Source organism: Burkholderia territorii, from assembly GCF_902833055.1.
Classification (GTDB): Bacteria; Pseudomonadota; Gammaproteobacteria; order Burkholderiales; family Burkholderiaceae; genus Burkholderia; species Burkholderia territorii.
The window spans coordinates 56,592-111,669 of record NZ_CADFEJ010000010.1 but is presented as its reverse complement, the minus strand read 5'-3'; the positions used below and the strand labels follow the sequence as shown (position 1 = coordinate 111,669).

General features: G+C 68.4%; 57 protein-coding genes and 2 pseudogenes (2 of these 59 only partly in view). 30 read left to right on the top strand and 29 right to left on the bottom strand.

The genetic code is table 11. The features are described from left to right. Window positions 1-263, bottom strand: partial view of a crotonase/enoyl-CoA hydratase family protein gene (locus HW466_RS18670; RefSeq protein WP_059449169.1) — the start only. It extends 601 nt beyond the left edge of the window; 263 of the gene's 864 nt are visible here — the first part of the coding sequence; it begins with the start codon at window positions 261-263; its stop codon lies beyond the left edge, outside the window. Between the two features lie 134 nt (window positions 264-397). Here HW466_RS18670 and HW466_RS18665 point away from each other — a divergent pair, with 134 nt between their 5' ends. From HW466_RS18665 to HW466_RS18655, 3 genes are all read left to right on the top strand, one after another. Beyond that, window positions 398-556, top strand: coding sequence for a hypothetical protein (locus HW466_RS18665; RefSeq protein ID WP_155646854.1), 159 nt, complete (start codon window positions 398-400; stop codon window positions 554-556). A gap of 274 nt (window positions 557-830) precedes the next feature. After that, on the top strand, window positions 831-2,741 hold the full coding sequence (locus HW466_RS18660) for a DUF3857 domain-containing transglutaminase family protein (RefSeq protein ID WP_151005960.1): 1,911 nt from the start codon (window positions 831-833) through the stop codon (window positions 2,739-2,741). Further along, a complete protein-coding gene (locus tag HW466_RS18655) occupies window positions 2,738-2,968 on the top strand; it encodes a hypothetical protein (RefSeq protein ID WP_151005962.1) in 231 nt (76 codons plus the stop codon). Before HW466_RS18660 ends, HW466_RS18655 begins: the two co-directional genes overlap by 4 nt. 93 nt (window positions 2,969-3,061) lie before the next feature. Here HW466_RS18655 and HW466_RS18650 read toward each other — a convergent pair whose 3' ends face one another. Then, complete coding sequence (locus tag HW466_RS18650; RefSeq protein ID WP_151006879.1) at window positions 3,062-4,096, bottom strand: AraC family transcriptional regulator; 1,035 nt, start codon at window positions 4,094-4,096, stop codon at window positions 3,062-3,064. 70 nt (window positions 4,097-4,166) lie between these two features. On the opposite strand from HW466_RS18650, the gene HW466_RS18645 reads away from it, so the two are divergent. Next, entirely contained in the window at window positions 4,167-5,378 is a 1,212-nt protein-coding gene (locus tag HW466_RS18645; protein ID WP_174905504.1) for an MFS transporter, read from the top strand. A 152-nt stretch (window positions 5,379-5,530) separates the two neighbouring features. Here the strand turns inward: HW466_RS18645 and HW466_RS18640 are convergent, their stop codons facing one another. Then, a complete protein-coding gene (locus HW466_RS18640; protein ID WP_059503916.1) occupies window positions 5,531-6,298 on the bottom strand; it encodes an isocitrate lyase/PEP mutase family protein in 768 nt (255 codons plus the stop codon). After that, entirely contained in the window at window positions 6,285-7,340 is a 1,056-nt protein-coding gene (locus HW466_RS18635; RefSeq protein ID WP_174905505.1) for a saccharopine dehydrogenase family protein, read from the bottom strand. The genes HW466_RS18640 and HW466_RS18635 overlap by 14 nt, the downstream gene beginning before the upstream one ends. 118 nt (window positions 7,341-7,458) lie before the next feature. Between HW466_RS18635 and HW466_RS18630 the strand changes: the two genes are divergently transcribed. Beyond that, window positions 7,459-8,052 carry a TetR/AcrR family transcriptional regulator gene (locus HW466_RS18630; RefSeq protein ID WP_151006374.1) on the top strand — a complete coding sequence of 198 codons (594 nt, stop codon included), beginning with the start codon at window positions 7,459-7,461 and terminating at the stop codon, window positions 8,050-8,052. 18 nt (window positions 8,053-8,070) lie between these two features. On the opposite strand, the gene HW466_RS18625 is transcribed toward HW466_RS18630, so the two are convergent. Beyond that, window positions 8,071-8,538: a MarR family winged helix-turn-helix transcriptional regulator gene (locus HW466_RS18625; protein WP_059449161.1), complete on the bottom strand. Its 468-nt coding sequence runs from the start codon at window positions 8,536-8,538 to the stop codon at window positions 8,071-8,073. A gap of 82 nt (window positions 8,539-8,620) precedes the next feature. Between HW466_RS18625 and HW466_RS18620 the strand changes: the two genes are divergently transcribed. Together HW466_RS18620 and HW466_RS18615 are read left to right on the top strand one after the other, a co-directional pair. Continuing rightward, on the top strand, window positions 8,621-8,989 hold the full coding sequence (locus tag HW466_RS18620; protein ID WP_151006373.1) for a YciI family protein: 369 nt from the start codon (window positions 8,621-8,623) through the stop codon (window positions 8,987-8,989). A 94-nt stretch (window positions 8,990-9,083) separates the two neighbouring features. Further along, the gene (locus HW466_RS18615; protein WP_059449159.1) at window positions 9,084-9,701 is read left to right on the top strand and encodes a glutathione S-transferase family protein; all 618 of its coding nucleotides are present in this window, start codon (window positions 9,084-9,086) and stop codon (window positions 9,699-9,701) included. A 72-nt stretch (window positions 9,702-9,773) separates the two neighbouring features. On the opposite strand, the gene HW466_RS18610 is transcribed toward HW466_RS18615, so the two are convergent. Beyond that, window positions 9,774-10,496: an HAD family hydrolase gene (locus HW466_RS18610; protein ID WP_151006376.1), complete on the bottom strand. Its 723-nt coding sequence runs from the start codon at window positions 10,494-10,496 to the stop codon at window positions 9,774-9,776. Between the two features lie 77 nt (window positions 10,497-10,573). On the opposite strand from HW466_RS18610, the pseudogene HW466_RS18605 reads away from it, so the two are divergent. The 4 genes and pseudogenes from HW466_RS18605 to HW466_RS18590 all read left to right on the top strand — a co-directional run. After that, window positions 10,574-10,741, top strand: a pseudogene (locus HW466_RS18605) (transcriptional regulator); the annotation flags it as partial. Window positions 10,742-11,012: 271 nt separating this feature from the next. Beyond that, on the top strand, window positions 11,013-11,618 hold the full coding sequence (locus HW466_RS18600; RefSeq protein ID WP_174905506.1) for a DUF2760 domain-containing protein: 606 nt from the start codon (window positions 11,013-11,015) through the stop codon (window positions 11,616-11,618). After that, complete coding sequence (locus HW466_RS18595) at window positions 11,615-13,456, top strand: Hsp70 family protein (protein ID WP_059542919.1); 1,842 nt, start codon at window positions 11,615-11,617, stop codon at window positions 13,454-13,456. The genes HW466_RS18600 and HW466_RS18595 overlap by 4 nt, the downstream gene beginning before the upstream one ends. Window positions 13,457-13,461: 5 nt before the next feature. Beyond that, complete coding sequence (locus tag HW466_RS18590; protein ID WP_174905507.1) at window positions 13,462-16,263, top strand: Hsp70 family protein; 2,802 nt, start codon at window positions 13,462-13,464, stop codon at window positions 16,261-16,263. 153 nt (window positions 16,264-16,416) lie between these two features. Here HW466_RS18590 and ctlX read toward each other — a convergent pair whose 3' ends face one another. Continuing rightward, window positions 16,417-17,418, bottom strand: a complete 1,002-nt coding sequence (gene ctlX, locus HW466_RS18585) for a citrulline utilization hydrolase CtlX (protein WP_151004718.1) — start codon at window positions 17,416-17,418, stop codon at window positions 16,417-16,419. A 58-nt stretch (window positions 17,419-17,476) separates the two neighbouring features. After that, complete coding sequence (locus HW466_RS18580) at window positions 17,477-18,556, bottom strand: ornithine cyclodeaminase (RefSeq protein WP_059503894.1); 1,080 nt, start codon at window positions 18,554-18,556, stop codon at window positions 17,477-17,479. A gap of 295 nt (window positions 18,557-18,851) precedes the next feature. On the opposite strand from HW466_RS18580, the gene HW466_RS18575 reads away from it, so the two are divergent. Continuing rightward, window positions 18,852-19,283 carry an Lrp/AsnC family transcriptional regulator gene (locus HW466_RS18575; RefSeq protein WP_059449152.1) on the top strand — a complete coding sequence of 144 codons (432 nt, stop codon included), beginning with the start codon at window positions 18,852-18,854 and terminating at the stop codon, window positions 19,281-19,283. A 226-nt stretch (window positions 19,284-19,509) separates the two neighbouring features. Here HW466_RS18575 and HW466_RS18570 read toward each other — a convergent pair whose 3' ends face one another. After that, the gene (locus HW466_RS18570; protein WP_059949895.1) at window positions 19,510-20,931 is read right to left on the bottom strand and encodes a sensor histidine kinase; all 1,422 of its coding nucleotides are present in this window, start codon (window positions 20,929-20,931) and stop codon (window positions 19,510-19,512) included. Beyond that, window positions 20,918-21,583, bottom strand: a complete 666-nt coding sequence (locus HW466_RS18565; protein ID WP_059542907.1) for a response regulator transcription factor — start codon at window positions 21,581-21,583, stop codon at window positions 20,918-20,920. Before HW466_RS18565 ends, HW466_RS18570 begins: the two co-directional genes overlap by 14 nt. Window positions 21,584-21,828: 245 nt before the next feature. On the opposite strand from HW466_RS18565, the gene HW466_RS18560 reads away from it, so the two are divergent. From HW466_RS18560 to HW466_RS18545, 4 genes and pseudogenes are all read left to right on the top strand, one after another. Next, the gene (locus HW466_RS18560; RefSeq protein ID WP_069229099.1) at window positions 21,829-22,845 is read left to right on the top strand and encodes an ABC transporter substrate-binding protein; all 1,017 of its coding nucleotides are present in this window, start codon (window positions 21,829-21,831) and stop codon (window positions 22,843-22,845) included. Window positions 22,846-22,958: 113 nt separating this feature from the next. Continuing rightward, the gene (locus tag HW466_RS18555; RefSeq protein WP_059452064.1) at window positions 22,959-24,269 is read left to right on the top strand and encodes an MFS transporter; all 1,311 of its coding nucleotides are present in this window, start codon (window positions 22,959-22,961) and stop codon (window positions 24,267-24,269) included. A gap of 98 nt (window positions 24,270-24,367) precedes the next feature. Next, window positions 24,368-24,643, top strand: a complete 276-nt coding sequence (locus HW466_RS18550; protein WP_059452065.1) for a YlcI/YnfO family protein — start codon at window positions 24,368-24,370, stop codon at window positions 24,641-24,643. After that, a pseudogene (locus HW466_RS18545) lies at window positions 24,640-24,938 on the top strand (type II toxin-antitoxin system RelE/ParE family toxin). The gene HW466_RS18550 and the pseudogene HW466_RS18545 overlap by 4 nt, the downstream one beginning before the upstream one ends. Window positions 24,939-24,969: 31 nt before the next feature. Here the strand turns inward: HW466_RS18545 and HW466_RS18540 are convergent. Together HW466_RS18540 and HW466_RS18535 are read right to left on the bottom strand one after the other, a co-directional pair. After that, complete coding sequence (locus HW466_RS18540; protein ID WP_059452067.1) at window positions 24,970-26,769, bottom strand: sensor histidine kinase; 1,800 nt, start codon at window positions 26,767-26,769, stop codon at window positions 24,970-24,972. Beyond that, window positions 26,766-27,413, bottom strand: a complete 648-nt coding sequence (locus HW466_RS18535; protein ID WP_151004716.1) for a response regulator — start codon at window positions 27,411-27,413, stop codon at window positions 26,766-26,768. The genes HW466_RS18540 and HW466_RS18535 overlap by 4 nt, the downstream gene beginning before the upstream one ends. Window positions 27,414-27,727: 314 nt before the next feature. Here HW466_RS18535 and HW466_RS18530 point away from each other — a divergent pair, with 314 nt between their 5' ends. After that, window positions 27,728-28,180 carry a hypothetical protein gene (locus tag HW466_RS18530; RefSeq protein ID WP_151004714.1) on the top strand — a complete coding sequence of 151 codons (453 nt, stop codon included), beginning with the start codon at window positions 27,728-27,730 and terminating at the stop codon, window positions 28,178-28,180. Between the two features lie 98 nt (window positions 28,181-28,278). Beyond that, the gene (locus tag HW466_RS18525; RefSeq protein ID WP_174905508.1) at window positions 28,279-30,297 is read left to right on the top strand and encodes a VTT domain-containing protein; all 2,019 of its coding nucleotides are present in this window, start codon (window positions 28,279-28,281) and stop codon (window positions 30,295-30,297) included. A gap of 33 nt (window positions 30,298-30,330) precedes the next feature. Here HW466_RS18525 and HW466_RS18520 read toward each other — a convergent pair whose 3' ends face one another. Both HW466_RS18520 and HW466_RS18515 read right to left on the bottom strand, forming a co-directional pair. Then, window positions 30,331-30,660 (bottom strand): addiction module antidote protein, encoded by a 330-nt coding sequence (locus HW466_RS18520; protein ID WP_059452071.1) that lies wholly within the window; start codon window positions 30,658-30,660, stop codon window positions 30,331-30,333. After that, window positions 30,657-30,989 carry a type II toxin-antitoxin system RelE/ParE family toxin gene (locus HW466_RS18515; protein ID WP_059793403.1) on the bottom strand — a complete coding sequence of 111 codons (333 nt, stop codon included), beginning with the start codon at window positions 30,987-30,989 and terminating at the stop codon, window positions 30,657-30,659. Before HW466_RS18515 ends, HW466_RS18520 begins: the two co-directional genes overlap by 4 nt. 30 nt (window positions 30,990-31,019) lie before the next feature. Between HW466_RS18515 and HW466_RS18510 the strand changes: the two genes are divergently transcribed. Both HW466_RS18510 and HW466_RS18505 read left to right on the top strand, forming a co-directional pair. Then, entirely contained in the window at window positions 31,020-31,166 is a 147-nt protein-coding gene (locus HW466_RS18510; protein WP_155623907.1) for a hypothetical protein, read from the top strand. 249 nt (window positions 31,167-31,415) lie between these two features. Beyond that, window positions 31,416-31,925 (top strand): GNAT family N-acetyltransferase, encoded by a 510-nt coding sequence (locus HW466_RS18505; protein WP_059503878.1) that lies wholly within the window; start codon window positions 31,416-31,418, stop codon window positions 31,923-31,925. 7 nt (window positions 31,926-31,932) lie between these two features. Here HW466_RS18505 and HW466_RS18500 read toward each other — a convergent pair whose 3' ends face one another. The 3 genes from HW466_RS18500 to HW466_RS18495 all read right to left on the bottom strand — a co-directional run bounded on the left by HW466_RS18500 (window position 31,933) and on the right by HW466_RS18495 (window position 33,526). Further along, entirely contained in the window at window positions 31,933-32,886 is a 954-nt protein-coding gene (locus tag HW466_RS18500) for a CgnE/CgnB domain-containing protein (protein ID WP_151006254.1), read from the bottom strand. Window positions 32,887-32,944: 58 nt separating this feature from the next. Continuing rightward, entirely contained in the window at window positions 32,945-33,067 is a 123-nt protein-coding gene (locus tag HW466_RS32115; protein WP_059452075.1) for a hypothetical protein, read from the bottom strand. 105 nt (window positions 33,068-33,172) lie between these two features. Next, the gene (locus HW466_RS18495) at window positions 33,173-33,526 is read right to left on the bottom strand and encodes a hypothetical protein (protein WP_151006253.1); all 354 of its coding nucleotides are present in this window, start codon (window positions 33,524-33,526) and stop codon (window positions 33,173-33,175) included. Window positions 33,527-33,569: 43 nt separating this feature from the next. Between HW466_RS18495 and HW466_RS18490 the strand changes: the two genes are divergently transcribed. Next, window positions 33,570-34,820, top strand: a complete 1,251-nt coding sequence (locus HW466_RS18490) for a YbfB/YjiJ family MFS transporter (protein WP_151006252.1) — start codon at window positions 33,570-33,572, stop codon at window positions 34,818-34,820. Between the two features lie 53 nt (window positions 34,821-34,873). Here the strand turns inward: HW466_RS18490 and hpaC are convergent, their stop codons facing one another. Then, on the bottom strand, window positions 34,874-35,419 hold the full coding sequence (gene hpaC / locus HW466_RS18485) for a 4-hydroxyphenylacetate 3-monooxygenase, reductase component (protein WP_151006568.1): 546 nt from the start codon (window positions 35,417-35,419) through the stop codon (window positions 34,874-34,876). 326 nt (window positions 35,420-35,745) lie between these two features. On the opposite strand from hpaC, the gene HW466_RS18480 reads away from it, so the two are divergent. Then, on the top strand, window positions 35,746-36,378 hold the full coding sequence (locus HW466_RS18480) for a response regulator transcription factor (protein ID WP_059452078.1): 633 nt from the start codon (window positions 35,746-35,748) through the stop codon (window positions 36,376-36,378). Between the two features lie 101 nt (window positions 36,379-36,479). Here HW466_RS18480 and HW466_RS18475 read toward each other — a convergent pair whose 3' ends face one another. From HW466_RS18475 to HW466_RS18455, 5 genes are read right to left on the bottom strand one after another with little or no spacing between them, the layout of a single operon-like run. Beyond that, window positions 36,480-37,223 carry an SDR family NAD(P)-dependent oxidoreductase gene (locus HW466_RS18475; RefSeq protein ID WP_151006569.1) on the bottom strand — a complete coding sequence of 248 codons (744 nt, stop codon included), beginning with the start codon at window positions 37,221-37,223 and terminating at the stop codon, window positions 36,480-36,482. A gap of 56 nt (window positions 37,224-37,279) precedes the next feature. Next, entirely contained in the window at window positions 37,280-38,404 is a 1,125-nt protein-coding gene (locus tag HW466_RS18470) for an amidase (RefSeq protein ID WP_174905509.1), read from the bottom strand. A 32-nt stretch (window positions 38,405-38,436) separates the two neighbouring features. Next, window positions 38,437-38,961: a nuclear transport factor 2 family protein gene (locus HW466_RS18465; RefSeq protein WP_059950047.1), complete on the bottom strand. Its 525-nt coding sequence runs from the start codon at window positions 38,959-38,961 to the stop codon at window positions 38,437-38,439. An 8-nt stretch (window positions 38,962-38,969) separates the two neighbouring features. Beyond that, entirely contained in the window at window positions 38,970-39,347 is a 378-nt protein-coding gene (locus tag HW466_RS18460; protein WP_059452081.1) for a hypothetical protein, read from the bottom strand. 53 nt (window positions 39,348-39,400) lie between these two features. Next, entirely contained in the window at window positions 39,401-40,594 is a 1,194-nt protein-coding gene (locus HW466_RS18455; protein ID WP_060347865.1) for an acyl-CoA dehydrogenase family protein, read from the bottom strand. Window positions 40,595-40,730: 136 nt separating this feature from the next. Between HW466_RS18455 and HW466_RS18450 the strand changes: the two genes are divergently transcribed. Beyond that, window positions 40,731-42,284, top strand: a complete 1,554-nt coding sequence (locus HW466_RS18450; RefSeq protein ID WP_151005581.1) for a PAS domain-containing sensor histidine kinase — start codon at window positions 40,731-40,733, stop codon at window positions 42,282-42,284. Between the two features lie 44 nt (window positions 42,285-42,328). Here HW466_RS18450 and HW466_RS18445 read toward each other — a convergent pair whose 3' ends face one another. From HW466_RS18445 to HW466_RS18435, 3 genes are all read right to left on the bottom strand, one after another. Then, on the bottom strand, window positions 42,329-42,715 hold the full coding sequence (locus HW466_RS18445; RefSeq protein ID WP_151005583.1) for a 2-hydroxymuconate tautomerase family protein: 387 nt from the start codon (window positions 42,713-42,715) through the stop codon (window positions 42,329-42,331). Window positions 42,716-42,780: 65 nt separating this feature from the next. Further along, entirely contained in the window at window positions 42,781-43,284 is a 504-nt protein-coding gene (locus HW466_RS18440; protein ID WP_060347866.1) for an aromatic-ring-hydroxylating dioxygenase subunit beta, read from the bottom strand. Further along, the gene (locus HW466_RS18435) at window positions 43,281-44,564 is read right to left on the bottom strand and encodes an aromatic ring-hydroxylating oxygenase subunit alpha (RefSeq protein WP_059452086.1); all 1,284 of its coding nucleotides are present in this window, start codon (window positions 44,562-44,564) and stop codon (window positions 43,281-43,283) included. Before HW466_RS18435 ends, HW466_RS18440 begins: the two co-directional genes overlap by 4 nt. A gap of 323 nt (window positions 44,565-44,887) precedes the next feature. Between HW466_RS18435 and HW466_RS18430 the strand changes: the two genes are divergently transcribed. The 6 genes from HW466_RS18430 (at window position 44,888) to HW466_RS18405 (ending at window position 50,736) form a co-directional block, all read left to right on the top strand. Next, complete coding sequence (locus tag HW466_RS18430) at window positions 44,888-46,222, top strand: MFS transporter (RefSeq protein WP_059503863.1); 1,335 nt, start codon at window positions 44,888-44,890, stop codon at window positions 46,220-46,222. A gap of 44 nt (window positions 46,223-46,266) precedes the next feature. Continuing rightward, complete coding sequence (locus HW466_RS18425; protein WP_081053929.1) at window positions 46,267-47,466, top strand: acyl-CoA dehydrogenase family protein; 1,200 nt, start codon at window positions 46,267-46,269, stop codon at window positions 47,464-47,466. A gap of 40 nt (window positions 47,467-47,506) precedes the next feature. Further along, entirely contained in the window at window positions 47,507-48,034 is a 528-nt protein-coding gene (locus HW466_RS18420; protein ID WP_151005585.1) for a flavin reductase, read from the top strand. Between the two features lie 3 nt (window positions 48,035-48,037). Further along, the gene (locus HW466_RS18415; RefSeq protein ID WP_174905510.1) at window positions 48,038-48,745 is read left to right on the top strand and encodes an EthD family reductase; all 708 of its coding nucleotides are present in this window, start codon (window positions 48,038-48,040) and stop codon (window positions 48,743-48,745) included. A 66-nt stretch (window positions 48,746-48,811) separates the two neighbouring features. After that, window positions 48,812-49,732 (top strand): LysR family transcriptional regulator, encoded by a 921-nt coding sequence (locus HW466_RS18410; RefSeq protein ID WP_059503857.1) that lies wholly within the window; start codon window positions 48,812-48,814, stop codon window positions 49,730-49,732. Window positions 49,733-49,818: 86 nt separating this feature from the next. Further along, on the top strand, window positions 49,819-50,736 hold the full coding sequence (locus HW466_RS18405) for a LysR family transcriptional regulator (RefSeq protein WP_059503854.1): 918 nt from the start codon (window positions 49,819-49,821) through the stop codon (window positions 50,734-50,736). A gap of 117 nt (window positions 50,737-50,853) precedes the next feature. Here HW466_RS18405 and HW466_RS18400 read toward each other — a convergent pair whose 3' ends face one another. Both HW466_RS18400 and HW466_RS18395 read right to left on the bottom strand, forming a co-directional pair. After that, a complete protein-coding gene (locus HW466_RS18400) occupies window positions 50,854-51,840 on the bottom strand; it encodes a PDR/VanB family oxidoreductase (protein WP_151005595.1) in 987 nt (328 codons plus the stop codon). Between the two features lie 156 nt (window positions 51,841-51,996). Further along, window positions 51,997-53,394 carry a spinster family MFS transporter gene (locus HW466_RS18395; protein WP_151005593.1) on the bottom strand — a complete coding sequence of 466 codons (1,398 nt, stop codon included), beginning with the start codon at window positions 53,392-53,394 and terminating at the stop codon, window positions 51,997-51,999. A 410-nt stretch (window positions 53,395-53,804) separates the two neighbouring features. On the opposite strand from HW466_RS18395, the gene HW466_RS18390 reads away from it, so the two are divergent. Further along, window positions 53,805-54,935, top strand: a complete 1,131-nt coding sequence (locus tag HW466_RS18390; protein WP_151005591.1) for a porin — start codon at window positions 53,805-53,807, stop codon at window positions 54,933-54,935. A gap of 44 nt (window positions 54,936-54,979) precedes the next feature. Here HW466_RS18390 and HW466_RS18385 read toward each other — a convergent pair whose 3' ends face one another. Next, a protein-coding gene (locus HW466_RS18385; protein WP_151005589.1) for a LysR family transcriptional regulator crosses the window boundary here: on the bottom strand, window positions 54,980-55,078 show its 3' end. It continues 933 nt past the right edge of the window; the window shows 99 of its 1,032 coding nt (coding positions 934-1,032); its start codon lies off the right edge, out of view; its stop codon occupies window positions 54,980-54,982.

The window sequence follows — 55,078 nt, the reverse complement described above, 5'->3', positions numbered from 1 at the left end:
AAGAAGCTCAGGTCGCCGCCGACGTTGAACAGCTCGGGGACGAGCGAGCCCGTCACCCAGAAGTCGAACGGCAGGCCCGAGTCGCGTGCGACGCGCGCGAGATGGATGATGTCGGTGACGAGTTGCTGATTGAAGCATGGTCGCGGTTCCGATCGCAGCATCATCCACATGACGTTGCGGCCTTCTTCGTAGAACGCGGTCAGTTGCGTGAGCTCGCCTGCTTCGTAAAACGGACGGCACGCCGGATGGGATTGGAGTTGCATGGTATGTCCTCGTGAGATGTGGTTTTCAAGAACCGCCGCGGCCGGCGTCGTGGAAACCTTCCCCCGGACGGCGCCGGCCGCGAGGCATCGCCATTGTTGCCCGCGCATATCAGCCGAAATGCGCGGAACAACGCATGAACGGGACACGAGTGGGCATTGCGTTCGGCACGGGCCGTGCGAGCCTTGCGAATAAAGCGGGCGAAGCGGTCGATGTGATCGCGTGGCGCGAGGATGGCGACGACGAGCACCGGCCGGCGCGCGCGGGCGGCGAGGTTGGTGTGACGATGCGGTGATCGTTCGTTCGTTCGTGCGTGCGTGCGTGCGTGCGGCCCGCGGGCCGCTACGGGCATGCGGCTAAGGCGCGACTTGCCAATCGTTTGCGTGTCGAAAGCGGCGTCGCGCCGTCGGTCGCGTCTGATGGAATGTGCGGACCGGTGCGGCGGCCGCACCGCGCCTTGACGCTCGCGCGCACGTCACCCACACTGGATTTGAACGACGGGGCGCGGCGTGCGCGAATGCGTGTCCGTTGTGTCCCGACATGAACACGAACGCGCGGAGAGCTTCGACGTGGTGCGTCTTCCGTTCCGATCGATGCGCAGGCTGCCGGGCCGCGCCGCCGTGCCGGCGATTGCCGCCGTCGCGGCCGCGCTGTCGTTCGCGCGTCCCGTGTTCGCGGACGCGGACGACGAAGCGCCCGTCACGCTCGTCAGCGATGTCCATGTATTCGTGATCCAGCACGACGGTTCGCTCGACGAGCACGACGATTCGACACTGCGAGCGAACAACGCGAACGGCATCGACGCGGTCGCGCAGCGCTACGTGTGGTTCGACAAGAACCTGGAAAAGGTCGACCTGCTCGCGGCGGAGACGATCGATCGCGACGGCGTCGCGCATCCGGTCGGCCCCGACGGCATCCGCGACGTGCAGGAGCCGCGCTCGGCCGGCGCGCCGACGTTCCAGGACGGGTTGCTGCGCACCGTCGTGTTTCCGGGCGTGGAGGCCGGCTCGAGCACGCGTGTTGCATTCCGCAAGTCGCGCACGCGGCCCGTCAACGCCGGGTATTTCGGCTACTACGTCGAGCCGTCGCGCGAGCCGGTGGAGAATCAGCGGCTGATCTTCGACGTGCCGGCCGACATGACGCTGCACGCGGACGCGCGCGGCTACGTCGCACTGCCGCCGGTGACCGCGAACGGCCGCACGCGCTACGAATTCGACTACCGGCACGGCCCGTACGAGCGCATCGAGAGCGGCGCGGTCGGCTATCCGACGTACGGCGACCGGCTCGTGGTATCCACGCTGCCCGACTATGCGGCGTTCGCCGCGCGCTACCGCGACGCGGCCGTCGACCCGGGCGCGAACGATCCGGCCGTCGTGCAGCTCGCGCGCGCGCTCACTGCCGGTGCCGCCGATCCGCGCGACAAGGCGCGCATCCTGTACGACTGGGTGCAGGCGAACGTGCGCTACGTCGCGCTCTTTCTCGGCGAGACGGCTGCCGCGCCGCATCGCGTGACCGACATCCTGCGCAACCGCTACGGCGACTGCAAGGATCACGTCGCATTGTTCGGCGCGTTGCTCGCGGCGGTCGGCATCCGCAGCGAACCGGTGCTGATCAATCTCGGCTCGGTGTACACGCTGCCGTCGGTGCCCGGTTACGGCGGCGGCGCGATCAATCACGCGATCACGTGGCTGCCCGATCTGGGCCTGTACGCCGACACCACGACGGCCGGCATCGCGTTCGGCTACCTGCCGCCGATCGTGATGGATCGGCCGGCGCTGCTCGTCGACACCGGCGTGCTGTCGCGCACGCCCGCCACGCAGCCGAAGCATCGCACCGCGCGCGTGGCGATCGACGCCGCGCAACCGGGCGCCGCGCAGTTTCACGCGCTCGTCGAGGACGACGGCTGGACCGCCGAGCTCGAACGCACGCTGTTTCGCCGTGCGGCACCCGAGCGCATCCGGCAGCTCGCGAACGAACGCCTGCGGCAAAGCGGGCTGCGCGGTCGCGCACGGATCGCGACGAGCGATCGCCGCGCAACGGCCGGCCCGTTCGACGTGACGTATGACGGCACGCTCGATCACTTCGTATGGCCGGACGGCACGACCGCCGTGCCCATGCTGTCGAGCCTCACGGGCGGCATCGCGACGCAGGTCGAGGGCTGGCTGGCCGAACCCGTGCGCACGCAGCCGTGGACGTGCATCGGCGGGACGTTCGAGGAGACCGGACAGATCGCGCTGCCGGCCGACGCTGCGGTGACGGACCTGCCGGCCGACGCGGCCGTGCACGACCGCTTCGTCGACTTCACGTCGCATTACGTATTCGATGCGGCCACGCGGGTCGTGCAGGTCACGCGGCGGATGAACGCCGAATTCGGCCGTCAGGTCTGCACGCCCGACGCGTTCGCGGCGCTGCGTGCGTCGCTCGAACGCATCGAACGCGACACGCAGGCGCAGATCGTCGTGCGGGCGAAAGGGCGATGAACGGGCAGGGGAAATTGAGCGCGCCGCTCGCCATCGGTCGACGCGCAAGGACGGACATCATGACGGAACGGGACAACGAGATCGCCGAACTCTCGAAAGATTTGCTGGGCCGGATCGTGCAGGGCACCGTCGCAAACGGTGCGCCCGTGGACGCAGAGCGGTGCGCGGCGCTGGCCGTGCAGTGCGCGACGGCGCTGGTCGACAAGCTCGACGCGCGCGGCGGCTGACCGCAATTCATCACGGGCGGCGGCGCGTCGATCGATGCCGGTGCGATTCGGCAGGCATTCGCGTGGCCGCGCGCCGCGCGCGAGCGCTACACGTCACGCGTCGGCGTGCGTGTCGCTTTCGGCGCGCACGGCCCCCGGCGGCCTGCCGACCACGCGCTTGAACGCGCGGCTGAACGCCGCGAGCGACCCGTAGCCGAGCCGGTACGCGACGGCTTCGATCGTCTCGCCTTCGCGTGATATCCACTGCGCGGCGAGCCGCATTCGCAGCTCGGTCAGGTAACGCACCGGCGTCATCCCGGTGGCCGCGAGAAAGCGCTCCGCGAACACCGAGCGCGACACGCCCGCTTCGGCGGCGAGATCCGCGACGCTCCAGTTGCGCCCCGGATCGCGATGCAGCGCGACGATCGCACGGCCGAGCTTCGGCTCGCGCAGCGCCTGAACCCAGCCCGTCGCGTCGCCGCACCCGCATTCGACCCAGCCGCGCACGATGAACGCGGCGACCACGTCCGCGAGCCGCGCGAGGATGCCCGCGAAGCCCGCGCGCTCGGAGCACGACTCGCGCTCCATCGCGTCGAGCATCGGTCGAATCTCCGGGTAGCGCGCGAGCAGCGTGCCGACGTGCATGAATTCCGGCATCGTCCCGACGAGCGGCTGCATGCCGCCGAGATCGAGCTCCATGCACGCGCTGAAGATCAGCGCATCGCCGGCAGCCGGCTCCGTCGCGGCGCACGACGTCGCGCCCACCGCCGCGACCGTGTCGCAGATCTTCGCGGCCTCGAACCCGGCAATTTCGCGGCACGGCGCATCCGGGTCGGACACCAGCGCGTGCGTGCGGCCGTGCGGCAGCAGGATCGCGTCGCCGGCCTCGAGCCGCATCGTCGTGCCGTCGGCATCGCGCAGCAGCACGGGCCCGCGCCCGACGAAATGGAACTGCGCGCGGCCCGGCGCATGGCCGAAACTCAGCCCGAACGGCCGCGGCACCTGGATGCGGCGGTACTGCACGCCGCTCAGGCGCATCCCCAGCAGCAGCTCGCTGACGAGGTCGTGCACGTCGGGGACGGGAGGAAGGAGAGGTTCGGACATCGCAAGATTCGGACGATCGATCAACAAGAGCGGATTGTATGTCATAGACCGTCCTGCTGCCGTTCCTTACGATACGCCCTCATCAGTATTTTCCCTATACGACTCGGAACGACGCATGAATCCCGGAATCTCCTCTGCCGCCACCCCGGCGGCCCCCCGCGAGCCGGCCTGGGGCGCCGTTTTTGCGATGACGCTCGGCGTGTTCGGTCTCGTCACCGCCGAATTCCTTCCCGCGAGCCTGCTCACGCCGATGGCCGACAGCCTCCGCGTGACCGAAGGCGTGGCCGGCCAGGCCGTCACGGCCACGGCGACGGTCGCGCTGGTCACGAGCCTGCTGATCTCGGCGCTGACGCGCACGATCGACCGCCGGCGCGTGCTGCTGGCGTTCTCCGTGCTGCTGGTCGCCTCCAATCTCGCGGTCGCGTTCGCGCCCAACCTGACGACGTTGCTGATCGGCCGCGTCGTGCTCGGCGTCGCACTCGGCGGCTTCTGGACGATGGCGACCGCCACCGCGATGCGGCTCGTGCCGACCGCGATGGTGCCGCGCGCACTGTCGATCATCTTCAGCGGCGTGGCGGTCGCGACGATCGCGTCCGCGCCGATGGGCAGTTATTTCGGGCACCTGATCGGCTGGCGCAACGTGTTCCTGATCGCGGCCGGGCTCGGCGGTCTCGCATTCGTGTCGCAGGTGTTGACGCTGCCGTCGATGCCGCCGAGCGGCACGACGCGGCTGCGCACGCTCGTCGACGTGCTGCGCCGGCCGACCGTCGGCCTCGGCATGTTCGCGACGATCCTCGTATTTACCGGGCATTTCGCGTTCTTCACGTATCTGCGGCCGTTCCTCGAACAGGTTGCCGGTGTCGGCGTGAACGGACTGTCGGCGATTCTGCTCGGCTACGGGATCGCGAACTTCGTCGGCACGTCGCTCGCGGGGCGCGTGCTCGAGCGCCGGCTGCGGCCGATGCTGATCGGGATGCCGGCACTGATGGTCGTGCTCGGCGTCGCGCTCGTCGCCCTCGGCCGCGCACCGATGATCGACGCGGTGCTCGTCGCGTTGTGGGGGATGGCGTTCGGCGGCGTGCCGGTCGCATGGTCGACGTGGGTCACGCGCACCGTGCCCGATGAAGCCGAGAGCGCGGGCGGGCTGATCGTCGCGGCGATCCAGCTTGCGATCGCGACGGGCGCGGCGGCGGGCGGCGTCGTGTTCGACGCGAACGGCGCGGGCGGCGTGTTCCTGGGCGCGGCCGCGGTGCTGGCCGTGGCGGTCGCGACGATCGTGACCGGCGTGCCGAAGCGGGTGGGCGTGGCATCGGCGCTCGCCGAGTGACACGCACGCGGGCCGCTCGACGTGCGCGGTGAGCGCGCGCCGGTGCGGCCCGTCGGTCGGGCATCCGGTGTATCCGGATGAAGTGACCGACGCGGGCACGCTGCACGTTGCAGCGCGCCCGCTGCTTGTTTCATGTGAAGCTCATCGGCCGATCAGCCTCCCTGCCTGACCACCGCCGCAAGTGCCTTCATCGCCTGCAGATAAGGGTACGGCCCGTGGCTGATGCGCGCGACGCCGTATGACGCGAGTTCGGCCAGCGTCGGTGTTTCCGCCACGCGCATGATGTTCACCGGCAGCGGCGACGCCGCCGTCAGCGCGCGAATCAGCGACGGCGACTGCAGCCCCGGCACGAAGAGCCCGTCGGCGCCGGCTTGCGCATACGCACGGGCGCGCGTCAGCACGTCGTCGAGCAAACGTTCGTCGTGCGTGTCGGCCGCGGCGTTGAAGAACACGTCGGTGCGCGCGTTGATGAAGTAGCCGGTCAGGGCGCGGTCGGCCGCCTGCCGCGCCGCCGCCAGCCGCGCTGCCGCGGCGTCGACCGCGCGCAGTTCGCCCGTCGCCGGAAAACTGTCTTCGAGGTTGCAGCCGATCGCGCCGGCCTCGATGCTGCGCGCGATCGTGTCGGCGACATCCTCCAGCCGCTCGCCATAGCCGCTTTCGAGATCGACGGTGACGGGCAGGTCGGTCGCGTGCGCGATGCGCGCGAGCACTTCCATCACGAGCGCTTTCGGAATCTGCTCGCCGTCGACGAAGCCGTTGGCGACCGCGACCGACCAGCTGCCGGTCGCCAGCGCGACGCCCCCCGCGTCGGCCACCGTGCGCGCACTGCCGGCGTCCCACACGTTGAACAGCGCGAGCGGCTGGCCCGCGCGGTGAAGCGAACGGAAATACGCGGCTTTCTCGTCGTTATTGCGGCTCATGCTCGTTCCTCCGGTTGAAATTTCGATCGGTGATCGTGTCGAACGATACGGTGACGGTGTCGAGCGCCGCGAGGAAATCGCGTGCGTCGAACAGTTCGCCCAGGCTGCGTACGCCGCCCGGCGTCGGCGTTGCGCCGCGCAGCAGGCGGCACGTCGCCTCGACGACGAGCGGTGCGCTGACCGCATAGATGTCGCGCCCCGACGCGCTCGCGCGATGCGTGGTGCCGTTCTGCACGACGATCACGTCCATCACGAATTGCTGCGCCGAGCGGCCGAGCGCGTCGACAGGTTGCGGCGGCGGCGTGCCGGCATCGCGCACGTCGCGCAGCGCACGCGTCGCGAGCCAGGACTCGATCGTATCGATGCGCAGATGACGCGCGAGCGTCATCACTTCCGAAAACGGCAGCAGCGTCACGTCGATGTCGCCGAGCGGCGCCGGGAACGACCACCTGCGTTCGCGCGGCGTCGACGGCACCTCGGTAGGCTTGCCGTCCTTCCGGATCAGCCGGATCGCATGGTTGCGCGCGCCGGTCACGCGCGTGCCGCGCGTCGGATGCCAACTGTCGAGGCCGGTCGCGACATCGACGCGCTCGATCGGCTCGCGTGGGTCGACGACCGCGGTGACGAGCAGGTCGGCGAGGCCGCCGTAGAACGCGGCGGCCGGCACGAGCGTCACGCCGGCGGCGCGGGCCCGGGTGTCGCGCTGGTCGGTCAGCGCCTGGACCGACGGCTGCTCGGCCGTCAGGTCGAGATACGGGATGCGGGCCCGCAACGCCGCATCGGCGAGCGGCAGCGCGGTATCGAGATACGGGCCGGCGCAGTTGATCACCGCATGCGCGCCGCGCAATGCGGCGTCGAGCGCGGCCGGATCGTCGACCGACGCGACGCGCCACGGCGCCGCGTCGTGGCCGCCTTGCGCGAGCCGGGCGGCATCGCGCCCGATGCGGATCGCGCCGACGCCGCGCCGTTCCAGCTCGGCCACGACGAACCGCGCCGTGTGGCCGGTCGCTCCATACACAGCAACCGTCATTCGATCGTCCATGGTCAACTCCGATACAGATCGGTCTGTTTTATAGTACAGACCTGTAGCGTCGTCAACTTCCGGGTGCTATCATCGAACGCACTTTCGCGGGACAGGCGGCCATGGCGGCCGGGCTTGAATGAAACAGGGAACGGACACGAACGGGCGCACACTCGATACGCGCGAACGCATTCTGCAAACGGCGAGCGCGTTGTTCTACCAGGAAGGGACGCGGGCGGTCGGCGTGGACCTGATCGTCGCGCAGGCGGGCGTCGCGAAGACGAGCCTATATCGACACTTCGCGACGAAGGACGACCTGATCGAGGCATTTCTGCTGCGCGAGGATGCGGACTTCTGGGCGCACTGGGACGCGGTGGCCGCGCGGTACCGGCGCGCGCCGCGCGAAGAGCTGGATGCGCAACTGCAATGGATCGGCGAGCGGATCGAGCGCCCCGGTTATCGCGGCTGTCCGCAGATCAACATCGCCGCCGAGTACGCGGACGCCAATCATCCGGCCCGCAAGGTCGCGGTCGCGCACAAGCAGGAATTGCGGCGCCGGCTCACGGAGTTGGCCAGCGCGATGCGGATCGACGAACCGGAAACCTATGCGCTGCGGCTTGCGACCGTCATCGACGGCGCGCTCAGCAGCGGCCAGGCGCTGCACGCGCACGGGCCCGCGCGCTTTCTGCAGGAGTTCGCGCAACTGCTGATGCCGAGGAAAGCGCGCAAGTGAAACGCACGGCGCGCCGCGTCAGCCGCGCGTAGCCGGATCCTCCGACAGCGCGCGCAACTGCCCGCGCAGCACATCGATTTCGCCGGCCGCGAACGGCCGTTCGATCTCCGCATGCGTCTGCTGCCACAGCGGGAACGCTTCGGCGAGCAACCGATGGCCGGCCGGCGTGAGTTCGAGCAGGCGGCTGCGCTTGTCGGCCGGATCCTGCGTGATCGTGAGCAGCCCGCGCCGCTCGAGCGGCTTGAGCGCGGCGGTGAGCGTGGTGCGGTCCATCGCGAGCAACGACGCGACCGATTTCATCGGGGCCGGCTGCGGCCGGTTCAGCGACATCAGCAGCGAGAACTGGCCGTTGGTGAGATCGAGCGGACGCAGCACATCGTCGAAGATGCGCGCGAGATTGCGCGCCGCGCGCTGCATGTGCAGGCACAGACAGCAATCGCGAACCATCAGCGTCGTTTCGAAAGGGAGCTTTTCTTTGCGTGCCATGTTGCAATTGTGTTGATATCAACCTATTGTGTCAAGGGCGAGGAGCGGCAACCCGCCGTTCCCGCCATCGGACGGAGGAAGCATGAGTGCGCAACAGCAGTTGTATCTCGCGGTATTCCTCGGCAGCAAGGACAGCCCGGGGATGAAGGCATGGATGGCGCTCCCGGAGGACGAGCGGCGTGCGCGCGAGCGCGACGGGATCGCCGCGTGGCACGCGTGGGTGGAGCGGCATCGCGATGCGGTCGTCGAGCTCGGCGGGCCGCTCGGCAAGACCAAGAGGATCGACAAGGGCGGCGTGACGGACACCGCCAATGCGATGAGCGGCTTCACCGTCGTGCGTGCCGCTTCGCACGATGCGGCCGCCGCGCTGTTCGAAGGCCATCCGCATTTCACGCTGTTCCCGGGCGACGCGATCGATGTGATGCCGGTGCTGGCGGTGCCGGGCATGTGAGCGGCGACTGGCGCTGCGTGCGCGGTCGTCGCGGCCACTGGCCCGTCGCCCGTGCGCGGCGATTTTTCCCCATATTATCGATGGAGACATTGCGATGAAGCTTTACGGATTCGCCGGCACGCGCTCGCAACGCGCGCTCTGGGGGCTCAAGGAACTGGACGCGGATTTCGAGTTCGTGTCGGTCAACCTGCTCGAGGGCGAGCACAAGCGGCCGGAATTCCTGCGCCTCAATCCGGCCGGCAAGGTGCCCGTGCTCGTGGACGGCGACCTCGTGATTCCCGAGTCGGCCGCGATCGTGCTGTATCTCGCGGACAAGTACCCGGAGAAGGCGCTGCTGCCCGCCGATCCGGCGCTGCGCGCACAGGCCTATCGGTGGGTGATGTTCGCGGTGACGGAGCTCGAGCAGCCGCTGTGGCGGATTACGCGCCATTCGTTCATCTATCCGCCGGAAAAGCGCTCGCCGGCCGATATCGAGCTGGCCCGCGAGGATTTCGCGACGATGGCGGCGATCCTCGACAAGCATCTCGAAGGACGCGAATTCATCGTCGGCGATTCGTTGACGGTGGCCGATTGCGTGACGGTGTACCTGATCGACTGGGCAAGCGAATGCCATCTGATCGAACCGTTCCCGCAATTGCGCGCGTATCTCGAGCGGCTTTATGCGCGACCGAAGGCGCCGCAGCGGATCGCGGACGCGCGCAAGGCGGCGTGAAGCGGTGGTCGGTCGTGCCGATCGGCGCGATCGACTTTGAACGCGCGATCTTTCGGCCTGGCGAGCGTGCGGTTATCGCGTGTCGGCGGGGCCGCCGAGCGCGCGACACAGCATCGACAAGTCGCGAACGGTCAGATGCGGGGATGGCGTACGCTGCGCGGTGTGCTCCGCTTCCGCCTCCTGGTCGCGCACGACCCACGCCGCCTGCAGCCCCGCATTCAACGCGCCGACGATATCGAGGTGAAAGTCGTCGCCGACGTGGAGCAGTTCCGCCGCCGGCACGCCGAGCGTCGCGGCGGCCGCATGGAAGATTTCAGGCTGCGGTTTCGCGAACCCGAACGCGCGTGCGCTGAGCGTTTCGCGGAAGAACTCGCCGCCGCCGGTCAGCCGAAGGTCCGCATTGCCGTTCGTCACCGCGATCAGCGGAAATCGCGCGCTCAGCCATGCGAGCGCCGGCAATGCATCGTCGAAGAACTCGACCTCGTTTCGCGCGGAATAGAACACGTCGTAGGCGCGCTCGGTCAGTGTGACGTCTTCGCTCGCGCGTTCGAGCGCAAGCCGGATCGAGCCGATGCGCAACGCACGGTAGTCTCCGGCGAGGTCCGGCCGCAAGCGCTCGTATTCGTCGCGCAGCCGGCTCAGTGCCTGCGACGTGGGCAGCACGCTCGCGGTGTTGGGCGCATGCGCGACCAGCCACGCATGCAGCGACGCCTCGGCCCGTTCGACGGACGGGCCGAACGGCCACAGCGTGTCGTCCAGATCGAACGAGATGGCGGAAACGTTGGACAGATGCATGGCGATGGAAGATATCACGCCGTCTCCGTGCGCGCGCCGATGAACAGCGCATCGATCCGCACGACCTGCCCGTCGGCGCCGACGATGCACCCGCATGCCTGGTCGAACAGGCGGTTAACGCGCATCTGTCGGTCACGCTGAAGGAGGCCGGGGCGGTGCTGCTTGCGCACTTCGGGAAGGTCACGCTCGGCACGCCGTCACGCGATTTCGACACGAAGGCGGCGCGCCGCCGCAAGCCGCGCTGACGCGCCGCAACATCGCGGCCGCCGCACGACCGTCACCCGATAGACGGCAGTCCGACACAATCCGGCGTGGCGCGAAACCCGCGTGCCGTCGTGTTCTGTCCCCCAACTTCTGCCCGGTTTGCCCGCCACAGGGCAAAATACGGGTTTTCCGCACCCGAGAGGGCGCGCCCGAATCACGCGCCGGGGCGGCGGCGGTGCGCCATCGCACGCCGCCGCCCGGCGCCCAGGCAAGACGCTCGCCGTGTTGCGAGCCCACAGGAGTCCAGACCCCATGCCCGAATCCAACCTGTCCTTTTTCGGCCGGCTGTCGCTGGCCGTCGGCACGTTCTTCTCCGTGATCGGCAACCGCGAGTTCGCGGCCGACGTGCTGCGCGTGCGCGATGGCGCCCCGGCCCCGGTTGCGCCGGCACCCGCCGCAGCCCCGGCGCCCGCACCCGCACCCGCACCCGCACCCGCACCCGCGCCCGTGAAGGCACCGGCCCCCGAGTTGCGCGAAGCGAGCCCGCAAGCCGCGCTGCAACTGTTGGGCCTGCTGCAGCGCGATGCGCGCTTCATCGACTTCGTCGAGGAAGACATCGCCGGCTATACGGACGCCGACATCGGCGCGGCCGCACGCCTCGTGCACGACGGCTGCCGTGCCGCGTTGCGCGAGCATTTCACGATCGTGCCGGTGCGCGATGAAGCCGAAGGCAGCCGCGTGACGCTGCCGGCCGGCTTCGACGCGACGGCCGTGCGCGTGACGGGCAACGTGGTCGGCGCCGCGCCGTTCACGGGCACGGTCAGCCATCGCGGCTGGCGCGTGGCCGACGTGCGCCTGCCGAAGCTGACGGGCAGCCACGACGCATCGGTGATCGCACCGGCGGAGGTGGAACTGTGAGCGATCCGCGCTATTCGATCGGTATCGACCTCGGTACGACCCATTGCGCGCTGTCGTACGTCGACAGCGCCGCCAGCGACGGCGAGAAGATCACGCAGCAGGTGCTGCCGATCGCGCAGCTGACCGCACCCGGTGCGCTGGAGTCGCGCGACCTGCTGCCGTCGTTCCTCTATCTTCCGCATGAAAGCGAGCTGACACAGGGCGACCTGACGCTGCCGTGGACGGCCACGCGCACCTTCGCCGTCGGCGAAATGGCGCGCACGCGCGGCGCGGGCACGCCGATTCGCCTCGTGTCGAGCGCGAAGAGCTGGCTGTGCCATCCGGGCGTCGACCGCCGCGCGGCGATCCTGCCGAGCGATGCGCCGCCGGAAGTGTCGCGCGTGTCGCCGCTGGAAAGCTCGATCCGCTACCTGACGCATCTGCGCGAAGCGTGGGACCACGCGCATCCGGACGCGCCGTTCGCCGACCAGGACGTGACGGTCACGATCCCCGCGTCGTTCGATCCGGCCGCGCGCGAACTGACGGCCGAAGCCGCGCGTGCCGCCGGCTATTCGCGGATGACGCTGCTCGAGGAGCCGCAGGCCGCGCTCTACAGCTGGATCCAGAAGAGCGAAGGCGGCTGGCGCAAGCAGGTGCAGGTCGGCGACCTGATCCTGTGCGTGGACGTCGGCGGCGGCACGACCGACCTGTCGCTGATCGCGGTGGTCGAGCGCGAAGGCAATCTCGAACTGCATCGCGTGGCGGTCGGCGAGCACATCCTGCTCGGCGGCGACAACATGGATCTCGCGCTCGCGCACGTGGTCGCGCGCAAGCTCGCGCAGCAGGGCACGCAGGCCGATCCGTGGCAACTGCGCGCGCTGACCTACGCGTGCCGCGCGGCGAAGGAAACGCTGCTGTCCGACCCGACGACCGATGCGGTGCCGCTCGTCGTGCCGAGCCGCGGCTCGAAGCTGATCGGCGGCTCGATCCGCACGGAGCTGACGCGCGCGGAACTCACGCAGACGATCCTCGAAGGCTTCTTCCCGCAAGTCGACGCGGCGGCGCGTCCGGTGAGCCGTGCGCGCGTCGGCCTGACGCAGCTCGGCCTGCCGTATGCGCAGGACGCGGGCATCACGCGCCATCTCGCGGCGTTCCTCGGCCGCCAGGTCGCGGCGCTCGACACGCTCGACGGCGTGCAGCGCACGCTGCCGCAAGGCGCGACGTTCCTCCATCCGACGGCGGTTCTGTTCAACGGCGGCGTGTTCAAGTCGACGTTGCTCACTCAGCGCGTGCTCGACACGCTCAACGGCTGGCTGGCCGCCGAAGGCGCAGCGCCCGCGCGCCTGCTCGAAGGCGCGGATCTCGATCTGGCGGTCGCGCGCGGCGCGGCTTATTACGGTTACGTGAAGCGCGGCCGCGGCGTGCGCATTCGCGGCGGCACGGCGCGCGCGTACTACGTCGCGATCGAATCGGCGATGCCCGCCGTGCCGGGGCTGGAGCCGCCGGTGCAGGCGCTCTGCGTTGCGCCGTTCGGGATGGAGGAAGGCACGGATGCGGCGTTGCCGCCGCAGGAGTTCGGCCTCGTCGTCGGCGAGCCGGTGCAGTTCCGCTTCTTCGGGTCGTCGGTGCGCCGCCAGGACCAGGTCGGCACGCTGCTCGACTACTGGTCGCCCGAGGAGCTGCAGGAGCTCGAGGAAATCCAGGCGACGCTGCCCGCCGAAGGGCGCACGGTCGGCGAGGTCGTGCCGGTGAAGCTGCATGCGCGCGTGACCGAAGCCGGCACGCTCGAGCTCGAGGCGATCCCGAGCGGCACGAACGAGCGCTGGAAGGTCGAGTTCGACGTGCGCGGCGCCGCCTGAGCGCGATGAAGCGCTATACGGTCGGCATCGACCTCGGCACGAGCAACACGGTCGTCGCATACGTCGAGGCCGGCTCCGACGCGATCCGCGTGTTCGACGTCGAGCAGCTGGTCGGCCCCGGCGCGGTGGCCGCGCAGCCGCTGCTGCCGTCGGTGCGCTATCACCCGGCGGCGGGCGAACTCGCGGCGGAAGCGTTGAGGTTGCCGTGGCAGGCGGCCGGCGCGCGCGACGCGGCCGCCCGTTCCGGCGGCGGCGGTGAGGGCGGTTCGGCCGGTCGCGACGGCGGCGCCGACGATGCGCCGCCGCCCGTGATCGGACGTTATGCGCGCACGCTCGGCGCGCAGGTGCCGGGCCGGCTCGTCACCAGCGCGAAGAGCTGGCTGTCGCACGCATCGGTCGACCGGCTCGCGGCGATCCTGCCGTGGGGCGCGGCCGAGGGCGTCGACAAGGTGTCGCCGGTCGATGCGAGCGCGAGCTATCTCGCGCACGTGCGTGCCGCGTGGGACGCACGCTTTCCCGATGCGCCGCTCGCGAAGCAGGACGTCATTCTGACGGTGCCGGCGTCGTTCGACGACGGCGCGCGCGCATTGACGGTCGAGGCCGCCAGACGCGCGAAGCTGCCGGCGTTGCGGCTGCTGGAAGAGCCGCAGGCCGCGTTCTACGACTGGTTGTACGGCCAGCGCGCGACGTTGCGCGACACGTTTGCCGCCGCGCGCCGCGTGCTGATCTGCGACGTCGGCGGCGGCACGACCGATCTGACGCTCGTCGACGTTGCCCCGGGCGACGACGGCGAACCAGCCTTCACGCGCGTCGGGGTCGGCAATCACCTGATGCTCGGCGGCGACAACATGGACCTCGCGCTCGCGCGCCTGCTCGAGCCGAGGTTGACCGAGCCCGGCACGCGGTTGTCGGCCGCGAGCCTGTCGCAGCTCGTCGAACGCTGCCGCGCGGCGAAGGAGCGGCTGCTCGGCGACGACGCGCCGGCGTCCGTCACCGTGACGCTGCTCGGCGCGGGCAGCAAGCTCGTCGGCGGCGCGCGCTCGGCCGAGCTGACGCGGCAGGAGGTCGAGCAGATCGTCGTCGACGGTTTCTTTCCGCAGGTCGAGGCCGGCGAGCTGCCGCGCCGCGCGCGGGCCGCGATCGTCGAATTCGGCTTGCCGTATGCGAGCGACCCGGCCGTCACGCGCCACGTCGCCGCGTTCCTGAATCGCCATGCGGAAGGCCCGCTGCCCGACACGCTGCTGCTCAATGGCGGCGTATTTCGCGCCGGCGCGCTCGCCGGCCGTCTCGCGCAGACGCTCGGCGCGTGGCGCGGCGCACCGCTCGACGTGCTGCACAACGCGCATCCGGACGTGGCGGTCGCGCGCGGCGCGGTGGCCTACGGGCTGGCGCGGGCCGGGCATGCACCGCGCATCGGCGGCGGCTCCGCGCGCAGTTATTTCCTCGTGCTCGACGATGGCGACGCCGACGCGGCCCCGCGCGGTGTCTGCCTGTTGCCGCGCGGTTCGGAAGAGGGCCGCGAGATCCGGCTCGAGCAGCGCACGTTTGCGCTGCAGCTCGGGCAGCCCGTGCGTTTCCACCTCGTATCGACGGTAGCCGACACGGCATACCGGCCCGGCGATCTCGTCGAACTGGACGGCGGCGATTTCGTGCGGTTGCCGCCGATCGCGACGGTCGTCGACCGGCAAGCCGGCGGCGATGCGCGCGAAACGCCGGTGAAACTCACCGCGTCGCTGACCGAAGTCGGCACGCTCGAAATGCACTGCATCGCGACTGACGATGCGACGCGGCGCTGGCGGCTCGAATTCCAGTTGCGCGGCGATGCGCCCGCGCAGGCCGACGACACCGCGCTTGCGCGCCATCCGCGTCTCGATCAAGCGATCGAGCTGATCGACCGTTCGTTCGGCAGCAAGGCCGCGAACGTCACGCCGAAGGACACGCGACGGTTGCGTGCGCAACTTGAACAGGTGCTCGGGCCGCGCGACGAGTGGGACGTCGCGCTCGCGCGCGAACTGTTCGACGCACTGCTCGCGCGCGCGCGCCGTCGCCGGCGTTCGGCCGATCACGAGCGGGCATGGCTGAACCTTGCCGGTTATTGCCTGCGTCCGGGCTTCGGCCATCCGCTCGATGCGTGGCGCATCGAGCAGCTTTGGCCGCTGTTCGACGACGGGATTCAGTACGTGAACGACGCGCAGGTGTGGTCCGAGTGGTGGACGCTGTGGCGGCGCGTGGCAGGCGGCCTCGACGACGACGCGCAGACGCAGGTGCGCGATGCGATCGCGTTCCTCGAACCGTCCGACGACAAGCGCCGCAAGCTGCCGTTCGATCCGGCCAAGGTCGGCCCGGCCGACATGACGCGCTTGTCCGCGTCGCTCGAGCGATTGCCGGTCGAGCGCAAGGTGGAGCTGGCCGAGCGTTTGATCGTGCAATTGCAGAAGCCGTCCGAACGCACGCTGTGCGCGTGGGCGCTCGGACGGATCGGCGCGCGGCGGCCGTTCTACGGCAGCGCGCACAGTGTCGTGCCGGCCGACGTCGCGACGCGCTGGCTCGATGCGCTGTTCGCGCTCGACTGGAAGCAGGTCGAACCCGCGGCATTCGCGGTCGCGCAAATCGCGCGGATGACGGGCGACCGCGAACGCGATTTGCCGGATGAAACGCGCGAGGCGGTGATCAAGCGTCTGTCTTCCGCGAATGTGTCGGCCGCGTGGATCGACATGGTTCGCGAGGCGATCGCGTTCGACGAGGCCGACACCGCACGCGTGTTCGGCGAAACGCTGCCGGCCGGGTTGAAGCTGCTGGCGGGGTGAGCAGTGCGGCGGGCTTGGGTATCGTTCGGATCCCGGAGCATTCTGCGGCATTGCCGATGCGGGCTGACGCTCGCCGGTTCAATCGCCTTCAAATAAGGAACGGTTGTCGTTGCATCGCATCGGCAACCGTTCTGCGCTTTGTAAGCCGGGTGGTCAGATTTGCGGCGACGTCTCGCGCGGCAACGCGGACGGTTCCACGGCGGGCGCATCCCGCGCGGTCGTCCGCCGCGCGAGATGAATTCCCGCGAGCATGCAGCGCACCGAGCCGCCGGCCAGTTCGATCGTCGGCACGTCGAGCGGCAGCAGCCGTGCGCTGCGTTCGATCGTCGCGCGCTGCGCGCCGGTGAGACAGTCGAACGCGCGCCGCGACAGCGCGAGCACGCGGCCGTTCGTGCCCGACAGTTCCAGCGTATTGCCCGCGAAATTCGCGATCTGTGCGTGATCGAGCGCGATCACCGCGCGGCCCGTCTCGGTCAGTCGTTGGACGATTTCGTCACGGCGCCGCCGATCGGCGATCAGGTCGACGCCCACCATCGCGAAGTCGGTTGCGACGCTCATCATCACGTTCGTGTGATAGATCGGCTTGCCGTGCGCGTCGGCCGTGTCGAAGCAGATCGGCTCGAAGTTGAAGTTCGTGCAGAAACGCTCGAGCGCGACCGGATCGGCGCGGCGCGAACGCGCGGTGTATGCGATCCGCGCGACGTGGTCGAGCACCATCGCGCCGGTGCCTTCCAGGAACACGTCGTCGTATTCGAGCCCCGAGTAGTCGATCACGTCCTGTACGCGGTATTCCGCTTTCAGCATCTCGACGATGTCCGCGCGCCGCTCGCGGCGGCGGTTCGGGCTATACATCGGAAACAGTGCGATGTGGCCGCCTGCATGCGTCGAGAACCAGTTGTTCGGGAATACGGAGTCGGGCGTGTCGCGCTCGCCGTGGTCGTCGAACACATGTACGCGCACGCCTGCGTCCGTGAGCGTGTGCGCCGCGGCCGTGACTTCGTCGCGCGCGGCGGCCGACACCGACGCGGTGTCGTTTGCCCCGGCGGCGGCCGTGCGCTGGAACGCGTTGTCGGCGGCGGTCTGCGGATTCGGCAGGAAGCGGTGCGGCCGGATCATCACGACGGCGGCCGGCGCCTGGATCGATACGAGATTCATGAGCGGTAACGGCGAGAGGCGGGGAGCAGGGCGGCGTGCACGCCGCCCGGGATGACAATCAGCGCGCGAACGCGGCGACGGCTTCGGTCACGAAGGCTGCGTGCCCTTGCGCGACCGCGGCCGGATCGTCGATCAGCGCGAACAGGTTCTTCGGATCGACGGCCGGCGGAATCAGCGCGATCTCGACGCCCGCGTTGTGCTGCTGCGCGAGCGCATACAGGTAGCGCAGCGCCGAGTAGTCCTCGAGTGCGAAGCCGACCGAGTCGAACACGGTGACTTCGTCCGCGCGTTCGCGGCCGGTCGTCTCGCCTTGCAGCACGCGCCACAATTCGGTCACGGGGAAGTCGGCCGGCATCTGCTGGATTTCGCCCTCGATACGCGACTGCGGCTCGAATTCGACGAACACGCGGCCTGCGGTCAGCACGCCCGCTTCGAGCTCGGTCTTCCCCGGGCAATCGCCGCCGACCGCGTTCAGGTGCATGCCGGGCTCGATCATGTCCGCCGTGACGATCGTCGCGTATGCCTTGTCGGCGGTGACGGTCGTCACGATGTCGGCGCCGCGCACGGCGTCGGCCGTCGACGCGGCGCGCACGACGCGCAATTCCGGGTACGCGGCGAGGTTCTTCACGAGCTTGTCGGTCGCGTGGCGGTCGACGTCGAACACGCGGATTTCGTCGATGCCGAGCAGCGTGTGGAACGCGATGGCCTGGAATTCGCTCTGCGCGCCGTTGCCGATCAGCGCCATCGTGCGCGAGTCGCGGCGGGCGAGCGCCTGCGCGGCGAGCACCGACGTCGCGGCCGTGCGCAGCGCGGTGGTCAGCGTGAGTTCGGCGAGCAGCAGCGGGTACCCGGTGTCGACTTCGGCAAGCGCGCCGAACGCCATCACCGTGTGCATGCCGCGCGCGGCGTTGACGGGATGGCCGTTCACGTACTTGAACGCGAACAACGAAGCGTTCGCCACGGGCATCAGCTCGATCACGCCGTCGCGCGAGTGGCAGGCGACGCGCGGCGATTTGTCGAAATCGGCCCAGCGCAGGTAGTCGGCGCGCAGCGTGTCGACGAGCTCACGCAGGAACGGCGTGACGCCAGTGCTGGCGATCAGTCGGGCGGTCGCGGGAACGTCGAGGAAGCGGGTCATCGGTCTGTCTCCAATTTGTGCCGGTACGGGTGTCCAGGCATGCTGGTCGACCGGGGCGGGCGCGACGGCCCGGGCCCCGGCTCCATCAAAAGCGGCGGCGCGGCGTGTGCGGCCGGTCGATGGAGTCATTATTTCGGTGAGTCGAGCCAACAAAAAGACGGCAAAAGTGGCAGATTTATCGATAGACTTGGCAAATTGCTGGTCGTATCCGGCAGTTTGTACAAACCGCGCTGGTCGAATTGCGCGCGGTCCGACACGCTGTCGGTCGTCTCACGCTCAACAGGAAGGTCCGTTCATGATTACGCTCGACGACGTCGACCGGCAGCTCATCGCGCTGCTGCGCGACAACGCGCGGATGCCCGTCGTCACCCTCGCGAAGGAATTGCGCGTCGCGCGCGCGACCGTGCAGAACCGGCTGACGCGGCTGGAGAAGAACGGCGTGATCGTCGGCTACACGGTGCGGCTCAAGCCGGCGGCCGAACGACACCGGATCCGCGCGCTGATGTCGATCGCCGTGCAGGGCAATCGCGGCGCGGAAGTGGTGAAGGTGCTGCGCGGGCATCCGAACGTCGCGTCGATCCACAGCACCAACGGGCGCTGGGACCTGGTCGCCGAGCTGCATGCCGATTCGCTCGAGCATTTCGATCGCGTGCTCGGCGCGATCCGCCTGATCGACGGGATCGCGAATACCGAAACGAGCATCCTGTTGTCGACGCACAAGGCCTAGCCATTTCGTTGCATCGGTTTTGCCGAAAGAGCGATGCCGTGGATGTCGGGAAACGCGCCGGCGTCGGCGCGTTGTGGCGGCCGTTGCGCGACTGCCGGTTTGACGAGCCGGAGCGGTTGCTGCGGCGACGCGCGCAGCGCATTGCCGATGACGACGGCGACAGCGACGGCCGCGCGTCTGTCGTCATGCGGCGCTCGATGGCGCGTGCATAAGATCGTACGGTTCCCTAAGCTTCGCCCGCGCGCTTCGTCGCTGCCTGCGGGAACGTCAGCACCACCGCGAACCCGCCCGCATCGGGAAACGCGAACCCGACGCGTCCGCCGTGCGCCTTCATCACTTCCCGCACGATCGCGAGCCCGAGCCCCGATCCCGTGCGGCGCTCGCTGCCGTCCGGCGCAATCCGCACGAACGGCTGCAGCGCCGCGTCCCAATGCTCGCGTGGAATTCCCTGCCCGTTGTCGGTGACGGTCAGCGTCACCGCACGATCCACGTTGCCCGCGCTGGCGACCGACACGACGATGTCGTCCGCATGCCCATGCAGCAACGCGTTGTGCAGCACGTTCGACAACGCCTCCTGCAGACTGATCGCATCGCCGTCGATCCACGCATGCGGCGCGTCGCTCGCGAACGCGACGGCCACGTCGCGCGCGCCTGCGAGCGGAATCGAGCGGCCGAGCACGTCCTTCGCGAGTGCGACGAGGTCGACGGGTTGCAGCGGCACGACCTCGGTACGATGGATCACCATCGCATGATTGAGCAACTGCCCGGTGAGGCGGCCGACGTCCGAGCAGGTCGCGCGCAGCGCGTCGAGCCGCGCCGCATGACGCGCGGGATCGGCTTCACCGTCGAGCAATTCGATCTGCGCGTCGAGGCGCGCGAGCGGCGTGCGCATCTGGTGCGCGGCGTCGGCGATGAAGCGCTGCATCGCGTTGATCCGCTCGGCGAGGCGGCGCATCAGTCCGTTGATCGATCCGATGATCGCGTCGATCTCGCTTGGCGTGTCGACGGCCACCGGCCGCAGATCGGCCGGGTCGCGCGCGGCGATGATCGTGCCGATCTGCGCGAGCGGGCGCAGCCCGCGCCGGATCGCCAGGCCGCTCGCCCCGATCGCGAGCACGCTCATCAGCAGGATCAGCGTCCACACCTTGATGCTCATGTCGTTCGTCAGCTGCTGCCGCGCATTGGTTGTCTGCGCAACGGTGACGAGCGCCCAGCCCGGCGTGCTCTCCTCGGGCATGTAGCGCGCGATGGTGGCGGTGCGGATCCGGTGACCCTGGTAGACGGCGTTCGCGAACGCCGGCCCTTGTTTCGCGGCGGCGAGCGTCGCGGGGCTTGCGAGATCGTTGTAGCCGGCCACGACGACGCCGCGCGAATCGACGACCTTGTAGTAGACGAGGTCGTAGCGCGACAGCGTCGACAGCGCGGCGACGGGCGGGTTCAGCGCCAGCACGCCGCCCTGTACGTACAGGTTTTCCGCGACCTGGATCGAGGCGCCGGCGAGCAACTGGTCGTATGCGCGCTCGGCCGCGACCCCCGCGTAGTAGCGCGCGATCGCGGCAAGCGCGAGCGCGCCGGTCGCGACGACGAGCGCGATGAAAAGCAGCGTGCGCCCGAACAGCGTCTTCGGGAACCAGTCAATGCGCGGCAATCTGATACCCCATCCCGCGCGCGGTGCGAATCTCGACCGTGCTGCCGTGCAGCTTCTTGCGCACGCGCGTCACGTATTGCTCGACCGCGTTCGCGGTCGGCTCGTTGCCGAAGCTGAACAACTGGTTCAGCAGTTCGTCCTTGGAGAAGATCCGCTGTGGGCGGCTCGCGAGAATCTCGAGCAGCGCGAACTCCTGGCGCGACAGCGACAGCGGCTGGCCGTCGAGTTCGGCGAGACGGCTGCTGCGGTCGATCACGAGGCCGCCGAGCGTCAGCACGTCGTTCGCGTGGCCGCTGTTGCGGCGCAGCAGCGCCTGCACGCGCGCATCGAGTTCGCGGTAGTCGAACGGCTTCACGAGATAGTCGTCGGCGCCGAGGCCGAGGCCGCTCACGCGGTCGTCGATCGCGGAGCGCGCGGTGACGAGCAGCACCGGCGTCGTGCTGCCCGATGCGCGCAGGTTGCGCAGCACGGAGAAGCCGTCGAGGCCGGGCAGGTTCGCATCGAGCACGACGAGGTCGAAGCGCTCGACGCGCAGCAAGCCGTTCGCGATCGAGCCGTCGGTTTCGAGATCGACGGCATGGCCGAGCCGCGCGAGGCGGCTGTGGATCGCCGCGCCGATTTCGGCATCGTCCTCCACGACGAGAATGCGCATGGTGCCGTTTGCAGGTAGATGAGTTAGGGGTTTCCCCGGGGGCGGGATGTCAGCATTTTCTCAGACTCGCTCGATAACCTGTGTTGAGCCGGAACGAGCGATGACGGCATTAATACCAGAGGAGACGGCAACATGCAGCATGTCACGGGCACGACGAAGGCGCGGCCGATTCCACGGCGAAGCCCGACGCGGGTGGCCGCCTTCTCGTTCGCGGTGCTCGCCGCGCCCGGCACGCGGGCATGCGCATGATCGCGTCGCCGCGTCGCCGCGCGTTGCTCGCAGCCGGCCTCGGCATGCTCGCCGCACCGACGCTGGTGCGCGCGAAGCCGCGCACGGTGCGGATCTCGAAAGGTTATGGCGTGTTGTACCTGCCGCTGCTCGTGATGGAGAAACAGCGGCTGTTCGAGCGGCACGCGGTGCGGCATGGCCTGCGCGAGGTCGCGGTCGACTGGGTGCTGCTCGACGGCGGCAATTCCGTCAACGACGCGATGATGGCCGGTACGCTCGATTTCGCGGGCGCCGGCGCGCCGGGCTTCATCGAGCTGTGGGCGCGGGCGCGCGGGATCCCGAACGTCGAGGTGATCGGCATCAGCGGATTGTCCACGACGTCGCTGTCGCTCAATGCGAATCGGCCGGGCCTCGCGTCGCTGCGCGACTTCACGCCGGCCGACCGGATCGCCGTGCCGGGCATCCGCACGTCGCTGTCGGCGGTCGTGCTGCAGATGGTCGCGAGCCGGCAACTCGGCGCGACGCACTTCGCGCAGCTCGATTCGATCACCGTGAATCTGCCGCATCCGCAGGCGATGCAGGCGCTGATTCGCCGCGAGAACGGCGTCACCGCGCACTTCACGTCACCGCCGTTCTCGACGCTCGAGTTGCGCCAGCCGGGCATTCATCGCGTCGTGAATTCGGTCGACGTGCTCGGCCCGCTGACGCTCGATGTCGTGTTCGCGCCGAAGCGGCTCGTCGATACGGAGCCCGCGCTGGCCGCGGCGTTTCTCGGCGCACTCGACGAAGCGAACCGTCTGATCGCGCAGGATCCGCGCGCGGCGGCCGCGCTGTATGCGGCCTCGTCGGGTGTCGGCGTGTCGCACGACGACGTGATGCGGATGCTCGCCGCGCCGGACACGCGTTTCTCGGTGCGGCCGAACCAGCTGATGGACTACGTCGAATTCCTGTATCTCGCCGGCACGATCAAGGCGAAGCCGCGCGCGTGGCACGAGATGTTCGCGCCGATGCTCGACGATTACCGAACCGGCTGAGTGCCGCCGTCCGTTCCCGGACCGCGATTTCATCGAACAACCCCGCGCCCGCGCGTGCATCGCGCGCGGCGCCGATTCAACCGACAAGCAACCGATTCACGGAGGAGCCCGCAGTGAACACCACCGAAACCCTGGACCCCGCGTCCGCCGAAGAGCGGCGCATCATGTCGAAAATGGCGCGGCGCCTGCTGCCCATTCTCGTCGTGATGTTCCTGATCGCGTTCATCGACCGGCAGAACGTCGGCTTCGCGAAGCTGCAGATGGTGCACAGCCTCGGCATGACCGAGGCCGCGTTCGGTCTCGCGTCGTCGTTGTTCTTCATCGGCTACCTGCTGTTCGAGGTGCCGAGCACGCTCGCGCTGCATCGCTACGGCGCACGTGTATGGCTCGCGCGGATCATGCTGACGTGGGGCCTCATCACCGTGCTGATGGGCTTCACGACGTCGATGCCCGCATTCTGTTCGCTGCGCTTCCTGCTCGGGATCGCGGAGGCCGGCTTCTATCCGGGCGTGATCTATTACCTGACGCTGTGGTTTCCGCAAAGCTACCGCGCGAAGGTGCTCGGCATCTTCACGCTCGGCAGCGCGCTCGCGAACATGCTCGGCTCGCTGGTCGGCGGCGTGCTGCTGAGCCTGAACGGCGTCTGGGGGCTCGCGGGATGGCAGTGGGTGTTCGTGGCGACGGGCATCCCGGCCGTGGTCGTCGCGATCGTCGTGTTCCGCGTGCTGCCGGCGTCGTTCCGCGATGCGCCGTTCCTCGACGAACGCGAGAAGCAGATCGTCGCGGCCGCGCTCGAGCGCGAGAAGCCGGCGCAGGCCGAACATGCGCAGCCGTGGAAGGCGCTGCTCGATCCGCGCGTGATGCTGTTCGCTGCAACCTACATGCTGATGTCGACGTCGTTGTACGGCGTCACGTACTGGCTGCCGACGCTCGTCAAATCGTTCGGCGTTTCGAGCAGCACGAACGGCCTGCTGAGCATGCTGCCGTGGGCGCTCGCGGTGCTGCTGCTGCTGTGGCTGCCGTCGAAGTTGCGTCGCGCGAAGAGCATCCTGCGCACGATCGCGATCGTCGCCGCGCTCGGCGCGCTCGGCTTCCTGCTGAGCCTCGTGCTGCCGTCGACGCCGCTGCGCTTCATCGCGCTCGTGCTCGGCGGCGCGTGCATTCCGCTGCTGTATCCGTGCTTCTGGTCGATGCCGCCGCGCTACTTCACCGGCGCGCGCGCGGCGGCGAGCGTTGCGGCGATCAATTCGATCGGCAACCTCGGCGGCTTCTTCAGCCAGAACCTGATGCCGTTCGCGGGCAAGGTGACGGGCACTGCGTTCGGGCCGATGATCGTGCCGATCGTGTGCCTCGCGCTGCTCGGGATCGGCGCGCTGGTTGCGTGGACGCGCTCGGAGCGGGGGATGGTGGCCGCGCAGGCGTGAGCGATGGCGCTACGGCCGTGGCCAGCCCGAATGGGCAACTGTCGTTGATCGGAGGGATGTGCGAGTATGCATTGCATATGTAATGCATGGAGAATGCGATGAAAACGGCCACGATGCCTGCGCTGCGAGTTGATCCGCAGTTACGGGAAGACGCAGAATCGGTACTGGCGGAAAACGAGACGCTGTCAGCGTTCATGGAATCAGCGCTGCGCGATGGCATAGTACGGCGACGCTTGCAGCGCGAATTTGTCGCACGAGGTTTGGCGTCGCGCGACGAGGCGAGACGCACGGGCGAATACGTCGATGCCGCGGATGTTCAGCGTGAACTGGAAAGCATGCTGGAAGCGGCTCGTTCGAAGAAGGCGGCCGATTGAGCTATCAGGTCAGATATACGCGCGCGGCGCGTGAAGACTTGATGCGCTGTATCGATACCTGCTCGAACGTGACGTGGAAGCGGCAGCGAGAGCGTCGGAAGCGATCGGACGAGGCGTCGCCATGCTGCGATTGTTTTCGTTTTCGTGCCGCAAGATCGATGAGAACAATCCGTTTTTGCGCGAACTGATCGTGTCGTTCGGCGCGTCAGGCTATGTGTTGTTGTTCGAGATCGAAAGCGTAGATCAAGTCACAATCCTAACCGTTCGGCATCAGCGAGAAGAGGACTACCACTGATCCCGCTCAGCCGGTTCCCGACGCTGCGCCCTCACCCCTGGGTCCGCGACACTCCTCGTGTGTCATGCGCAATCGCCACATGCGCAGCCGCCACCGGAATATCGACCTCCACCGTCGTCCCTTCGCCGAGCGTCGTATCGATCCGCAACGTGCCGCCAACGAGATACGCACGCTCGCGCAAACCGACCAGCCCGAACGATCCCGACTTGCGCGGTGCGCCGGGATCGAATCCCGCGCCGTCGTCTCGAATCGTCAGCGCGATCGTCTCGTCACGATAAACGAGCGCCACCGTCGCGCTCGACGCGGCCGCGTGCCGCGCGACGTTCGCGAGCGCCTCCTGCGCAATGCGGAACACGGCCGTCGCATAAGGTTCGTCGAGCTGCAATTCGCCCGGCTCGACATGCAGCGTGCAGGCCATGCCGTGACGGTGCCGGAAATCCTCCACGAGCCATTGCATCGCCGCCGCGAAACCGAGATCGTCGAGCATCAGCGGTCGCAGGTCCGACGCGATGCGTCGTGTGGCCGTGACCGCGCCACGCGCAAGCCCGTGCATTGCCGCGATCTTGCGCGCCAGCGGCGCATCGTCCTGCGGCACGCGGTCGAGCAGCCATTCGAGATCGTTCTTCAGCGTCGCGAGCGTTTGCGCGAGTTCGTCGTGCAGTTCGCGCGCGATGCGGCGCTGTTCCGCCTCGCGTGCGCTCGCGCTGATCGCCGCGATCTCGCGCAGTTCCTCGCGCGACGCCTGCAGCGCCCGCTCCGCGCGCACGCGCTCCTCCACCTCGCGCCGCAGGTCGCGGTTCGATGCGCTCAACTGCGCGGTACGGGCCGCGACGCGCTGCTCGAGCCGCTCGTTCGCCTCGTTGAGCTGCGCGCTCTTCTGCACGACGAGCAGGTGCTGATAGCGCGCGCCGGCCAGCGCGCGCACCGTCTGCGCATGCAGTCGGCCGTTTTCGAACAGCAGCGCGAACAGCACGACGGCCGATGCGACGAGGCCGTAGGTCCGACCGGCGTAGAAGCCCAGGTCGAAGCGTCCATGGTTGAGCATCGACGACAGCGCGATGTCGAACAGCCACGCGACGAGCACGATCATCACCCACAGGTCCAGCACGGAATGGCGGCGCCGCTGCCGCCACATCAGCACGAGCGCGGCAAGGTTGAGCGCCCAGACGACCGCGATCGCATTCGTCATCGCCGAGGCCATCCGGTTGCCCTGCATGATGCGCGGAAGCAGGTCGTGGCCGACGGTCGCGAGCACCGCGAGCGCGACGGTGGCGCCGGCCGTCAGGACGATGCAGAGCAGCAGCGGAATCGCGGCACGGCGCTGCTCGAGCGACGGCTGTTGCGCGCGCGGCGCCGCGCGCAGCAGTGCGTATGCGGCGACCGCCAGCGGAAAGCCGCCGTGCCAGAACAGATAGAGCCACGCGGTCGTCTGTTCGCCCGCGCCGAGCAGGCCCGTCGGCGTGAACAGCCCCGGAAAGGTCAGCATGTGCGTGCCGGCCATGAAGCCCGTGAACAGGTAGCCGCTGGCGAGCGCGAGCAGCGATTTCTCGCGCAGGATCGCGTACTGGCCGAGCAGGAGGCCGGCCGTGACCATGTCGTTGACGACGATCGCCGACTGGTACACGGGAATGAAGCCCCACACGCGGGCAAGCGGCATGCCCGCGAACGGCGCGAGGGCGATGAAGATCACGGCCGACACGACGACCGTCGCGATCGCGAGCCGCCGCTCGCGCCGCTCGGGCGGCAGCGACGACATGAACAGGCGCGACGGCTCCGACACGTCGTCGTCGTGATCGGCCGTGGCCGCGCGGAAGCGGAACGCGGGCATCATGCGTCGTCGACGCCGAAGTCGAGATCGTGGCGCATCGCGTAGCGCACCAGCGCGGCTTCGTGCGGCAGCTCCATCTTCTCGAGGATGCGGGTCTTGTAGGTGCTGACCGTCTTCGCGCTCAGCGTGAGGTCGGCCGCGATCCGCGTGACCGTCTGGCCCGCGACGATGCGGCGCATCACGTCGAGCTCGCGCTCGGACAACCGTTCGTGCGGCAGCATTTCGGACGGCGCGCGCATCGTGCGTGCGAGGCTTTCGGCCGCCGACGCGCTCACGTACACGCCCCCGGCCGCGACCTTGGTGACCGCCTCCACGAGTTCGGCGGTCGCGCTGTCCTTGGTCAGGAAGCCGGTCGCGCCGGCCTTGAACGTGCGCGCCGCGTATTGCGTTTCCGCATGCATCGTCAGCACCAGCATGCGCAGGGATGGCGCCCGCGTCCTGACCAGCCGGATCAATTCGATACCGGTCGGCGCGGGCATCGACAGGTCGAGCAGCAACACGTCGGCCGCACGCTGCTCGGCCAGCGCGAGCGTGGTCGCGCCGTCGCTCGCCTCGCCGACGATTTCGAAACCGCCGGCCGTTTCCAGGATGTAGCGCAGTCCGTCTCGCATGACTGCGTGATCGTCAGCCAGAATTACCCTGATCATCTAGCGGTCCTCTTCGGGATGACGCCGCGGGCCGCTCTGCCGGTTGTCGCCGCGGCGGTTCTTCTGATCAATATATGCCGCCACAACGGGAAATGGTGCGCCTCAGGGACATTTTTGAGACATCCGGGTGTCGAATGTGTGCTGAAGCGAAATAATCGTCGCGAAATGGCACGGGCGGTAGAGGCGGACGGGGAGGGTATTCCCGAGGAATCGTCACGGTCGGGCGGACGGAGTGCGTCGCGGACCTTCGTGATTCAGGGATAAACTGGTAACTGGTGCCCGATTGCCCCGTCGAGACCCGAGGAGCCGCCACGATGATCGATCTTGCCCGCATCCTGTCGTCCGCGTTGCCCGACGCCGTCGCATGGGCCGACGCGCAGGCGGCCCACGGGCTCGCCACGGGCGTGCCGCTGACACCCGCGCAGGCGCACGACGCACGTATCGTCGGCGTCGCGCAACCGGAGCGGATCCGCGTCGTGGTCGACGACCGGCTGCCGTTCCCCGACGCGCCGGCGCTGGGCGCGATTGCGCGGGACACCGGGCTGCTGTCGCCGGGGACCATCGGCCTCACGCTGGGCCATGCGGTGTTCGTGCTGCGCGGCCACGATACGCGCCGCCTGCTCACGCATGAATTCCGCCATGTGCATCAGTACGAGGAGGCCGGGTCGATCGGCGCGTTTCTCGCACGCTATCTGCACGAGATCGCGACCGTCGGCTACCACGACGCGCCGCTCGAGGCCGACGCGCGACAGCACGAGTTCGACTGACGCCACCGGCCGACGCGAGCACGCATTCCGATGAACCTTCCCCACGCCATCGCCGGCCCGGTGCAGACCCGTCGCGCCGCCACGCCGCGCGGCCCGCGATGAGCGACACGATCCACGCATGGCTCGGCGCGATCGGCGCGCACCCGGCGCTGGTGCTGGCGATCGTGTTCGCCACCGCTTGCGCGGAGGCGATCGCGTTGATCGGCACGGTCGTGCCGGCCGGTGCCGTGATGTTCGCGGCCGGCACGCTGATCGGCGCAGGCGCGCTCGACGCCTGGACGGCGATCGGCGTCGCGGCCGCCGGCGCGGTCGTCGGCGACGGAATCAGCTACGAGCTCGGACGCCGCTACCGTGGCGCGATCCGAAACGGCTGGGTTCGGCTGGGCTATGCGGATGCCTATGCGCGCGGCGAGCAGTTCGTGCTGCGCCACGGCATCAAGAGCATCGTGCTCGCACGCTTCCTGGCGCCGGTGCGCGCGGTCGTGCCGGTGGTGGTCGGGTGCGCGACGCTGCCGCGCCGATCGTTCTACCCCGTCAATATCGTGTCGGCGCTGGTCTGGGCGCCGGTGCACGTCGCGCCGGGCATCCTGTTCGGCGCGTCGGCGGCGCTGGCTGCCGCGATCAGCGTGCGGGTCGCCGCGATCCTGCTGGTTGTCGCGGCGCTGGTCGCGCTCGTGTGGATCGGCGTGCGCGTCGCGTTGCGGCGCGGCTGGCCGCTGCTGTGCCGCGTGCTCGTCGCGGCCATGTACGCGTGCTTGCGCCGCTGGCCGCGACTCGGCGCGCGGCTGCACGACACGCTCGTGCGTGTGCGCCGCCTGCCGGGCGCGGTGCCCGTGTTCGCGCTGCTGTTCGTCGGTTGCGTGTGGCTGTTTGCCGGCATCGTGCAGGACGTCGTCGCCAACGATCCGCTGATGCATGCCGACGTTGCGCTGTACGCGGTCCTGCAGCGCCTGCACACGCCGCCGGTGGATGCCGCGATGCGCGCGCTCGCGGTGCTGCACGGGCACGATACCGGGCTGATCGTCGCGGCTGCGTTTCTCGTGTGGCTGATGATCCATCGCTGCTGGCTGACGTCCGCATGGTGGCTGGCGACGGTCGGCATCGCGGTCGTGCTCGTGCCGGTGTTCGGTGCCGGCCCGCCCGGCACGATGCCCGCGAGCCTGCCGCCCGGCGCGCCGCACGTGCCGCTGCCCGACGCCGATGCGGCGTTCGCGATGCTCGCGAGCAGCGGCATCGGCTGGGTGCTGACGCGCGACCGGCCCGCGCTCTGGCGCATCCCGGTCGTGACGGCGGTCGTGCTGTGGATCGTGCTCGGCGGTTTCGCGCGGCTGTACGTCGGCGAAACGTGGTTGTCGGGCCTGCTCGGCGGCTGGAGCCTCGGGCTCGCGTGGTTCGCGATGCTGGCGGGCACCTATTCGTACTGGCGCGTGCGCGAGCATGTGCAGCCGCGCGGCGCGCTGGTCGCGGTGCTCGTCGTGCTCGCGACGGCCGGCGTCTGGACCGTGCCCGCGCAATGGCAGCTCGATCGCGCGGCGCGTCCGCACGTGGGCGACGTCGTCGCGATGTCCGTCGATCAGTGGATGCGTGGCGGGTGGCAGCGCGTGCCGACGCGGCGCACCGAGATCGGTGGCGATCGCGAGGAATATCTGCCGCTGCAATGGTGCGCGACGTCGGACACGCTCGATCGCCATCTTGCGCTGGCCGGCTGGCAGCGCGCGACGCCGTGGTCGCCCGCCACGGCACTGCGCTGGTTGCTGCCGCAGGCGCCGGCCGATGCGCTGCCGGTGCTGCCGCGCTACACGCAGGGCGAGAGCCCGCGCCGGGTGTTCGTGCGTGTCGATCCGGCCCATCCGGACAGCCGCCTCGTACTGCGGCTGTGGCGTTATCCGTACGTGCTGCAGGATGCGCTCGGCATGCGGCCGCTGTGGTACGGCGCGCTGTATCGCGAGACGCTGCATCGGCCCGCGCGGCTGATGACGATCGTGCGCACGACGACCGTCGACGATGCGGCGACGATTGCGCAGGCGCTACGGGTCGAGCCGACGGTCGAGCGGCCGCCGGCGGGGATGCGCGCGGCACCGGCCGCGGTGCTGCTCGTGTGGATGGTGCAGCCTTGAAGCGTGTGTAGCGTGTGCAGCGTGTGCAGCGTGTCAGGCGTGCGCCGCTTGCGCGGGGACGACCGACAGGCGCAGCCCGACCGTCTTGAGTACTGCGAGCAGGGTTTTCAGTGTCGGGTTGCCGTTGGGCGACAGCGTGCGATACAGCGATTCGCGGCTGATGCCGGCTTCGGCCGCGACCGCGCCGAGCCCGCCGTAGGCTTCCGCGACGGTGCGCAGCGCGAGCAGCGCGGCCGCGCGGTTGTCAGGATCGTCGAGCGATTCCATCGCGACGCGCAGATAGGCCACCGCGAGCTCGCGGTCGGCGCCGAGTTCGGCGACTTCCGCGTCGTGGTGCGATACCGCGCCTTTGACCTTGTTCATGCTTGCCTCCGTTTCCAGGTCGACCAGTATTCCTTCGCATTCCTGATGTCATCGGGTTGGCCGTGCTTGTCGCCACCGGACAACAGCAGCACGAGCGCGCTACCGTACCGGCCGAAGTACACGCGATAGCCGGCACCGACATGGATGCGCAGTTCCATCACACCTTCGCCGACGGGCTCGCAATCGCCGAAATTTCCGGTCTGTACGCGACGCAGGCGCTCGCGTATCCGCGCCTGGACGACCTTGTCGCGCACGGCGTTCAGCCATTCGGTGAAAGGCTCGCGACCGTCGTCGCGCTGATAGCGAAGGAGTTCGAACCTGGAGAGCATTGTAGCTTATAAGTTACATGGTGGGTAGAGATGTCGACGTGGTCGGCTGATCTGCCGGGTGCGGTTGATGAAGCAAGACGTTCGCTGGCCGACTACCGGATCGAGCCGAAGCGCGACGTGAAGGCGCGGCACGAGAATGTGTCCGGTGCCTGTGAGGCGCGGTATATCGGGCATTGAGGCCGGCTTTCCGAACGAAGATCATTCTTTCATTCGGCACGAGCGATGGCGATTCGACCGAACGGCCGATCTCGCTGGCGTGCAGCGCGTGCGCCGCCCGCGCATGCCCGGGCGAGCGCGGCAATCTTGTCGGCAGCCCTTGAATGGAGCGACATGGTCCGCTCGTTTCTGGCACCATCGCGCGATACGCACGGCTCGCTGCGCTACCGTCGCGATGCCGCCTCGATCCCTCGACTCGAAAGGACCTGCATGATCACGCTTCGCCCGATGACCGAAGACGACTTCCCCCGCTTCTGGCCCACGTACCACGCGATCGTCACCGCGCAGGAAACCTACGCATTCGATCCGGCGGCGACGCAGGAGGCCGCTCGCGCGCTGTGGCTCGACGCGCCGCTCTGCACGTGGGTCGCCGAGGAGGATGGCGTGCTGCTCGGCTCGTACTACCTGAAGGCCAACGCGGCCGGGCCCGGCAATCACGTCTGCAACTGCGGGTATATGGTCGGCGAGGCTGCGCGCGGCAAGGGCGTCGCGCGAATGATGTGCGAGCACTCGCAGCAGGTCGCGCGCGAACGCGGTTTTCTCGCGATGCAGTTCAATTCGGTGGTCGCGACGAACGAGGTGGCGGTCGCGCTGTGGCAGAAGCTCGGCTTCGAGATCGTCGGCCGCTTGCCGCGCGCGTATCGCCACGCGCGGCTCGGCTTCGTCGACTGCTTCGTGATGTACAAGTGGCTCGGCGACACCGCGGCCGCCGAGGCCTGATCGAAAGTCAGACGGCGAACGCGCCGTCGAACACGATCCGCTCGTCGAACGCGAGCGTGCCGCGCGCGAAGATCAGGTCGAGGTGGTGGCTGCCGTTCGCGCCGCCGCCGAGGCCGAGATGCAGGCCCGGATGGCGCTCCTCGAACCCGGCGTTGCGGCCGTACAGCGCGCGGATGCCAAGGTTGGTGCCGATGCCGAACTCCTCGATGCGCCGGTGATTGTCATGCCGGTCGAGGTACGACGCGAAGTCGCGCCGGAAGCCCGCGTCGTCGCTGTCGAAATCGACGATCTGGCTGTCTTCGACGTGCAGCGTCGCGAGCCGCTCCGTCACGCGGTACTTGATCGCGAACGGCACGGTGCCGAGGAACGTGCCGCTGAACACGATCGACCCGTGCAGGTCGGTGACGTGCGTCGCGATCTCGCCTGGCACGACGTCGAGATTGCCCATCCCGTCCACGCTCGTCCATTTCTGGTCCGGCGAAAGCGAGCCGGTGAGCGTGTTGCCGGCTTCGTCGATGAAGTGGATCCGCGACGCGCGCGCGGCCGCTTCGATCAGCCGGCCGTTGCGCGCGGCGATGTCGTCGAGCGATTCGGCGAACGCTTCGTCGAGATGCGGGCCGTAATCCTTGAACAGCACCGACTTGCTCCAGTGCTCGACGATCGCGGGGCGAATCGCGGCCAGGAACGGCGGGCCGCTCGGCGACGGTGTCGGCAAGCACGACGAGTCGTACAGCAGTACGAACAGATCCGCGCGCGCAAGGGCGGCGGCGATGTCGTCGGGCGGGGTGGTTTCGAGGCAGAGGGTCGTCGCGTCGAACGCGTCGGGCAAGGCGGAAAACGCGCGCAACGCGACGTCGCGATTGCGGGTGTCGTAGCCGACCAGCAGTTTGCCCGTTTCGCCGCGAGCGAGCTTGTCGCGCAGCGCCGGGTGATGGCCGAGCGCGCGGTGCAGGTTCCGCATGCGTGTCTCCGGAAGCGGCGGAGGGGCCGTAGCCCCTCCGCGGGAACGGGCTGGCCGCTCAGACCGGCCAGAGCGCGGTGCCGAACGGCACCACGGCGTCCTCGACCATCATGTCGACGGCCTCGGGGTGCGTATCTTCCTGCATCCAGTCAAGCAATTCGATCTGCGTGGTTTCCTGCATGTCAATTCTCCTGTGGTGAACATGAGCGATTCAACATGAAGCGCGGTAAAGGAATGACCGCCACTCGTCAGGAATTTCGTGAATGCCGGACGAGTGGCGTCGATATTAGTCTGACGATTTCGCGAATGCAATGCGTTGATTCGTTTTTAGCTGCGGTGTGCTAAACAAGCGGGTTCGACGCGGATCGCGCAATGAAGGCGAATAAATCGGGGCGAGAAGAGCATCGGTTATTTTTTGAATATCGAGGCCGTTAATGATGAATTGATTTGGTGATTTATTTGAATTGCGCGTGCAATCGCGTCGATCATTTCGATTTTCACCATTCACGAACGTTGCGCGGCGCGCGGCCAGCGTCCATGCGGACGGTCGGCCAGCCGTCGACGGGCCGGCTTCGGCGGCGGTGACGATTTTCTGGCACCATCTGACGACATCGCGTGCGGGCCGCAGCCGTGCGCGCACCGCCGTCCCGGCGGCACGAATCGAACCACGATGGAGACACGCGATGCGCGCAGCGCCGCAACCGGAGCACGCCGGCCGAGCACGGCCGGATGCACGCGCCACCGACCCCGACCGGATGGCCGCATGGCGGCTTGCGATCGGCCTGTCGCTCGGCAGCGCGATCGCGCTCGGCCTCGCGCGCTTCTCGTATGCATTGCTACTGCCGCCGATGAAGGCCGATCTCGGCTGGACCTTCGCGCGGGCCGGCGCGCTGAACACGGCCAACGCGGCCGGCTACCTGATCGGCGCACTCGTTTTCCCGTTCCTGTCGCGCCGCTGGCGCAGCGGCTCGCTGCTCGCCGCCGGCTGCGCGCTGACCGCGATGTTGATGGCCGCATGCGGGCTCACGTCCGGCATGAACGTGCTGCTCGTCGAGCGGCTCGCGACCGGCATCGGCAGTGCACTGATCTTCATCAGCGGCGGCGTGCTGGCCGCGCGGCTCGCGTCCGCGTCGCCGCGCGATGCGGGGCTGCTGCTCGGGCTTTATTACGGCGGCACGGGATGGGGCATCGTCGCGTCGTCGCTGCTCGTGCCCGCGACGCTCGTGCACCGGGCGCACGGCTGGCAACCGGCATGGTTCGCGCTCGCATTCGCGTGCGTGCTGTTCTCGGCGATCGCGGTGGCGGCGGCACGTCGCATCGAGCATGCGCACGCGGCAGCGGCCGTGCGGCGCGACGGTGCGGCGCCTGTGGCGAGCACGAGCCCCGCGCGCTTCGCACTCGCGCTCGCGGGCTACGGGCTGTTCGGCGTCGGCTATATCGGCTACATGACGTTCATCGTCGCGCTGCTGCGGGGCGCGGGGATGAGCGGCGCGGTCGTGTCCGCGTTCTACGTGATGCTCGGCGTCGCGACCGTCGTGTCGGCACGGCTGTGGTCGGCGCTGCTCGACCGGATGCGCGGCGGCCAGGCGCTCGCCATGCTCAATGCGTTGCTCGGCGTGGCGACGCTGATGCCCGCGCTGTTCGTGCATCCGGCGGCCGCGTTCGCATCGGGCGTGCTGTTCGGCGCGACGTTCCTGTCGGCGGTCGCGTCGACGACCGCGTTCGTGCGTCACAACCTGCAGCCGGAAGGCTGGGCGAAGGGCATCAGCGCGTTCACGACGATCTTCGCGTTCGGGCAGATCGCCGGGCCTGTCGCGATCGGCTGGGTGTCCGACAGCGCGGGGCTCGCGCGCGGGCTCGTCTATTCGGCGCTGACGCTGTTCGCCGGCGCGGCGCTCGCGGCGGGACAGCGTGCGTTGCGGGCGCCCGCGTAGCACCGCGCGGGCGTGCGCTCGCGCGAGCCGCGCGCGGCAACGCACCGTGACGGTTATCGCACGCAGGCCGTGCGCGATACGCGATGGAACGCACGGCTGAAGTAGATGAGGCTGTCGCCGTCGTCACGCACACGGATCGACGTCGCCTCGATGAACATCACCGAATGCGAGCCGACTTCCTTCATCTCGGCGATCGTTCCCTGCAGGCTCGCGAGCGCATCGCGCAGCACGGGCACGTCCCGTTCGCCGCGATCCCATACCGGCAGCTCGAAGCGGCGCTCCATCGGCAGTTCCGTCATTCCCGCGAAATGACGCGCGAGCAGTTCGTGCTCGGCCGGCAGCACGTTGATGCACACGTGCCGGTTGCGCTCGAAGATCGCGTGCATCGCGCTGGACCGGTTCAGGCAAACGAGCAGTGTCGGCGGCGTGTCGGTGACGGAACATGCAGCGCTCGCGGTGATCCCGCAGCGGCCGTGCGGCCCTGCGGTGGTAATCACGTTGACAGCCGCGCCGAGGTGGGCCATTGCCTGGCGGAAGGCCTTTTGCGCGTCGGCGGGTGCTCCGCGCGCCGGTTGCGGGTTATCGATCGTTGCGGACATGGGCGTTCCTGGATGGATGAAGGCGACGACTGTGCGCGCGGTCGATGCGGCACGTAAACGTCGACGGTGACCCCAGCGTACGTCGCGAAAAAGCCGACGACCATTCGCAAGATTGATGGCGCGGCTGGCGTTCCCGCCAACGCGTCTAAAGGTTCTACCTAGATGCGCGGCACGGCGCGCGAAAAAATGCGATTGCCGTGTTCGTCCGGGACTCAAAAGGGTATTCAGCGCATTTTCGGCTCGTTATGATGTGCCGCACATCCCCGACAAACGACGCCGGCCCCGGATGCCGCGCGTGCGATACCGATATCTTGCGAGACACCCCGATGACGTCACCCAATCCGATCGTATACATCGTCGACGATGACAGCGGCATGCGCACGTCGCTCGCATGGTTGCTCGAATCGGTCGGCATCGCGTCCGAAGGGTTCGCGAATGCCGCCGATTTTCTCGGGCGCTTCGACGTGAACCTGCCGGCATGCCTCGTGCTCGACGTGCGGATGCCGGAGAAGAGCGGGTTCGATGTGCAGGCGGAACTGAATGCGCGCGGCGCGACGTTGCCGGTGATCTTCGTCAGCGGACACGGCGACATTCCGATGTCGGTGCGCGCGCTGCAGAATGGCGCGATCGATTTCGTCGAGAAGCCGTACAACTCGCAGCAGATGCTCGAGCGCGTGCAACGCGCGCTGCGGCTCGCGCAGCAGCGGCACGCGGTCGACCAGCGTCACCGCGAGCTGCGCCACCGGCTCGATGCGCTGACCGCGCGCGAGAAGGAAGTGCTGCGCGGCGTCGTCGACGGAAAGGGCAGCAAACAGATCGCGTCGGACCTGTCGATCAGCGTGAAGACCGTCGACGTGCATCGCGCGAGCATCAAGGAGAAACTCGGCGCGACCTCGATCGCGGCGCTCGTGCGCGACGTGATGGTCGTGTGGGGCGACGGCGACGAACCGCTGCGTTAGTGGCGCGGGCGACTGGCGAAGGATGTGAGCCACATCGCACATCGCGCACCGGCACGCAGCGCGGCACCGGCGGCGCGCGCGTGGTCGTTGCCTGCCGCCATTCAACGCATGTACAGCCCGCCGTTGATGTCCCAGCACGCTCCGTTCGCGAAATATGCGTCGCCCGATGCGAGCAACACCGCCGCATCGGCGACGAAGCTCGCGGAGCCGAGCTTGCCGCCCGGCAGGCTCGCGAGCACTTGCCGCAGCTTCTCCGGCGCGACGCTTTCATGGACGATCGGCAAATCGAGCGGTCCCGGCGAGATTGCGTTGACGGTCACGCCATGCGCGGCGAGATCGCGCGCGAACACCTTGGTGAGCGTCAGCGTGCCGCCTTTCGCGGCCGCATAGTGCGCACCCGTCGCCGAGCCGCCGTTCTGCCCGGCGAGCGATGCGATGTTGACGATGCGTCCCGCGCCGCGCATCGCGAAGTACTGGCCGAACACCTGGCAACCGAACAGCACGCTGCGCAGGTTCACGTCGATCACGTGGTCGAACTGCTCGGCCGTGATCTCCATCGCGGGCACGACTTTCGATGCGCCGGCGTTGTTCACGAGCACGTCGATTGCGCCCCAGCGTGCGACGAGCGCATCGCGCGCGGCCTCGAAATCGCGCTTCGACGTGACGTCCAGCGGCAGCGCGATCGCGCGTTCGCCGCCCGGATCGAGATCGCGCGCATGTGCATGAATGGCATCGACGGCGATGTCGGCCAGTGCGACGCGATAGCCGGCCGCATGAAAGCGTTCGGCAATGACGGCGCCGAGCCCGCGCGCGGCGCCGGTGACGAGGACGACTCGGTCTGACATGGTGCGTGATTCCCTGGTTCGCGGATGCGCTGCCGAAGCGGCGCGCGCATCGTGGTTCATGCGGCGAGTGCCGCCTCGAAGTGCGCGGCGACCGCGCACACCTGTTCGTCGGCGCCGTTGCGCCCGACGATCTGCAGCGCGGCCTTCAGCGGCGTACCCGCGAGCGGCAGCGGCAGGCTGAGCGCCGGATGGCCGCTCAGGTTGAACGGGCGGATCAGCGACGACATCGCAATGACCGATACGCCGTCGCGCGCCTGCGCGAGCGTGATCGGCAGCGCGGGCAGCGTCGGCAGCACCAGCACGTCCGCGCGTTCGAGCACGGCGTCGACCTGCGCGGTGAAGCGACTACGCACGGCTTCGGCTTGCGCGAGCGCGGCCGGCGTCGTCGTCGCCGCCATGCGCAGCCGCGCATCGAGATCCGCGCCGAGCTTCCCGGTTTCGACGAGATGGCCGAACGCGCGGAACGTTTCCGCGTTGATGACCGCAAGCCCCGCGGTGAACGCGTCGGGCATTTCATCGAGCACGACGTCGTGTGCGCGCAGGCCCGATGCGCCGATCGCGGCGTCGAGCGCGGCGACGATCGCCGGATCGGCGTCGACGATCACGCGCGCGATCGTACAGCCGGACGTGGACCCGGCGGCGCCGGTGCGTTCGAAACCCGGCGCGATCGCGGCCATCACGGCCGCGAGCGTGCGCACGTCGCGCGCGAACGGCCCGACGCAGTCGAGCGTCGTCACGGCCGGCGCGACACCGCGCCGCGATACGCGACCGAACGTCGGCTTCATGCCGACCACGCCGCAGCATGCGGCGGGCCCGCGAATCGAGCCGCCGGTATCGGTGCCGAGCGCGGCGTCGACCGCGCCGAGCCCGACGAGCGATGCGGAGCCGCTCGACGAGCCGCCCGGAATGCGTGTCGGATCCTGCGGGTTGACCGGCGTGCCCGTGTAGTCGTTGATGCCGGTCATGCCGAACGCGAGCTCGTGCATGTTCGCCTTGCCGGCGATCTGCCAGCCGGCGTCGAGCAGCAGACGGACGACGTCCGCGTGCTGCTCGGCGGGCGGCGTGTCGGCGAGCGCGCGGCTCGCCGCACGGGTCGGATGGCCGGCGATGTCGATCGTGTCCTTGATTGCGATCGTCGGACCGGGCCCGCCCAGCGTGAATGTATCGATGAAGCCTGTCATGGATGCGATGGCGTACGAGCGCGTGATAGGGTTCAGAGCCGTGGCGCGGCAGCGAGCGGCCATGGGCCGTCGAGCACGCGTTCGGTGCGGAAATGGCGGATCAGCCACGTCGAGCCGTCGTCGGCACGCGTGAAGTCAATCGTCAGTCGCGCGGCGATCAGCTCGGCCGTGCCGTCCGCGTAGCGCGACGCCTGCAGCATGATCCAGCGGCCGCGCGCGGTTGCGTGGCCGACGTCGACATCGATCGACTCCGACGTCAGGAAATGCAGGTTCGCCGCGAAATGCGGATCAGGCGGCAGGTAACGGCGCAGCATCGCGACGATCGCGTCGGTGCCTTCGAGTCGGCCGAACTTGCGCGCGTATTGCGGGCCGATGCCTTCCCATACCGCGTCGCCGGTGAACAGCGCGGCGAGCGCCGGGCCGTCGCCCGCGTCCTCGGGCACGTCGCACAGCGCCATGTAGCGCGTGATCGTCGCGCGCACAGCGCGTTCGGCGTCGAGCGTTGCGACGCGCTGCGCGAGCGCTTCGATCGTGCGTGTCGAATCGGGGCCGGTCATGATCTGCGTCACGCTGCGGGCTTCGCGGCCGGGGGCACGGTCAGCGCACGGCCGACGCGCGCCTCGATCTTGCCGTAGCGCCACAGGTTGTATTCGCCGACGGGCGTCGTGCGATACAGGTTGCACACGGCGACCGTCGTGTCGAAGTCGGCGACGTCGGCCATGATGTAGAACGTCCACGGCGCGCCGTCGGCCTGGCCGACGACGAGGCGGTCGTCATCCATCACGCCGAGCACGCGTACGCCGGGCATGGCTTCGATCGCGGCGAGCATCGCGCCGTACGCTTGCCACACTTCGCCGATCTTCTCGCGTGGCAGGTCGAAGAAGTTCTGCGACACGCCGCAGCAGAACAGCACGCGCAGCGGCAACGGATTGGTTTCGGACATCGGATGTTCTCCTGAAGAATGCGTTGAGCGGGATCGAAGCGGGTCGACGCGGATCACAGATAACCGGGGAACGGCGTGACGCCGGTGAACACCGCGCCCGCGCCGTCGAAGTTGCCTTCGCCGAGAAACGCGTGCTGCGTGACGACCATCGCGTCGCGCAGCAGACGCTGCAGCGGATGCGTACGATAGATCGCGGCCGTGCCGCCGAGCCGGTACGCGCGCTCGACGACGCTCGCACCTTCGCGGGCGATGTGCGTCGCGGCGAGCCGGAGCAGGCTGACCTGTTCGGCCGTTACCGGGTTCCCGGCGAGGATCGATTGCCAGACGGCGTCGGTGGCGTCGTAGAAGAACGCGCGCGCCGAGCGCAGCTGCGCCTCGGCTTTTGCGAGTTCGATGCGGAAATACGCACGATCGGCGAGACGCGGCGCGCCGGTGGTCGTCTGGCGTCCGCCCGACATCCGGTTCACGACGTCGAGCGCCGCGCGCGCCAGCCCGAGGTTGACCACGGCCAGCACCTGCGCCGCATACGCGACGGTCGGATAGCGGTACAGCGGCTCGTCGACTCTCGCCTCGCCGCCGCGCACGAAGGTCCACGCCTCGGGCACGATGCGGTCGTTCACGCGCAGGTCGTGGCTGCCGGTGCCCTGCATCCCGACCACGCTCCAGTTCTCGACGATCTCGACATCGGCGGCGCGGAACACGGCCGTGCGCGGCTTGTTCGGCACGGCGCCCTGCGCGCCGGGGGGCGCGATGCCGACGCCGAGCCAGTCGGCGCCCTTGCAGCCGCTCGCGAATTTCCATGTGCCGTTCACGCGCCAGCCGCCCGGCGCCGCCTGCGCCGGCTGCACCGGGAACAGGCCGCCGGCGAATACCTGGTCGGGGCCGCTCGCGTACAGCTCGGCCTGCGTGTCGAGCGGCAGCGCGGCCAGGTAGACGTTTGCCGAGCCGAAGCTCGCGACCCACGCGGCCGACCCGTCGGCGGTCGCGATCCGCTCGATCATGTCGAGGAAAGCGGTCGGCGCGAGCGCGTCTCCGCCGAAGCGGCGCGGCGTGCCCGCGCGATAGATGCCGGCCGCCTTGAACAGCGCGATCACGTCGCGCGGAACGTGCGACAGCCGGTCGAACTCGTCGCGGCGCGCGACGACGGTCTCGATCACCACGTCGAGCGGCGACACGCGCGCGGCCGCTTCGCGGAGCGCATTCGGCGAAGTGGACGCGGCGTCGAGGGCGAGGGCGGCGTGGGGCATGGCGGTCTCCTGGGGTAGGGTTCGATTGCGCGGGCAACTTGATGCAACGAGTCTAGAAACGCCGAAAACACGCAGCAATTGGGGCGTAGGGCCGCGCGACTGGTGTCGCTCCGTGCAGGCCTAAAGAAATCTTCAGATGCGGGCCGCGCATCGCGGTGCTATGTTGGTCGTCCGGCTGCGCGACGCCGTGCGCCTTCATACGAATCCGATCATGAGTTTCCCCGACGAAGATGACTTCCACCGGCTGCTCGACGCGCTGACGACCTGCGTGCTGCTCCACGACGCGCAGACCCGCGCGATCGTGTGGGCGAATCGTGCCGCGTGCATCGCGCTCGGCTTTTCCGTCGAGGAACTGCTGCCGCTGAAGGCGCCGGACATGACGCGTCCCGAGCCGAAATACCGGCGCGAGATCGCGGTGAGCGCATGGGATCGCGCGTTGGTCGACGGCCCGCAGGTGTACGAATGGTGCTATCGGTCGCGCACTGGCGTCGACATGCTGTCCGAGGCGACCGCGACGTACGTGCCGCTGCGCGGACGCGACGTCGTGATGGTGCAGTTCCGCGACATCAGCGCGGAAGAGGCGGTTCGCCGGCAACTGCGCCGCTACGAGGCGCGGCTGCGCGAGTTCATGCAGGACCTCGACGAAGGCATCGCGGTGGTGACACGCGATGGCGGCGTACAGTTCATCAGCGAGTCGGGCCGGCGCGTGCTCGCGCTCGCGCCCGGCGAACCGCTCGGCGACGTGCTCGGCTACTTCGCCGATGCAGATCGCGACCGGCTCGTCGCGCAACTGCGCGATGCGCCGTCGGCATGCCCGAGCGCGCCGCAGCGCTACCGCATCGTGCGCCGCGACGGCTCGCCATGCTGGTTGCGGATCCTGTGCCGGCAGGTCGAGATCGAAGGCGATCTCGACGGAATGCTGGTGCAGTTTCGCGACGTGAGCGACGAAGTCGCGATCGAGGACGCGCGGCGCGCGGAGGCGCGGATGCTCGAATACGCGGGCCGCTACAACGCGATGGGCGAGATGGCGACCGTGATCGCACACGAACTGAGCCAGCCGCTCGCGGCCGTGCGCAACTTCATCGAGGGCGCGGTGCAGCGCCTGAACGCGCGCGGCGCCGTCGACGACGCGATCTGGGGCCTGCGCAGCGCCGATCGCCAGGCCGAGCACGCGGCGCTGATCATCAAGAGCGTGCGCGAATTCATCGTGAAGCGCGAGCCTGTCGTCGCGTCCGCCGACTTGCGCGAGATCCTCGCGGACGTCGCGTACTTCATCGAGCTGCGGGCGAGGGAAGCGGACGTGACGGTCGCGATCGTGCAGGCCGACGCGCCGCTGCCGATCCGGTGCGAGCGCGTGCTGATCGGGCAGGTGATCCTGAATCTCGCGTTCAACGCGATCGAGGCGTTTGCCGGCTGCACGCGCACGCCGCGCACGCTCGTGCTCGGCACGGCGAAGGTTGACGGCCATGCCGAGTTGCGTGCGATCGACAACGGGCCCGGGATCGCCGAAGGCGCGCACGACCGGCTGTTCGACGGCTTCTCGTCGTCGAAGGCAGGCGGCAACGGGATCGGCCTGTCGCTGTGCAAGAGCATCGTCACGCGCCACGGCGGCAGGATCGTGGCGAGCCCTTCCGAAGGCGGCGGGCTCGACTGCCGCGTGATGTTGCCGCTTGCCGACGTGCCGGCGTAGCGGCTGCGTTGCGTCACGGCAGGGCAGCGGCGCGCGGCGCATGATCAGCGTCCCAATGCCCGGGCGGTGCGGCCGCCGATTCCGAAGTCGGTGTTCGGGATGTCCTTGACGATCACGCGTGTCGCTTGCAACGGCGCATCGAGCACGTTCGCGGCGGCGTCGGACAGCGCCGCGATCAGCGCGCGTTTTTGCTCGTCGGTGCGGCCGGCGATCAGGATCGCGACGATCACCGGCAGCGACGGCGGCGCGCCATCGGCTGCGGTGCGGCCGCCGAGGCCGACATGCGTCGCGGGCAATTCGGTAAGCAGCACGCGCACCGATTCGAGCGGTGCGCCGATCGCGTCGACGGTCGCAGCGCTGAGCCGGGTGATCAGATCGGCCTTGTGTGCGTCGTCATGGCCGGCCGGCAAGAAAACTTCGAGTGTGGGCATGGTCGTCGGGAAAGGTGAAGGCCACCGGCTCACCGTTGCGTTCGCGACGGCGAGCCGGTTGCCGCTTACAGCAGGAAGCCGATCGCGCTGAGCGCTTCGGTCGAGTCGATCAGCCGCACGACCTTCTCCGCGATCCGCATTTCCCCGTCCGCATCCACGTGCAGCTTGTGCGTGACGTCGGCCGCGAACAGCGTCGCGGTGCCGCGCTTGTACGCGACGACGACCTGCGCCGATTTCAGCTCGACGGTGCCGGCACTGCCGCTTTCCAGCGTGAAGCGCGACACGGTGCGCACCGTGCGCGCGGCATCCGTCGCCGACGCGGAGTAACCGGACACCATTCGCTGCACGCGCTTTTCGCGCATGTCGTGGTCGTCGAATACGTAGTTGAGCGTCGCCGCGAAGTCGGTCGTGGCGGGATCGATCGGCACCACGTAATGACCGGCCGGATCCCAAAGGTCGAGCCATGCGCGATAGTCGCGGCGGTCGAGCATCTCGGCTTCGCGCCACACGAATTCGACCGCGCGGGCGAAGGTCTGCTCGGAAAGGAGGGCGTTGCGGTCGTCCATCACTGTTGCTCCATCATGTTGCGCCATTGGCGATAGGCCTCGCGCATCCCGGTCTCGTCGGTTGCATGCGCGGTTTTTTCGCCGTTCGCGGCGGTTGTCTCGCGGTTCAGCCCGCGGTTCACGAGGATCGGCACGTCGGGCCCGGCGTATGCGCCGCGCTGTACACGCTCCCACGCTTCCGCATCGTCGGGGCTGCCGAAGCCGAACGGGCCCTGGAAGTGCTCGTGAATGCGCAGCCGCTCGCGGTTCGCTTCTTCCGGGCCGCCGTCCATCGCGAGCGCGACGTGGCGGATCTCCGTCTCGGTCGCGGAGATCGGCCGCAGCACGCGGAAGAACGCCATCGACAGCGCGAGGTTCGGGAACAGGTTCAGGTTGAAGCCGACGCCCATCAGCGAGCGCACGATGCGGCGCACTTCTTCGGGCGCGTGGCGCTCGGCGAGTTTCGCGGCGAGCGGCGCGAAGCGTTCGGGCAGCGGCGCGCCGTCGTCGTCGTCGAGATCGATCAGCTCCGGCATCAGCACCGCGAGGCTGTGGCCGTTGCCGAGCGCACGGCAGAACGCGTCCTCGCTCGTCATGAAGCTCGTGATCGCAGCGGCCGTCTCGTCGTCGATCGACTTCATCCACGACTTGTGCACGACCGGGAAGTGATAGAGGTCCGTCGTGTTTTCGAGCTGAATCTTCCAGTTGCCCTTGAACCTGAACTTGTGCTCGCCGTTCGCCTTGATCGGGTAGCCGGCCCCCTGTTTCATGAACAGGTCGATCCAGGGCTTCGCGCCGCCGAGGAAATCCTCGAGCGATTCGATGTCGTCGTTGAAGCTCGCGAAGATCAGCCCTTGGTACACGCCGACGCGCAGTTTCACGAGCGGCAGGTCGCCTTTCTCGCATACGCCTTCGTAGCCGTCGCCGTACGGCAGCGCGCGCAGCGTGCCGTCGAGCGCGTACGACCAGCTGTGATACGGGCACGTGAAGCCTTTCGCGTTGCCTTTGTGCGATTCGCACACGGTCGCCCCGCGGTGGCGGCAGCGGTTCTGCAGCACGTTGATGTCGCCGGTCTTGTCGCGCACGACGATCACCGGCTGGCGGCCGATCGTCGTCGTGATGAAGTCGCCCGGGTTCGGCAGTTCGCTTTCGTGCGCGACCCAGATCCAGGTGCGGTAGAAGATGCGGTCGAGCTCGGCCTCGAACAGTGCGGGGTCGTGATACATCGCGGGTGCAATGCGATCGGGCTGCGCGAGACCGTGCAACGCGCTTGTGTCAATCGTCTGGCAGGAAATGTCGTTCATCGTCGTGGGGAAAGAGTCGCGAGGAAAGGCCGGGGCCGCTTTGAGGCGGACCACGTGCGGATGACACGGCCAGTTTCGTCGTCGCGTCCCAATCGGTCAAATTGATCTAAAACGGCATGCAAAATAAGTTGCATCGATAATTTGTCGGCAGCTTCACGCGGCGACGCGACCATGAATGCGATTCATGGTGGTCATTTTTGGCGGGAATTTGACCGCGACCGGCGCCGCTCTTATCGTGGGTTCGACGCAGCACACGGATTCGATCGAGGACCTGTCGCCCGATGTACGACAGGCAGGACAACTGAACTTACTTGCGGCTTCCCATGAATACACCAGCACCCCTGTCGGCGGGCGCGTTGCCGGTTTCCCGCGGCACGAATTCGGTCCGGCGCGCGGTCACGACCGCCGTACTTGGCCAGGCACTCGAATGGTATGACTTCTTTCTGTATGGTACGGCCGCCGCATTGCTGTTCGGCAAGCTGTTCTTTCCCGTGGGCAGCGATCCGCTGACCGGCACGATCGCGGCGTTCGGCGGCTTCACAGTCGGCTTCGTCGCCCGGCCGATCGGCGGTCTGCTCTGCGGGCACATCGGCGATCGCTACGGCCGCAAGACCGTGATGACGCTGACGATGTTGACGATGGGGGCGGCAACGGTCGGGATGGGGCTGCTGCCGACCTATCGCGAGATTGGGGTCGCGGCGCCAATTGTGCTAGTGCTGTTGCGCGTGCTGCAGGGGCTGGCGGCCGGCGGCGAATGGAGCGGCAGCATCCTGCTGATTCACGAGAATGCGCCGGCCGACAAGCGCGGCGCGCTGGCCGCGTGGAGTCCGTGCGGCGCGGCGTTCGGCTTCGTGCTGTCGACTGCGGCCTTCCTGCTCGTGCAGCAACTGCCCGCGGCCGATATCGAGCGCTGGGGCTGGCGCATCCCGTTCCTTGCCAGCATCGTACTGGTTGCGTTCGGCCTGTGGATGCGCCGCTCGATCGGCGAAAGCGCGGAATTCGCCACGGCCAGCTCGGCGCGCAAGGCTAGCTCAACCCCGCTCGTCGACGTGTTGCGCGAATGCCCGCGGCAGGTATTGACCGTGTTCGGTCTGCGTTTTGGCGAAGGTGCGGTGTCGTACCTGTTTTTTGCGTTCTCGCTTGCATACGGCAAGTTCATCGGCCTGAACGCATCGTGGCTGCTGAGCGGGCTCGTGATTTCGATGCTGCTGATGATTCCGGTGACGCTGTTCGCAGGCCGCCTGACCGACCGCGTCGGCCGCAGGCCCGTCTACCTGCTCGGCGCAGTCGTCGTCGTGCTGATTGCGTATCCCTATTTCATGCTGCTGGAATCCGGCCGGTTCTGGCATGTCATCGTCGCGCTGATTCTCGCGAACAGCATTGCCATCGGCATCCTCGAGGGTGCGCAGCCCGCGTTCATCAGCGAACTGCTGCCCGTCCATCTGCGCTTCTCGGGGCTCGGCATCGGCCGCGAGATCGCGTCGGTGCTCGGTGGCGGGCTGTCGCCGATGATCGCGACCGCGCTGCTCGCGCACTACCGCAGCGCGACGCCGATCGTCATCTATCTCGTGATTCTTGGCGCGTTGACGATCGTCGCGACGTGGATCGCACCCGAAACGCATCCGAAGGCCGCACGCGACGCGGTGCGATCGCGCTAATCGCACCGGCCATTCCCGTTCCAATCCAGACACAGGACTCCACCATGCAAGCCAATTCCGCCATTCGCGCCGTCGTGGCCGGCACATACGCCGACGCCCGCCAGGAATCCGAGGACCTTTCACCACTGGCGCTCGAGACGGTGATCCAGGAGATCGAACGCAGGCGCGACGAATTCGATCGGTTGTCGCACGTACCGCGCGACGTGATCGCGCTGATGAAGCGCGCGGGTATCTTCCGCGCCGGTACGCCGGCACGTTTCGGCGGTGACGCGCTGCCGCCGCACGCCTTCCTCGCGATGCTCGAAAAGATCGCGATCGCGGACGGCTCGGCCGCATGGGTCGCCGCATTCGGCTCGGCCAATACGTACCTCGCCGCGTTGCCGCTCGACACGCAGCGCACGATCTATGCGGACGGACCGGACCAGGTGTTCGCAGGCGGGCTGTATCCGCTGCAGCCCGCCACGCGCGTGCCCGGCGGCTATCGCGTGACGGGACGCTGGCGCTTCGCGAGCGGCTGCAAGGGTGCCGACTGGATCGGCGTCGGCATCGGCGGTGCGCCGGCTGACGGCGGTACGCCCGGCAAGCCGTTCACGGCGGTGTTCCCCGCCAATCAGGTCGAGATTGTCGATAACTGGTGCGTGGTCGGCATGCAGGGCACGGGCAGTCACGATCTTGCGCTGAACGACCGTTTCGTTGCCGATGCATGGACGTTCGTGCGCGGCGGCGAGCCGACCGTCGACGAGCCGCTGTATCGCTATCCGGCCGTGGCGTACCAGGCGCAGGTTCACGCGGCCGTCAACGTCGGCCTCGCGCGTGCGGCGCTCGACCTGCTTACCGCGATGTCGGGCGCGACCAGAACCACGACGGGTGCGCCGCGTCTCGCCGATCGTCCGTACTACCGCGAGGGGCTCGCGAAGGCCGAAGCCGAATGGCGCAGTGCGCGGGCATTCTTCTACGAGACGGCGGAAGCGGCATGGGCGTCGCTGAGCGCCGGCCGGCCGGTGTCGCCGCAGCAGGCGAACCTGCTGCGCTTGAGTGCGACGCATGCCGCCCAGGTGTGCGCGAACGTCGTGATGCGCGCGTACCAACTGGCGGGCACGGCCGCGATCTATCGGGACAATCGTCTGCAGCAGCTGGCGCGCGACTCGATGGTGGTCACGCAGCATGCGTTTCTCGGCGACGCGACGTACGACGGGTCCGGTGCCATGTTTGCGGGCATCACGCCTGTCACGCCGTATCCGTGACCGGAACGGGTGCCGCTCTTTTTCGCAGCAGGAGTCTTCGATGAACGATACAACGATCCACGACGATGTCCGCCGGGACTTTCGCGAGGCGATGTCGCGCCTTCCGGCCGGCGTCAACGTCATTACCACCGACGGCGTGCAGGGCCGCTGGGGCATCACGGCGAGCGCGGTCTGTTCGGTGACCGACGCGCCGCCGACGATGCTGGTGTGCATCAACCGCGGCAGCCGCGCACACGACATCATGTGCGGCAACGGCCGCGTGGCGATCAATCTGTTGCCGTCCACGTGCCAGCAGGTCGCGGCGGCCTTTGCCGGCATGACGTCGGCGTCGGGCGATACGCGCTTCGACGACGCACGGTGGCACGACGGGATGACCGGCGTGCCGGTGCTGGCCGACGCCAACGTCAGCCTTGAAGGGCGCATCATCGACAGTAAGCCGGTCGGGTCGCACTCGGTGCTGTTTGTCGAGATCGACCACATCGCTCTGCTTGCGGCGGCCGACGGGTTGATCTATTTCGGACGCACGTTTCACCGGCTCGCGCATCCGCTGGCCGCGCAAGCGGGGTGACGGATGGAGCTCTGCCTGTTCCTGATCGCCGAGGCCACCGACGGCGCGGCCGCCGTCGTGCCGCTGCTGCCGGCGGCCGACGACGCACTGGCGGCCATGCGCGCGGCGGCTGGGCTCACGGGGCTCGTCGTACATCGGCCGGTCGCGATGGCCGCCGATCGCGCCGACCCCGCCGCGCGTCCGCCGTCGCCGGCGTGCGTGCTGCAATGCTATTTCGCCGAACTCGCCGCGCTCGAAGCGGTGCTCGGGCCGACGGGCGCCGCGCACGAGTGGACGAAGCACTGGCTCGCGGCCGGCACGCGCGTCGTGCAGCAGGCGATGGCCGTGCGGCCCATCGCGGTGCCGGGCCCCGGCGCGGCACCGCGCGGTTGCACCTACCTCGTTGGCTACGAGGGCGAGGCCGAGGACCCGAACGCGTGGCTGTCGCACTACCTCGATCATCACCCGCCGTTGATGGCGCAATTGCCCGGCATTCGCGCGGTCGAAATCTACACGCGGGTCGACTATCGGAGCGCGCTGCCGGTGCCCCGCGCATACGCGATGCAGCGTAACAAGGTCGTGTTCGACGATGCCGGTGCCCTGGAGCACGCATTGGCTTCCCCCGTGCGCATGGCGATGCGCGAAGACTTCGACGCGCTGCCGCCGTTTGCCGGCGCCACGCCGCATTTCCCGATGGCCAGCGAAAGTTTTGAGATAACATCATCGAAGTAGTCTGCGCCGCGTCGTGCGACCGCTCGCCGGGCGTGAGACGTGCCCCGCTGCGGCCTCCCGAGCGCCATGACCCAATCCCATCCGGTCGTCACCGACCTCAATCTGCTGCGCGTGTTCCTCGCGATCTCGGAGCTGCGCAGCCTGACCGCAGCCGGCGAACGGCTCGGGCTCACGCAGCCGGCCGTCAGTCATGCGTTGCGGCGCCTGCGCACGCTTTTCGACGATCCTTTGTTCGTGCGCACGCCGTCCGGCATGGCGCCGACCGATACGGCGCGCCAACTGCACGGCCCGTTGACGCGCGCATTCGCGATCATCGACCTCGCGGTGCAGCAGGTCGCGCATTTCGATCCGGCGACCGCGTGCCGGACCTTCCGCATTTCGATGTCCGACATGTCGGAGTTCTATTTCCTGCCGCCTCTGCTGGCCAGGCTCGCGGAAATCGCACCGGGTATTCGCGTCGACATCGCCAGTGCGGCGGTCGATGTCGTCGGCGCCGCGATGCGCGGCGGCGAGATCGATCTCGCGCTTGGCTACGTGCCCGAACCGGGGCCCGGCTGCGTGAGCGAGACGCTGTTCTCCGACGAGCATGTTTGCATGGTCCGGGCCGGCCATCCGCTTCGCAAGCGCGCGCCGACGCGGGAGGACCTCGCCGCGCTGCGCTACGTCTACGCGAGCAGCAATGCCACCGGTCACCGGATGGTCGAGAAGTGGCTTGACGAACTGCACGTCGAGCGCACCGTCGTGCTGCGCCTGCCGCACTTCATCGTCGCGCCGGAAATCGTGCAGCACACGGACCTGGCGATCATCTTCCCGCGCAGCGTCGCCGAGCGTTTCAACCGCGGCCGCGTGTTCCGGATCTTTCCGCTGCCGTTCGTGTTGCCGCCGATCGAGATCCAGATGCATACCCACGTGCAGTTCTCGGCCGATCCCGGCATCGCGTGGTTGCGCGACCTCATTCACGACATGTTCTATCGTCCGCAGCGCTGACGACGGTTTCATCAGTCCGCGTAAAAATCCACTGCACTGATTTAAAATGCGTCCACGCATCAATTCGACGAATAGTGGAGGCGTACATGACATCGGTCGATCATCTCGATCTGAACCTGCTGCGGGTGTTTCAGGCGATCGTCGAAGAGCGCAGCCTGACGAAGGCCGGCGAACGGCTCGCGCTGTCGCAGCCGGCCGTCAGCTATTCATTAGGCCGGCTGCGCACGTTGTTCGACGATCCGCTGTTCGTGCGTACGCGTTCGGGGATGCAGCCGACGCCGGTCGCGCTCGAACTCGCGGGGATCGTCGGCAAGGCGCTCGACATGGTGCGCGTCGCGCTGCGCTACGCCGAGCGCTTCGACCCTGCGACGAGCACACGCACGTTCCGGCTGTCGCTGTCGGATGCGGGCGAGATGGCGTACCTGCCCGCGATCTGCCAGGCGCTGCGCGAGCGCGCGCCGCGCGTGACGCTCAGCGTGCAGCCGCTGCCGGTGGAGGAGATCGAGGAGGCGCTGCGCGCAAGCCGGCTCGACTTCGCAATCGGCAACCTCCCCGAACTGATGCCGCGTACACGGCATCAGCTGCTGTTCGAGGAAACCTACGTGTGCATGACGGGCCGCCGGCGCGGGCTGCCGGCCGGCGCGGCGCTGGGCCTCGAGCAGTTCGTGCGTGCCGCGCATGTCAACGTGAAGTCGGTCGAACACAGCCACCACGCGCTCGACGATGCGCTGCGGGCGCAGGGCGTCGGCCGCAACATTGCACTCGAAGTGCCGCATTTCGTCGCGTTGCCGAGCGTACTTTCCGTTACCGATCTGTACGCGACGCTGCCGAAGCGGCTCGCGCGGATCCTGAACCGCGACAATGCGTTCCGGCTGTACGAACTGCCGGTGACACTGCCGCCCGCGCCGGTCACGATGCACTGGCACGAGCATTTCCACGAGGACGAGGGGATCGCGTGGATGCGCGCGTTGCTCGCGGAGATCGTCGAGCATTTCGACGCCTGACGATCGGGCGCCGCGTGCGTGACGCCATCGGCACGACCGGGTGTCCGCCGCCGGCGCACCGTCATCTCGCTCAGTCGATGGATCGACGCGGCGGCAAGTCGGCGCGCGCGCGCCGAATCAGAGATCGAGCACGAGCACCGCCGAGCGCGCACGCGACACGCAGCAGCAGATCACCGTGTTGCTCGCGCGCTCGGCCTTGCTGAGGCAGTGATCGCGATGATCGGGTTCGCCGTCGAGCACGGGCACCATGCAGGTGCCGCATACGCCTTCGCCGCACGACGTATCGACATCGATGCCGATCGCCGCGAGTGCGTCGACGATCGACGTATCGGGCGCGATGCGCACTGACCGGCCGCTGCGTTGCAGCCGCACTTCGAAGCCGTCGGTCGGAGCCGTCGCGGCGTCCGCGGCGGTATCGGCCGCTGCAGGTTCCGCCGCGAAGCGTTCGAGATGAATCGCGTCTTCCGGAATTCGCGTGGCCGCGGCCTTGACCACTGCGTCCATGAACGGCCCGGGGCCGCACGTATAGACATGCGCGTTCGAGTCGATCGATTCGACGCAACGTGTGAGTTCGGCCGCCAGCGCGACGGGCTCGATCCCGTAATGGAACCTTGCGTGCGACGCGAACGGGTCGGCCGACAGTTCGTCGACGAATGCAGCATGCTCGCGACTGCGCGCGAAGTAGTGCAACCGGTAACGCGCACCGCGCTGCGCGAGCGCGTAGGCCATCGACAGCAGCGGCGTGATGCCGATTCCGGCCGCAATCAGGACGTGCTCGCTCGCGTTATCCGTCAGACGAAACAGATTGCGCGGCGCGCCGATCGACAACTCGGCGCCGACGCGCACGTCGTCGTGCAGCGATCGCGAGCCGCCGCGCGAGCGCGCTTCCTTCTTCACCGCGAACAGATAGCTGCCGCGCTCGTCGGGGCGCCCGCACAGCGAGTATTGCCGCGTGACGCCGGACGGCGCGGTCACGTCGATATGGGCGCCCGGCTCGTACGCGTCGAACGGCTGGCCGTCGACGCGCGAGACCCGGAAACAGCGGATGTCCAGCGCCGCATCGATCAGCGCGTCGACCCGGACCTGATGACGGTTCGCTTGCATGGAATGTTCCGTGGGGTAGGAGGAAACCGGCGCGGCGATTGCCGCGCCGTCATGCAACCGAGAATAGGGACGTGCATCGCATAAATCAAATCGATTAAAAATCGACGATTGCATCAATGGCATGGATGAAGGTGTGCGGCTGATTGTGTCCGGTGCTCAGCGCGCGGCGATTGCATCGGCCGCCGTGGCCGCGTGCGGCGCCGCAGCCGGTGCGTGGCCACGCTCGCGATCGAGGCTGCGGCGATAGTGGCGGCAGCCGGCAGCCAGCAACAACGCGGCCAGCGTGGCCGCCGCCACGTTGACGATCGACATCGAATGACCGACCGCCGCCGGCGAGCCGAACACGCGATCCGTGAATAGCGCGACGACCGTCGTGCCGATCCCGAGCGCGATCAGATTCGACACGAGCAGGAACAGCGCGGAGATCTGCGCGCGCATCTGGTTCGGCGCGAGCGTCTGCATCGCGGCCGTCGACGTCGGCATCGGGAACGACGCGAAGAACATTGCGACGACCAGCATCGAAAGCGACGCGGGCAGGCTGTCGAGCTGCGTGAACAGTGTCGCGGGAATCACCATGCATGCGGCGCCGATCGCGCCGGCGCGCATCGGCGCGTCGCTGCGGCCGCGGCGCAGCAGCCAGTCGTTGAGCCAGCCGCCGCAGAACACGCCGGCCGTATTCGCGACGAGCAGCACGATGCCGAGCGTGTAGCCGGCCTCGACGGCCGTCATCCCGAATCGACGGATATAGAACGCGGGCGTCCAGCTCAACAGGCAGTACAGCGACATCGCGTAGAACGAGAAGCCCAGGTAGTGGCACGCGAAGGTTGCGCGATGCGTGCCGACGAAGCGCAGCGAATCGCGCATCGACACGCGCCGTACGGCGCCCGAGCGATCCTGCGCGAGGCCCTTGCGCTGCGGATCGCGCACGGTCGCGGCGAACAGCAGCGCGACGAGAATCCCCGGCAGCCCGACGATCAGGAACGTGACCTGCCACGCGTGCACCTGGCCGACGACCGGCAGCGTGAACGCGCTCGCATGCTTGAGCAGCGCGATCACGTAACCGCCGATCAGGAACGCGCCGCCGCCGCCGATGAACGAGCCGAGCGAATACACGGCGATCGCGCGGCCGAGCTTTTCCTTCGGAAAGTAGTCGGCGAGCATCGAATACGCACCGGGCGACAGCGCAGCTTCACCGACGCCGACGCCCATGCGCGCGATGAACATCTGCACGAACTGCTGGCTGAGCCCGCAAGCGGCGGTCGCGACGCTCCACAGCGCGATGCCGAGCGAGATGATGCGCGGGCGTGCGTAGCGGTCGGCGAGATACGCGACGGGCAGCCCCATCACGGCGTAGAAGAGCGAGAACGCGAAGCCGTTGAGCAGGCTGAACTGCGTGTCGGTCAGGTGCAGGTCGCGCTTGATCGGTTCGATCATCAGGACGAGCACCTGGCGATCGACGAACGAAAACACATACGCGAGCATGCAGATGACGACGACATACCATTCGTACGTATAGCGCTTGCCGTCGGCAGCGCGGGCCGTGGGTGCGGACATGCGGATTCTCCTGGAGCGGGCGGTGGGAAAGCGCGGTGCCGGCGTGGCAGGCCGGGCGCCGTCGCGGCGCGAATGCGTGCGGATGACACGATCGGAGACGCAGCGTAGTCGGCCAAATTCGGCCGCCATAGCCGGAGTGACAGCGGCGCCACACGGACATTTACCGACCCGGATAAAGAAAACACCGAGGCCGTGCGCGCCGGCCGCCGCGCGGCGCACGTGCGGCGCGGCACGCGCGCATCATGTGGCACGTCTATAAGCGTTATAGAGCGGATTGCGTCGACGTCCGAAATTGTCGTTCCTAGACTCGGCCCGGTTTTGATCGGCAGTGTTCGCGCCGAAACGCGAATGCGCTTCACAACGAGCGGCGCGACGCCGACGGGCGCCGCAATTTCTACTGGACGACCAAGATGAACCATCCGAACGGGCCGGCCGACCGGCTTGCCGTGCCGCTTGCGCGGCTGGTTGCCGCGCTTCTGGCGTGTGCAACGTTGCCGGCGGCCGCGCAATCGAACGTGACGCTCTACGGCCGCGTCGATACCGCCATCGAATACGCGAACGCCGGGCCGAACCATGTGACGCGCATGGGCAGCGGCAACCTGTGGGCATCGCAATGGGGGCTGAAAGGCGTCGAGGATCTCGGCGGCGGCTACGCGACGATCTTCAAGCTCGAGGACGGCTTCAACGCGGCGAGCGGCGCGCTGTCGAACAGCAGCGCACTGTTCGGCCGCGAGGCCTGGGTCGGCATCACCGGTCCCTTCGGCGGCGTGCAGTTCGGCGAGCTCTACACGATCCTGCACACGACGCTCGTCACATACAGCCTGCCGGGCCTCGGCGCAGGTCTTGCATGGGGCAACGCGACGAACAACTTCGTCGGCCCCGCATTCCTGCGCGTGCGCAACTCGATGCGCTACACGTCGCCACGTTACGCGGGCTTCATGCTGCGCGCGATGGCCGCGCGCGGCACCAACGGTGCGGCCGGCCAGCCGGCGACGCTCGGCGATACGTATGGCGTCGGCGTCAACTACGTGCGCGGCGGGTTGTCGATCGACGCCGATTACATGCAGCAGAAGTTCAGCCCGGCAGCCGCGCCGACGCTCGGCCCTGCCAGCACGGCCGCGAACGGCAACTACACGCTCGGTGCGATCTCGTACGACTTCAACGTCGTGAAGGTCGCCGCGCTGTACCTGCGGCATCGTGGCGGCCCCGACGTCGCGGCCGCGATCGACAGCCAGAGCGCGTATCCGCACAGCGACACGATGGAACTCAGTGCGACGGTGCCGATCGGACGCGCGTCGCTGCTGCTGAGCGTCGGTCATTACCGGAAAGTTGCCGACAGCGACGGCAATGCGAATTCGTACGGCATCCGGTTCGACTATCCGCTGTCGAAGCGCACCGTGCTGTATACGGGGGCCGCGATGGTGCGCAACGGCGCGCACGCGCGCTTCGTCGTGAACGGCGCGGCGGGCGGCGGCGTCGCGGTCGCGAAGCCGGGCGCGACCGCCAGCTCGATCGTCGCCGGGATTCTCACGTCGTTTTGACCGTTGCGTGCGACCTGCACCGGTGCGCGATCCTGCTCGCGCCGCTACGCGCAAGCAGGCGGCTGCGGTGCGAGCCATGCGTCGAACGGCGCCTGCCGGCCGATATCGAACAATTCGAGCAGCAGCGCACGCAGCCAGCGATG

Coding starts and splice junctions, on each gene's coding strand:
- HW466_RS18665 (WP_155646854.1), top strand. CDS start 398: ATGAACGGGACACGAGTGGGCATTGCGTTCGGCACGGGCCGTGCGAGC.
- HW466_RS18655 (WP_151005962.1), top strand. CDS start 2,738: ATGAACGGGCAGGGGAAATTGAGCGCGCCGCTCGCCATCGGTCGACGC.
- HW466_RS18650 (WP_151006879.1), bottom strand. CDS start 4,096: ATGACATACAATCCGCTCTTGTTGATCGATCGTCCGAATCTTGCGATG.
- HW466_RS18645 (WP_174905504.1), top strand. CDS start 4,167: ATGAATCCCGGAATCTCCTCTGCCGCCACCCCGGCGGCCCCCCGCGAG.
- HW466_RS18640 (WP_059503916.1), bottom strand. CDS start 6,298: ATGAGCCGCAATAACGACGAGAAAGCCGCGTATTTCCGTTCGCTTCAC.
- HW466_RS18635 (WP_174905505.1), bottom strand. CDS start 7,340: ATGGACGATCGAATGACGGTTGCTGTGTATGGAGCGACCGGCCACACG.
- HW466_RS18630 (WP_151006374.1), top strand. CDS start 7,459: ATGAAACAGGGAACGGACACGAACGGGCGCACACTCGATACGCGCGAA.
- HW466_RS18625 (WP_059449161.1), bottom strand. CDS start 8,538: ATGGCACGCAAAGAAAAGCTCCCTTTCGAAACGACGCTGATGGTTCGC.
- HW466_RS18620 (WP_151006373.1), top strand. CDS start 8,621: ATGAGTGCGCAACAGCAGTTGTATCTCGCGGTATTCCTCGGCAGCAAG.
- HW466_RS18615 (WP_059449159.1), top strand. CDS start 9,084: ATGAAGCTTTACGGATTCGCCGGCACGCGCTCGCAACGCGCGCTCTGG.
- HW466_RS18610 (WP_151006376.1), bottom strand. CDS start 10,496: ATGCATCTGTCCAACGTTTCCGCCATCTCGTTCGATCTGGACGACACG.
- HW466_RS18600 (WP_174905506.1), top strand. CDS start 11,013: ATGCCCGAATCCAACCTGTCCTTTTTCGGCCGGCTGTCGCTGGCCGTC.
- HW466_RS18590 (WP_174905507.1), top strand. CDS start 13,462: ATGAAGCGCTATACGGTCGGCATCGACCTCGGCACGAGCAACACGGTC.
- ctlX (WP_151004718.1), bottom strand. CDS start 17,418: ATGAATCTCGTATCGATCCAGGCGCCGGCCGCCGTCGTGATGATCCGG.
- HW466_RS18580 (WP_059503894.1), bottom strand. CDS start 18,556: ATGACCCGCTTCCTCGACGTTCCCGCGACCGCCCGACTGATCGCCAGC.
- HW466_RS18575 (WP_059449152.1), top strand. CDS start 18,852: ATGATTACGCTCGACGACGTCGACCGGCAGCTCATCGCGCTGCTGCGC.
- HW466_RS18565 (WP_059542907.1), bottom strand. CDS start 21,583: ATGCGCATTCTCGTCGTGGAGGACGATGCCGAAATCGGCGCGGCGATC.
- HW466_RS18560 (WP_069229099.1), top strand. CDS start 21,829: ATGATCGCGTCGCCGCGTCGCCGCGCGTTGCTCGCAGCCGGCCTCGGC.
- HW466_RS18550 (WP_059452065.1), top strand. CDS start 24,368: ATGAAAACGGCCACGATGCCTGCGCTGCGAGTTGATCCGCAGTTACGG.
- HW466_RS18540 (WP_059452067.1), bottom strand. CDS start 26,769: ATGATGCCCGCGTTCCGCTTCCGCGCGGCCACGGCCGATCACGACGAC.
- HW466_RS18535 (WP_151004716.1), bottom strand. CDS start 27,413: ATGATCAGGGTAATTCTGGCTGACGATCACGCAGTCATGCGAGACGGA.
- HW466_RS18530 (WP_151004714.1), top strand. CDS start 27,728: ATGATCGATCTTGCCCGCATCCTGTCGTCCGCGTTGCCCGACGCCGTC.
- HW466_RS18525 (WP_174905508.1), top strand. CDS start 28,279: ATGAGCGACACGATCCACGCATGGCTCGGCGCGATCGGCGCGCACCCG.
- HW466_RS18520 (WP_059452071.1), bottom strand. CDS start 30,660: ATGAACAAGGTCAAAGGCGCGGTATCGCACCACGACGCGGAAGTCGCC.
- HW466_RS18515 (WP_059793403.1), bottom strand. CDS start 30,989: ATGCTCTCCAGGTTCGAACTCCTTCGCTATCAGCGCGACGACGGTCGC.
- HW466_RS18510 (WP_155623907.1), top strand. CDS start 31,020: ATGTCGACGTGGTCGGCTGATCTGCCGGGTGCGGTTGATGAAGCAAGA.
- HW466_RS18505 (WP_059503878.1), top strand. CDS start 31,416: ATGATCACGCTTCGCCCGATGACCGAAGACGACTTCCCCCGCTTCTGG.
- HW466_RS18500 (WP_151006254.1), bottom strand. CDS start 32,886: ATGCGGAACCTGCACCGCGCGCTCGGCCATCACCCGGCGCTGCGCGAC.
- HW466_RS32115 (WP_059452075.1), bottom strand. CDS start 33,067: ATGCAGGAAACCACGCAGATCGAATTGCTTGACTGGATGCAGGAAGAT.
- HW466_RS18490 (WP_151006252.1), top strand. CDS start 33,570: ATGCGCGCAGCGCCGCAACCGGAGCACGCCGGCCGAGCACGGCCGGAT.
- hpaC (WP_151006568.1), bottom strand. CDS start 35,419: ATGTCCGCAACGATCGATAACCCGCAACCGGCGCGCGGAGCACCCGCC.
- HW466_RS18480 (WP_059452078.1), top strand. CDS start 35,746: ATGACGTCACCCAATCCGATCGTATACATCGTCGACGATGACAGCGGC.
- HW466_RS18475 (WP_151006569.1), bottom strand. CDS start 37,223: ATGTCAGACCGAGTCGTCCTCGTCACCGGCGCCGCGCGCGGGCTCGGC.
- HW466_RS18470 (WP_174905509.1), bottom strand. CDS start 38,404: ATGACAGGCTTCATCGATACATTCACGCTGGGCGGGCCCGGTCCGACG.
- HW466_RS18465 (WP_059950047.1), bottom strand. CDS start 38,961: ATGACCGGCCCCGATTCGACACGCACGATCGAAGCGCTCGCGCAGCGC.
- HW466_RS18460 (WP_059452081.1), bottom strand. CDS start 39,347: ATGTCCGAAACCAATCCGTTGCCGCTGCGCGTGCTGTTCTGCTGCGGC.
- HW466_RS18455 (WP_060347865.1), bottom strand. CDS start 40,594: ATGCCCCACGCCGCCCTCGCCCTCGACGCCGCGTCCACTTCGCCGAAT.
- HW466_RS18450 (WP_151005581.1), top strand. CDS start 40,731: ATGCGGGCCGCGCATCGCGGTGCTATGTTGGTCGTCCGGCTGCGCGAC.
- HW466_RS18445 (WP_151005583.1), bottom strand. CDS start 42,715: ATGCCCACACTCGAAGTTTTCTTGCCGGCCGGCCATGACGACGCACAC.
- HW466_RS18435 (WP_059452086.1), bottom strand. CDS start 44,564: ATGAACGACATTTCCTGCCAGACGATTGACACAAGCGCGTTGCACGGT.
- HW466_RS18430 (WP_059503863.1), top strand. CDS start 44,888: ATGAATACACCAGCACCCCTGTCGGCGGGCGCGTTGCCGGTTTCCCGC.
- HW466_RS18425 (WP_081053929.1), top strand. CDS start 46,267: ATGCAAGCCAATTCCGCCATTCGCGCCGTCGTGGCCGGCACATACGCC.
- HW466_RS18420 (WP_151005585.1), top strand. CDS start 47,507: ATGAACGATACAACGATCCACGACGATGTCCGCCGGGACTTTCGCGAG.
- HW466_RS18415 (WP_174905510.1), top strand. CDS start 48,038: ATGGAGCTCTGCCTGTTCCTGATCGCCGAGGCCACCGACGGCGCGGCC.
- HW466_RS18410 (WP_059503857.1), top strand. CDS start 48,812: ATGACCCAATCCCATCCGGTCGTCACCGACCTCAATCTGCTGCGCGTG.
- HW466_RS18405 (WP_059503854.1), top strand. CDS start 49,819: ATGACATCGGTCGATCATCTCGATCTGAACCTGCTGCGGGTGTTTCAG.
- HW466_RS18400 (WP_151005595.1), bottom strand. CDS start 51,840: ATGCAAGCGAACCGTCATCAGGTCCGGGTCGACGCGCTGATCGATGCG.
- HW466_RS18395 (WP_151005593.1), bottom strand. CDS start 53,394: ATGTCCGCACCCACGGCCCGCGCTGCCGACGGCAAGCGCTATACGTAC.
- HW466_RS18390 (WP_151005591.1), top strand. CDS start 53,805: ATGAACCATCCGAACGGGCCGGCCGACCGGCTTGCCGTGCCGCTTGCG.